This window comes from Cytobacillus oceanisediminis (genome assembly GCF_003182355.1).
In the GTDB taxonomy this organism is placed as follows: domain Bacteria; phylum Bacillota; class Bacilli; order Bacillales; family Cytobacillaceae; genus Cytobacillus; species Cytobacillus oceanisediminis_A.
Genome location: NZ_QGTW01000002.1, coordinates 173,015 through 230,685 on the forward strand (window position 1 = coordinate 173,015; position 57,671 = coordinate 230,685).

Sequence of the window (57,671 nt, forward strand, 5' to 3'; positions counted from 1 at the left end):
GCCGTCACAATGAAGCTAGAGAACCCAGAATTATATGTAACAGCAACAGATATTTACGGCCCGACACTGCGGTTGGCAAAGGAAAATGCAGAGAGAAATAGCGCCGAGATTGAATTTGTGCAGGGGGATCTTCTGCAGCCGCTTATTTCTCAAGGAAAGCGGTTTGATATCATCCTGTCAAATCCTCCTTATATCCCGGACAGGGATGTAGAGTGGATGTCAGACATTGTCACCAAGCACGAACCTCACCGGGCGCTGTTCGCCGGTGAAGACGGCCTCGATCTGTACAGGCGTTTCATGGAGGAACTGCCAGCCGTCCTAAAGGAGCGAGCCATAGTAGGCTTCGAAGTAGGTACCGGTCAAAGCAAAGACGTCTCCGCACTTCTGCAGCAGGCCTTTCCAAACGCAAAAATAGAAACAGTCTATGACATCAACGGCAAAGATCGCATGGTCTTTGCAGAAATAGGATAAAAGACCGCCGAATGGCGGTTTTTTTATTGGTACCAGGTACCACCCGAATTTTGTCGATTTTTATAGGTTGTTAGAGAAGAAAATGTTATGGGGAATTTTTTTAATTTTAATAGTTTAAGATTCTGGCATCCTGTCCACAATGAGGATAGTGAAGGGACGGTGTCGGAGAGATGAAAACAAAAACGATTGTGAAATTATATGTGTTGATTTTATCCTTGGGAACGATTCTAAGTTTATATATACCAAAAACAGAAGTGACGGCAGATGAGCCGATGGTGATTCCAAGCGAGGCAATCAGGCTTCGAATTCTGGCTAACAGTGATTATGAAGAAGACCAGGAACTTAAGAGAAAAGTTAGAGACGCTGTAAATGCAGAAATAACAGAGTGGGTTTCAGAGCTGACATCGATAGAAGATGCCCGAAATTTGATTCAGTCCAGATTGCCTGAGATTCAAAAGATTGCTGAAGAAGTTGTTGAAAAAGAAGGATCTGACCAGAAAGTAAATGCGGATTTTGGAAAAGTAAGTTTTCCTACAAAGCTATACGGCCAGTTTTTATATCCCGCCGGCGAGTATGAAGCGATTTTAATTACACTGGGTGAAGGCAAAGGGGCCAACTGGTGGTGTGTGTTATTCCCTCCTCTATGCTTCCTTGATTTTTCGAACGGTGTGGCTGTAAGTGAAGGTTTTGAAGAAGGCGATAAAAAGGGAGAAGTGAAAGCACAGGAAGAGGTGGCTGCTGCGAGCGCAGATTCGAAAAAAGAGCCAAAGGAAGAGTCACCTCCTGTTTATACAGAAGAAGATGAACAGCCTGTAGAGGTAAAGTTTTTCTTAGTAGAAATATGGGAGAAAATCTTCGGATAAAGACTTGCTGTTACTGCAAGTCTTATCTTTTTTAGAATCATTTTAGAACCTGAAAAAAATATTACAATTAAGACAAGGTGTTAACATCTTCTTTTCATACGTTTGATTCTATCAAAAACGGATAATTAAAGTAGTGTAACAACAAAACATAAAAAAAGGAGATGAAAGATAATGGCTAAAAACAACAATAATAACAACGATAAAATGTCTCGTGAGGAAAGAGGACGCATGGGCGGAGAAGCTACTAGCCGCAACCATGACAAGGAATTCTATCAGGAAATAGGACAAAAAGGCGGAGAAGCAACAGCTGAAAGCCATGACAAAGAATTCTATCAGGAAATAGGAGAAAAAGGCGGCGAAGCAACAGCCGAAAGCCATGACAAAGAATTCTATCAAGAAATAGGAAGAAAAGGCGGCGAAGCAACAAGTGAAAACCATGACCGCGATTTCTACGAAGAAATCGGCCGAAAAGGCGGCAACTCTAACGACTAATTATTCACCTGAAAAATTCAATACGATTTTTTTAAAATAGACACGGCAGCGGATTCATGAAAGCTGCCGTGTCTTTTCTTTATTGAAGCACTCTAGTATTTTTTTGTTCTACTTTTTCTATTTATTCATATTCATAGAAGGACAATATCAAAAATGGGGTGAAGAAATGGAAACAGGAGTAGTACGATGTGCACAATTAGAAGATATGGATAGACTGGCAGCATTTTTGGAAGCGGCGAATCTAAGCACGGATGGAATCAAGGATGCGATTGAATATTTTTTGATTATGGAGAATGATTCGGGGGATATTAAAGCTACCCTGGGAATTGAGCCCCATGGAGAAGTAGGTTTGTTGAGGTCGCTTGTTATGTCAGCTTCGGCATCCGAAAATGATTTATTCGTCCTTTTCGAGCAAATCTTAATGCTGGCCAGAGATCGAAATCTGAATTCGTTATATCTTGCTTCGAATAAAAGAAATTCACTTGATTTTTTCCGTTTGCTTGGATTTAAACAGGAGGAAACAGAGCAACTGCCAGAAGTTTTATTTGAATCAGATCACGTAAAACATATTCTAACTGTGGATAACTCTTTCTTTTTGAAATTATCCATGTGAATTGTGGGTATGTTGCCAAAGTTATACACAAAATAACATTATTTATACACAATTTGTGGATAAAACTTGAGTTATCCTCCATCTTCTACTATACTTTCCAAAGTAATGTTCAAAAAAATGTCGAAAACAAAGGAATTTTGACAGATAAAAAACATTTTTTATGAAGGTGGATAACGATGATTACAAAAAGATGGTCGGTGGATAAAAATGTGGATAAAGGAGAAAGTTACCCACAACTTTCACAGGCTGCCGATCTTTTAAAAAATAGTGAAGTGGTAGCTTTCCCAACCGAAACAGTATATGGATTAGGCGGGAATGCGGAAAATGATGATGCGGTGAGGAAAATATTTGGAGCAAAAGGACGTCCAAGCGATAATCCCCTTATTATCCACATCGCCCAACAAAGCCAGCTGAACGCCTTTGTAGAGGCAATACCTGAGAAGGCGCAGGTGCTAATGGATAATTTTTGGCCAGGGCCGTTAACGCTTATTTTTAATATGAAGCAAGGCGTTCTTTCAGATTACGCCACAGCAGGGTTATCCACAGTCGCAGTCAGGATGCCAGACCACCCTGTTGCCCTTGCGTTATTGAAAAGAACGAGGCTTCCCATTGCAGCTCCAAGTGCGAACCGGTCTGGAAGACCAAGCCCAACGACAGCTGACCATGTTTGGGAAGATTTGAATGGCCGGATTGCCGGCATTGTGGATGGAGGTCCGACAGGTGTTGGTGTCGAATCGACTGTACTGGATTGTACAGGTGAAGTACCGGTCATCTTGAGGCCGGGTGGCATCACAAAGGAACAGCTTGAAGCGGTTATTGGCGAAATTTGTATTGACCCAGCATTAGCAGATGATGGACAGGCACCGAGATCTCCTGGAATGAAGTATCGCCATTATGCACCGGATGCTCCTCTTTATTTAGTAGAAGGGACTCGTGAAGACATTCAGCGGCTTGTTGATGGAAAAAAGCAGGAAGGACTTTCTGTGGGAGTTTTGACAACAGCTGAAAACGAAGGATTTTACCGGGCGGATTATGTATTTGCGTGCGGACAGCGGGAAATTCTTGAGACTGTCGCAACCTCGCTATATGAAGCTTTAAGGCATTTTAATAATACTGATGCTGATATTATTTTCAGTGAAATGTTTCCGAACGAAGGCGTGGGCCACGCCATCATGAACCGGCTGATGAAAGCAGCTGGCCATCGGGTCATTAGCTGATTATATAGAAAAAACAGCCGTTTCGGATAGGGACGGCTTTTTGCGTTGAATGGGTAAAAACCCTATCGGCAGGGAAGTCGCGCATAAAAGTTAAAAGTGGATCGTTAAACTATAAAAGGGGTACATAAAAAAGAAAAGTTGTTCTATAAACCTTAAAAGTGCAGCAATAAAACAAAAAAACACCATAAAATCTTCTATCTTTCAGATATGGCCAAAGAAACAGCCTATTTTGAAGTTAAAAATCCACAAAATAAACAAAAAAATAAAACTTAGCCCCAAAGGTTATTAACCAGCCCGGCCGAAGTTTTCCCCCAAAAATAGAATGGGATTCTAAAACCGTTAGGACGTGCATATGCTGAATTAGCAAGTCCAAGGGGGCGGAAAAATGTCAGCGATGATAGGAGAAATACTAACACTGGCTTTAATGGCATTCGCGTTGGGGATGGATGCCTTTTCGGTCGGCCTGGGCATGGGAATGTACAGACTCGGCCTCAGGCAAATTTTTAAAATCGGGATTACAATCGGACTTTTCCATGTGTGGATGCCCCTACTGGGAATGATCGCAGGCAGATTCCTTTCAAATACATTCGGAGCCATTGCCGGCTATGTTGGCGGAGGATTGCTCCTTTTATTAGGTGTGCAAATGGTTTGGTCAAGCTTCAGGGAGGATGAAGATAGCCTGATTACACCAGTGGGTCTGGGTCTGCTTCTTTTTGCTCTAAGCGTAAGCCTGGATAGCTTCTCCGTTGGGCTCAGTCTCGGAATCTACGGCGCGAAAACCCTGCTGGTGCTGACATTATTCGGAATCGGTGCTACCGCATTAACCTGGGCGGGCCTGCTTACAGGCAGAAAAGTCCAGGGATGGATGGGCTCCTACAGTGAAGCCCTTGGCGGTGCCATCCTTCTTGCGTTTGGAGTGAAACTGCTGTTTTTATAGAGGTACCAGGTACCACCCGAATTTTGTCGAATGCAGTAGCAGCCAGTCTTGACGGGGTTTAAATGTTAATAATTTGTGAAAAATGAAAAGGGTGCCTGTCACCCTTTTTCTTTTTTTTGGCCCGTTGCTATATGTGTGATGGGAAATTTGACTTATAATGTAAGGAAAGTACAGATGTGTAATTTTTTCGCTCAAAAAATAAATGATTGTTGGTTTATACCGATATAAATAAGGAGGAACCGATCTGTGACGAATGTACTGTTTGTTTGTACAGGAAATACTTGCAGAAGCCCGATGGCAGAAGCCATTTTAAAAAGCAAGGGTTTACCGGATGTTGAGGTCAAATCTGCAGGTGTATTTGCAGCTGATGGAAGCGATGCTTCTGCACACACGAAAAAGGTGCTAGAAGAGGAGGGAATCCCGCTTGAGCATAAATCTTCTGGCATGACCGAGTCTTTAGTGGATTGGGCCACTTATATTTTAACGATGACGACAGGTCATAAAGGTACGGTTCTTGCTATGTTTCCTGGTGCAGCCGGTAAAACTTATACGCTAAAAGAGTTTGCTGGCCAGGCTGGAGCAGGCGATATTATCGACCCTTATGGCGGGACTTTTGAGATATATAGAAGAACCTTTGAAGATATGACAGAAACGATTGACCAGGTTTTGAACCGCTTAAAAAAAGAGAAAGATTAACAGGGGGCACACTAATGGGGGAGAAAAAGGGTTATCAATTTGGCCTGAGAAAAAAGCTCGTTTTATTTATCACTTCACTGGCTATTATTACATACACAACAAGTGCTATTTTTCTTTATGTATTATTTCCTAGCATCGAAGATTCACTACCATTTGGAGAGGCCGTTTTTAGTATTTTAACATTAAGCATGGGGGCAATATGGTCAGGGATATTAGCCTTCTTTGCCGCAGGAGTTATTATTAAGCCATTGCAGAAGCTTGAAAAAACGGCTTTGATGGCTGCCCAGGGGGATATCCGTGAAGACGCCGAGCTATCCAAATCAGATGATGAAATCCGTTCCCTCGGCATCGCGTTTAACCATATGCTATTCAGTTTAAGAGATATGGTCCAGAAAATTGATGAGAACTTTAAAGAAACAAATGATAAGGTTATTGCGATCTCAACAGAATCTTCCATTGCCGCAGAGCAGGCAGATTCCATCGCCAGAACCATCAGCGAGATTTCCCTGGGAGCGGATAATTCGGCCGTTTCGATCCAATCAACCGCAGAATCAATGGAGGATGTCATCCGCATTGCGGAAGAAGTCCAGGATAAAGCTCGAGCGTCCGAGACTGTTTCAGGGGAAATGGTCCAGGACCTGATGGAATCGAAGAAAGTCATTCATTCACTCATTTCAGGAATTGAAAAATTAGCGCAGGATAATGAAAAGTCACTCCAAACGGTTAAACGTCTTGAAGAAAATGCAGTTAAAGTAGAGCAGATTATCCAGCTTGTTGGCGATATTGCTGCGCAGACCAATCTCCTTGCTTTAAACGCCTCCATTGAAGCTGCCCGTGCCGGTGACCACGGCAGAGGGTTTGCTGTGGTAGCTGAAGAAGTCCGAAAACTGGCTGACGAAAGTGCCCAGGCAGTCCAGGGAATTTCCGAATTGATTAAAAACATTCAGGAAGAAGTCCGTAATGTTGTGAAGCAAATTTCACTTCAAGTAGAAACGGCAAACAATGAAGTGAAAAAAGGAACACAGACAAATGAAGTCATCGAGGAAATGGCAAAAACGGTTAATGACATGGCCGCCTCTGTTTCTGCTATTTCCGGGCTGGTAGAAAATCAAATGGAGGGCATTCAGCATACCTCAACACAATCACAGGAGGTTGCGGCGATAGCCGAAGAAACTTCTGCTGGGGCCCAGGAGGTTGCTGCGGCCACCCAACAGCAAACATCTGTGATTGCAAATGTGGAAAAATTGGCGTTTGAACTGAAAGAGCAAGCCGAAAAATTAAATGATACGATCACAAAATTTAAGCTTTAATATTCTGTAAAAGGGAGCTTCATTATTGAGGCTCTCTTTCATCTTGCAATATGATCACTTTCTTTATAATTTCCTGCTTTTATGTCAAAATAAGAGAAGGATTTTAATATATAATGCGGGCTTTTCAAACAGGAGGGTTTCAGATGAAGATTGCAATTGCATCAGATCATGGCGGAATTAATCTCCGCGAGGAAATCAAAAGCTTAATGGATGAAATGGGTATTGAATATGAAGACTTCGGCTGTGACTGCGAAACTTCAGTAGATTATCCGGATTATGCACTTCCGGTAGCTGAAAAGGTAGCCAATGGCGAATTTGAAAGAGCTATTTTAATCTGCGGCACCGGTATTGGGATGAGCATTTCAGCGAATAAAGTAAAAGGAATTCGCTGTGCGCTTGTACATGATGTTTTCAGTGCGAAAGCAACCCGTGAGCATAATGACAGCAATATCCTTGCGATGGGTGAACGCGTCATTGGACCTGGACTGGCCCGTGAAATTGCCAAAGTGTGGCTTTCAACCGATTTTGAAGGCGGACGCCATGGAAACCGTGTTGGGAAGATTACAGCATACGAAACGAAATAAAAACGTAATTCATAAAAGTACGATAAATAAAGCTTCCGAAAGGGTGAGCTTTTTGATTGAACAATGGAAAAAAGAGCTTGATACAATCATTAATGAATTTAGCGAACAAGTTCCTTTAAATGGACGACTAATCCTTGTAGTAGGATGCAGCACAAGTGAGGTGGCAGGAAAACGGATTGGTACGGCCGGCACTGAGCAGGTAGCAGACATGATTTTTGCAAGGATGGACAAGCTCCGTAAAGATACTGGAGTAGCGCTGGCATTTCAATGCTGTGAACATTTGAACCGGGCGCTGGTAATCGAGCGGGAAACAGCTGAGGCGAAAAATCTGGATGAAGTGACCGTCATCCCTCACCGCACGGCCGGCGGCGCGATGGCAACATATGCCTATGAACACTTCCATGACCCAGTAATGGTGGAGTTTATCAAGGCAGATGCCGGGATCGATATCGGAGACACGCTGATTGGCATGCATTTGAAGCATGTAGCCGTCCCTATCCGAACTTCACAGAAATCTGTCGGTAATGCCCATGTTACTATGGCAAAAACAAGGCCAAAACTAATCGGCGGAGCCAGGGCCATCTATGAACGAAAACCCGAAAACGAATCATGCTAATCAAAGTCCCTTCAGAAGAGGGGCTTTTTTTATTAAAGTCTGCTGGTGCCAGGCACCTATACCAGTTAACCGAAGTGGTACAGGTACCTGGTACCTTTTTTGAAGGCTCAGCCAACCCTGACTGTTGATTTCCGCTCAGGAAGCTCACCTGACCGCTGGCGGTCCGGGTGCCTCCTCAAGCAGTATATCTGCAGGTCTCCCTTTAATCCGTACTACCGGGGGACATTGAATAAGCATCCTCCAATAAACACCGCACGGAGGATATGCGAAAGTATTTTCGAGGATTTCGGGCCTTCCGCTCCAATCAACAAAGTGCCAAAATCGACATAGAGCCTTAACACAGCCTTTTTGAAAAAAGGTGTAACATTTAACAGAGCTACACGTTTTACTGATGTGGTTCTGAAAGAGAGGGGGAGGGGAACGTTGAAGGAGAGCCGGCGGGATAGACTGGACGATTTGTATCGGCATTATGCCAGGCCGCTTTATTACTATTTATATAAGATGTCCGGTTCAAAAGAAACGGCTGAGGATTTAACGCAGGAGACTTTCGTCAGGGCAACGGTTTCTCTCACTTTCTATCAGCAGGAGGATGTCAGGGCGTGGCTATTTAAAGTGGCCAGGAATGCTTATTTGGATGAATGGCGAAAGCGGCAAAGAAGAAAAAAGATTCCCTTTGCCGATTACATATTTCCCATGGCTGAAATGACGAGTCCATATGGGCTGCCGGAGGATTCAGCAATAAAAAGAGAAACAAGAAAAAATGTTGAAGATTTGCTAAGCTGCTTGCCGGAGCAATATCGATCCATTTTGTATTTAAGAGAATTTGAGTCCTTTAGCTATAGTGAGATAGAAGAAGCACTCGATCTAACAGAAAATCAGGTAAAGGTGACACTGCATCGTGCGCGGAAAAAGCTCGCACAGCTGGCCGATGAACAATGGAGGGAGAAAAATGACTGATTGGAACAAAGACCATGAAAAGAAAATCATGACAAAGTACCGCTTTACGTTAACATTGAGAGTCTTAAGAGTTCTGGCTGCTTGCCTGCTGCTTTTCTGGGTCTATATGATGGCTGTGAATATCTTATCTGATGCTGCTCATAGCGAGAAAAAGCATGCGTTCTACAGCAAGTTGGCCCTTGATTGGAAATATCCAAACCTGCATGATGATTTTGGCGGTTTTACAAAAAAAGAAATGACCCCGTTTTTGACACAGAAGATCTCATACCCGATAACACGGAAAGTGGGCCGTGATTATCAGGCTGTTGGTGAAGTGCAGCTTGAGAAAAGGCTGTTCAATACCTACTCAACCTTAAATATTCAGAGGTTTGAGCCGAATAATGAAAGCATTTATCGTTTTTCCTTGCCTGAAAATCCGAATAGCGGGAGAAAACTTTCCGATAATGGAAAACAAAATGTTTGGTCCTCATTGTCCAAAATCCATGAAGGGACTGTAGCAGAGTTGGCGTTTTCTACAAAGTCATTTATGAAGCCGGAAGAACTGCTTGAAGTTTTAAAGCCGTATGACCTAGAAGTTCTTTGGATGCCATTATATACAGGGGAACTGAAGGAATTCCAGACCGGCTTTGGAAGCGGAGGAGACTCCATAGAATTAACCTCTATATATGGATTCACAGGTGCCAGAGAAGCAGGCGATAATTACATGTCAGAGTCAAAATTGGCCCTGACACAGGAATTTATGGATGAAAACAAAGCGATTATGCTCAAACAGATGGAAACCCTTTTAAAAAATGAATCACAAAGCTATTATGAAAATTTCTTAGGGCTCGATCACCTCGAAGAACGCTATAACTATCTAAAAGAAAATGGCTTCAGCGTATATGGCGCTGTCGTAACTGGCCCAGTTAAAGAACTATTAAAGCTGAAACAAGAAGAACAAATCCGCGGAGCCCGCCTTGGCGAATTGGATTACTGGAACTGGGAATAATAGGATGGTGACAGGTAAACGAACTGGTTTAGGTACCTGTCACTTTTTTTAAAAACATGCTAAAATAAAAAAGAATTTTCACAAAAGAACGATACATAGAAATGTGTATGCGTCTTATAGGCGCTGGGACTGGACAGTTGTCCAGTTCTGGAAGGTTATACTTCTTACCAACAAAAAGTGTGTTGAGGAAAAGGGAGGATTCTTATGAAGCATTTAGTACAGCAGGACGAGCAGGTTTTTAAATCGATTCAAGATGAGTTGGGACGCCAGAGATCAAAGATTGAATTAATCGCTTCTGAAAACTTTGTCAGTGAAGCGGTAATGGAAGCACAGGGTTCGGTTTTAACGAATAAATATGCTGAAGGCTATCCTGGCCGACGCTATTATGGCGGTTGTGAACATGTAGATGTGGTCGAAGATTTGGCTCGCGATCGCGCGAAGCAAATTTTCGGAGCTGAGCATGTGAACGTGCAGCCGCATTCAGGAGCGCAGGCGAACATGGCTGTTTATTTCACTGTATTGGAGCAAGGTGACACTGTTCTTGGTATGAATCTTTCCCATGGGGGACATTTAACACACGGAAGCCCTGTTAACTTCAGCGGCGTTCAGTATAATTTTGTAGAGTATGGTGTGGATGAAGATACACATCGCATCAACTATGAGGATGTGCTTGAAAAAGCACGCCAGCATAAGCCGAAATTAATTGTAGCGGGTGCAAGTGCTTATCCGCGTGAAATTGATTTCAAACGTTTCCGTGAAATTGCGGATGAAGTGGGCGCGATGCTAATGGTTGATATGGCTCATATCGCAGGACTTGTGGCAGCTGGGCTTCACCAGAATCCGGTTCCGTTTGCGGACTTTGTTACAACCACTACTCATAAAACGTTGCGCGGACCGCGCGGCGGCATGATTCTTTGCAAAGAAGAGTATGCGAAGAAGATTGATAAATCCATTTTCCCTGGTATCCAGGGTGGTCCATTAATGCACGTAATTGCCGCAAAAGCTGTTGCTTTCGGCGAAGCGCTTCAGGAAGATTTCAAAACATATGCAGGCAATATCATTTCCAATGCCAAAAAGCTGGCTGAAGCATTGCAAAGTGAAGGAATTGACCTTGTTTCCGGCGGAACAGACAACCACTTATTATTAGTTGATCTTCGTTCCCTTGGCTTAACGGGTAAGGTAGCTGAAAAGGTGCTTGATGAGGTCGGCATTACAGTCAACAAAAATACAATTCCTTTCGATCCAGAAAGCCCATTCGTAACAAGCGGTGTCCGCATCGGTACAGCGGCAGTTACATCCCGCGGCTTTGGCGAAAAGGAGATGGAAGAAATCGCGTCCATCATTGCCTTCACATTAAAAAATCATGAAGATGAAGAGAAGCTTATAGAAGCCAGCCAGCGTGTTGAAGCTTTAACAAGCAGTTTCACCTTATATCCTGAAAAATAATGAAAAGCAGCCGGTCTCTATTGCGGGACCGGCTTTTGCATGCGAAAAACAAATAAAGGGAATCTTAGAAAAATGACTTTTCCTTTACAAAAGCGAATCATAGTTGCCGATGGAATTGTTTTTCTGTAAAATTAGACGAAGTGTGGTTCGACTCATTCTGCATATTGAAAAGGAGAGATACTCATGGCAAAGGTTTACGTTTTTGACCATCCATTAATTCAGCATAAGCTTACATACATTCGTGAAAAAAGTACGGGAACAAAGGAATTTCGCGAGCTTGTCGACGAAGTGGCAACACTTATGGCATTCGAAATCACTCGTGATATGCCTTTGGAGGAAATCGAAATTGAAACACCTGTCAGCTTAACAAAATCCAATGTATTATCAGGCAAGAAAATTGGAATTATCCCGATTTTACGTGCTGGAATCGGCATGGTTGACGGCATCCTAAAGCTGATCCCTGCTGCAAAGGTAGGACACATTGGCTTATACCGCGACCCGGAAACATTGCAGCCGGTTGAATACTATGTAAAGCTTCCGAGCGATGTGGAAGAAAGAGACTTTATCGTAGTCGATCCCATGCTTGCAACTGGAGGTTCTGCTGTTGAAGCCATTCACTCTCTTAAAAAGCGCGGAGGCAAAAACATCAAATTCATGTGCCTGATTGCAGCTCCTGAAGGGGTAGAGGCAGTGAAGGAAGCACACCCTGACGTTGACATCTATATTGCGGCATTAGACGAAAAATTAAACGAAAAAGGCTATATTGTCCCTGGACTTGGAGATGCAGGCGACCGTTTATTCGGTACAAAATAAGTTTAAACATCCTGCGGCAGACAAAAGATCTTATATCTTTTAAAAAAAGGAAGGTGCTTCAAATGAATCGCCCGATTAAAGTAATGACGATTTTTGGGACAAGGCCTGAAGCCATTAAAATGGCTCCACTTGTTCTGGAACTGCAAAAATATCCTGATCATTTTGAATCCATTGTGACCGTAACAGCACAGCATCGTGAAATGCTCGATCAGGTTTTGAATATTTTCAAGGTTACACCTGATTATGACCTGAATATCATGAAAGACCGCCAGACACTCGTGGATGTGACAACGCGCGGCCTGGAAGGCCTTGATAAAATCATGAAGGAAGTAAAGCCCGATATTGTGCTTGTTCATGGCGATACAACCACTACCTTCATTGCAAGCCTTGCTGCATTCTATAATCAGATAGAAGTCGGCCATGTTGAAGCAGGATTGCGTACATGGAATAAATACTCTCCATTTCCTGAGGAAATGAACCGCCAGTTAACAGGTATTATGGCCGATCTTCATTTCTCGCCGACAGCAAAGTCAGCTGAAAACCTTTTAAATGAAAACAAACCGACCGAGAACATTTTCATTACAGGAAATACAGCGATTGACGCACTTAAAACAACCGTTAAGGACGAGTATCATCATGAAGTGCTTGAAAAAGTCGGCGATGACCGCCTTGTTCTGCTGACTGCACACCGCCGTGAAAACTTAGGCGAACCGATGAGAAACATGTTCAAGGCAATTAAGAGGCTTGTGGAAGAACAGAATGACATTCAAGTGGTTTACCCTGTACACCTCAACCCGGCTGTAAGGGAAATTGCTTCTGAAATTCTTGGTGACGACAACCGAATTCATTTAATTGAACCGCTTGACGTTATTGATTTCCACAACTTTGCTTCTAGAGCCCATTTGATTTTAACAGACTCAGGCGGAGTTCAGGAGGAAGCGCCATCGCTTGGCGTGCCTGTACTTGTACTACGTGACACAACGGAAAGGCCTGAAGGGATTGAAGCGGGTACCCTAAAGCTTGCCGGTATCGAAGAACAGCCAATTTATGAACTGGCAACAGAGCTTTTAACTGACCAGGCTGCGTATGAAAAAATGGCTAAAGCTGTAAATCCATATGGAGACGGCAATGCTTCAAAACGAATTTGCGATGCCATCCGCTATCATTTCAAGCAGGCAAGTGATCGGCCGGAAGAATACAAACCGCAAAACTAATAAAAGTGCACCTATTAAAATGACTGCCCTATAGCAGCTTTTGATAGGTGCATTTTTTTTCGAAAGGTTATGTTAAAGCTAATTGTTGATTTGGTCCCCTGTTGATTGGAGTGGCAGGCGTGGACTCGAAAATACATTTGCATTTCTTCGTGCGATGTTTATTCGAGGATGCTTATTCTAAGTCCTGCGAGAAGAGCGAGTCAAAGGGGAGACCCCCCAGGGCATCATGCGCCGAGGATGCTCCCGGACCGCCAGCGGAAGAAAGCGAGTGTCTGGAGCGGAAATCATCAGGCATGTTTAACAAGAGCATCAAAAAAATGGTCGATGCATGTTAAAAGGGAAGGGGAGGAGGCGGAAAACCTCCGCAAAATGAAGTGGTTGAAATGTTGGTAGTTAGGTGGTTGAAAGTTGTTAGACTGTTGAAAGCGTTAATGATTGGTAATTAATAGTTTTTTAAGTTAAAAGTCTCTTTTCTGCAGGAGCTGATAAAGCTATGATAGAATATATAGAGATAGGAAGCAATTTTACAAGGATAAATATATGTGGTTATTATGTTGGTGGTTGGATGGTTGATAATGGTTTCCAAACAAAAATGTTGATATAGCAGTGTTTTAGGACGGGTGAACTGCTAAGGCCTGTCGGGGTCATGGGGAGTATTTTTAATTGCATCCATTACAATGGGTAATGAAGTGGCTATGAAATCAAGCGTGGTGGTTTTGTTGGCGGTTAGGTGGTTGATAATGAACACTGCCCATCAATTGCCGGTTGATCCGCAATAAACCAAGAAAGGTGCTGAGGACGTTGGCAAATCAATATTTGACAATGAAGGAGCTCAAAGAAGCACTTCCGGAGATCCCTGAAAATAGTTTAAAACGATATTTGCAGGAGCATGCAGAATACATAAATTTTAAAAAAGAACATAATCGATATAAAATACAGGCGTCAGAAATTGAGAAGCTGAAATTAATCAGGAAATTATATTCAGATGGATTAAAGAAAGAAGAAGTAACCACCAAGCTTGAAGAAGCTGGGTTCCCTGTCACCATTACAGTGGAGGATGAGGAGGAAAGCAGCAGCACATCGCTTATGAATGTTAATCATGAGCTTACCGATATGAAAAAGCTTGTCAGTTTTCTGGTCCAGCAAAATGAACAGTCCCGGCTTCAGCAAAATAAAATCAGAGAGCAAAACAAACAACTGATCTATGAAGTTCAAGAGCTCAAACAGACGATCGACGATCTAAGAATGGCTCATGAACAAGGGAATGAGCAAGAAAGTGAAAAGGTCACTTCTCTTTATGAAAAGCTTATGGCAACGCAGAAGTCAGTGGAAGAAGTAGCGAGTGCAATGGAGGCTGAAAAGAGCAAAAGCATTTGGCAAAAGCTATTTGGTAAGTAAAGGCAGGCCTGTTTTGGGAATTTAACGTTTAAACGGATAGCAACAGGGTATTGGCATAATGATTTTAAATACCCGGGAGGTTGAAAAAATGAGAGCTTTGGCAGTATTAGAGGCAGTTTTGATTCTCTGGATCATCTTGTTGCTTGGATCATTAATGGGAACCCTTATGTCAGAAGGTCTTATTGCCTTGGTATTTAAGCTGGCAGAAGGCAAGGGTGTCATCCTCACATTATTATTAATTTTTGCGACTGTAATCGATATGTGGAGAGATAAAAGGCGTAATCGTTTAATTCAAAAAGGAAGGCTCGAACCGAATCAATTGTTTTAATACATAGCAGTAAGCCGTCATATACAATGGCGGCTTTTTCTATACAAATTTATGCATATAAAGAACTGTTTTTAGAAAATTATAACAACTTTATTGAAAAGTGACCATTTGATGATAAAATTAATTATACAGAATATTGTATTTTGTTAATTAAATTTCTGGAAATGTCACAACAAATTAATAGGGGGATGAGAGAATGAAAAAGTTAAAACTGTTTTTATTAATGTTTGTTTTAACGATTGGGTCTTCAATAATTCCTATGAATGTAGCAAGTGCAAACGAGCGAACAGACGCAAAATTAAGCAATGGCGAACCAAATGAAGTGGGAATAGACCCTGCAAAGTTACAAGAAATTGATGCAGCTGTGATAGAGGCTATTGAAAGTGGCGTTACTCCAGGAGCAGTAGTGCTTGTATCTAAGGATGGGAAAATAGTTAAAGAAGAAGCCTATGGGTTTGCTCAAAAATATGACATGGGGGAACTTTTAAAAAATCCTCGAAAAATGAAAAAAAAGACCATTTTCGATCTTGCGTCAGTTACAAAAGTGATGGGGACTACTCAAGGGATTATGAAACTGATTAGCGATGGAAAGCTATTAATAAATGACAAAGTTTCCGACTACATTCCTCAATTCGCGTTAAATGGGAAAGAAAACATAACAGTTGCTGATTTATTGACACATACATCTGGATTAACACCTTGGAAACCCACTTATCTTTATGCAGATAATTCGGAAGAAGTCCTAGATTATATTAATCAACTGCCGCTCGAATATCCGACGGGTACTGACAGGCGATATAGTGATTTCAGTTTTATGATGTTAGGATTTTTAATCGAAGAAGTTAGCGGACAAAAATTGGATGAATTTTTAGAAGAAAATATATACAGCCCCCTAAATATGCATGATACGATGTTTAATCCCGCTGACTATCTAAATCAGCGTATTGCTGCTACTTCCTGGGGAAACCCATATGAGTATAAAATGATAGATGACCCTAATTTCGGATATTATGTTGAAGAAAGTGCAGATATGTTTAAAAACTGGAGAGATTACACCTTGGTTGGGGAAGTTAATGATGGGAACAGTTTCTATGCTAACGAAGGTGTTGCAGGGCATGCTGGTTTATTCTCAACTGCAAGAGACCTTGCAACACTAGGACAGACCATGCTGAATGGTGGATTTTATGGAAAAACAAAATTATATGATGAAGAAGTTCTTGATGCATTTACATCTCCTAAAAGATTCGGCCAGGGGTATGGATGGGAATTGAATAAAAGTTGGTACATGGGGGATCTGTATTCCGCAGAAACTTTTGGACACACTGGTTTTACAGGTACTCAGGTTATTTTTGATCCAGAAGAAAATCTGCAGATCATACTCCTTACCAATAAACAGAATAATGGTCCGTTAACAAGTGGTTCATACCGTAGCACAGGGGCACTTTCAAAGAAGGTAGCAAATATTGTTTATGAATCATTAAACTAAATACCAATCCTATATAACATATCAAGAGCTTTTACAATGAATACGCATACTAGCTGCATAATCAGCCCACCCTAAAACAAAAAGAGGGTGGACTTTTTTATGAAAAAAATCTTTGTGATTGTTACAATCATTCTAATAATGTTAGGCCAAACTCCTGTTTCCGGCCGCACTCTTTCACACCCTCCTCTTCCGAAAGAATCACCTGATATCGAAAAGGTGGCTATTGTTGTCCTTGAAGAAGATAAGGATGACCTGGAAATAAAAAGACTAATTAAGCGAAATCCGGATCTGCAAATCAGGCATGTATATAAACATGCACTAAATGGATTTTCTGTTAAAGGGAAGCAATCTGCTTTGGATAAACTGTTTAATAAAGAGGATGTATCCGCTGTTTCCCCGGTAAATACCTATTATGTCCATTCTGGAGATAACATCAAGCTGATTGGCGGCATAACCGTGAGAGGGTTTTATGATCAAAACAACCAGCGCCTGACCGGCAAGGGGGTAAAGGTTGGCGTCATTGATACGGGCATTGATTATAATCACCCTGATTTAAGAAGAAGCTACGGCGGCGGCCATGATCTGGTTGATAATGATAAAGATCCAATGGAAACAAAAGCATCCGGAGGGCAAGGCACACTGCACGGTACCCATGTAGCAGGCATCATAGCTGCAAATGGAAAAGTTCAGGGAGTTGCGCCAGAGGCGACGATTATCGCTTACCGTGCACTTGGGCCAGGCGGCAGCGGGACAACGGAACAGGTAATTGCGGCCATTGACCAGGCCATAAAGGACAAGGTGGATGTATTAAATCTTTCCTTAGGAAATAATGTAAACGGGCCCGACCTTCCAATCAGCCTCGCTCTTAATAAAGCAGTTGAAAAAGGGATTACGGCAGTCACCTCCTCGGGCAACTCCGGTCCGAATATATGGACAGTCGGATCACCAGGGACAGCATCGAAAGCAATTTCTGTCGGTGCTTCCACTCCGACCATGAAGGTTCCGTTCCTAAACGTTGGCGGGCGAAAGATCAGGCTGGATCTTCTTCAAGGCTCAAAAGATTGGGAGTTCGATCGTTCCTATGAGATTATTTATGGGGGAATTGGGCGCAAGGAAGAATTAAAGAATGCTGATGGGAAAATTGTTTTAGTGGAAAGAGGCGAACTGACTTTTACTGATAAAGCAGTCAATGCATTGGAAGCTGGTGCAGTGGGGGTTATCATATTTAATAACACAAAGGGAAGGTTCTTTGGCAATTTGGATAATGGAGTTCCGATCCCGGTTGCTGCTTTATCCAAGGAAGAAGGGGGAGTGCTCAGAAAGCTTACAGAAAAAAGAGAGCTCCTCGGCCGTACGTATATAATAGAAGAAAAGGATATTTTGGCTGACTTTAGCTCACGCGGACCTGTAACCTCCACATGGGAAATCAAACCGGATGTAGTAGCGCCTGGTGTAGCAATCAATAGTACCATTCCGGGAGGATATCTTCCATTACAGGGAACCAGCATGGCTGCTCCCCATGTCGCGGGCGCGTGCGCCATCCTTAAACAGGCCCATCCCGATTGGGAGCCGGAAAAAATTAAGGCCGCGCTGATGAATACGGCAAAGCCGCTTGTAAACAATGAAGGGAAACTGTATAGAACATTCGAGCAAGGAGCAGGCAGGATTCAACTGGAGAAGGCATTGCGAACGGAAACGGTCGTCCTTCCAGCTTCCCTGCAGTTCGGGAAATTCCAGATTGCAGACCGGCTGCATGAGCACAAGAGTTATGTAACGGTTGAAAACATTAGTAATAAAAACAAGTCTTATTCTTTTTCCATCCCTTATAAAGAACAGGGGATCAACTGGGAAATGCCAAAGTCTTTTCAATTAAAGCCAGGAGAGAAAAAGAAGCTTGAAATGAAGATGTCGGTAGATCCTACATTATTGAAGAAAAAAATTTATGATGGGAACCTTTTGCTGGCTGCTGGAACGGAAGAGATAAGAATTCCATATCTCTATGTGCTCGAGGAGCCAAATTACCCAAGGGTGATGGGTTTCGGACTTGGTAAAGGCGACAAAGAGAACACATATAGATATGAAGTTTATTTGCCGGGAGGGGCAGAGGAATTCGGAATCGCGATGTTTGATTCGGAAAGCCTTCGCTTCATGGGTTACCTGGACTGGAAAAGGAATGTAGGTAAAGGCCAGCTTCTTCAGGAGATTCCTGCGGACAAAATTCCAGGGCCAGGGTTGTATCTTGCTAAGGTTTTTGCAAAAAAAGCCGGGAAAGAAGATTGGATTGAGACTTATCTCTTTATCAGACCGGACGGTCAGATCGGAGAACCGGATCATTCAGAAAATAGAAAGGGCTTAGTGAACGATTAGGCTGTGATGAAGCAAATTGTGATTTCAGCACCCTGTTGATTGGAGCAGAAGGCGCGTGATCCTCGAAAATGCATTCGCATTTTCTTCGGTGCGGTGTTAATTCAAGGATTTTAATTCAATGTCCTGCGGGAATGCGTATAAAAGGGAGACTCCGCTGGCGTAGAACGCCGAGGAGTCTCCCGGACCGCACTCGGTTAACTGAGGGCCTGGAGCGGAAATCAACAGGTAAGTTTAAGATTCAATCATTAAAAAACTGTAAAATTAAAGCGTTTTCAGGGGCGGAGCAGAAAGTCGCTCCTTTTTCAATAGTATGGAAAAATTTAATTGTGATAAATCTGTGAACATACCATATTTTTACCTTTTTGTTTGTGAACTTTTTCACTCCAAACGCATTGACATTGACAAAGCCCTATTGTATGCTTACAAAGGGTAAAAGATGATAGGGTTTTCAAAATATTTGTGCAGACATATTTCCCACTTCTGCATGATGTAAATGTGATTAATTATGGCCTCAAAACCCACTTACCATTCTCTTAAGGGAGGATGCGTTTTTATGCGTCAAAAAGACCGCAACCCATTTAAGGCGATGGCCTTAATGTCCGCCATTCTTTCTCAATTAGTTGGTTCCATGCTTATTGGTATTTTCGCCGGAAGATGGCTAGACAGCAAGGCAGGAACCGAGCCGTTATTCCTATTAATCGGCTTGTTCATTGGACTGGGGGCTGGGATTTACGCCATGCTTCGCTTAATCCAACATTTCTTCACAGGAGAATAAACAACATGCCGGAAATCAAAGCAATTTTTCAAAGACAGCGAAAATACATATTCCTGTTGTTGGCTGTATACGTTCTCGGCTGGGGATTTACGCCTTATCAATCTATTTTTCTTGGCTTGATACTTGGTACAAGCCTAAGTCTGTTCAATTTGTGGCTGATGGCAAGAAAGACGCTGCAATTTGGAGAAGCAGTTGAGAGAGGTGAGAAGGTGCGCTCCCTAGGGACGGTATCCAGAATGGCTACGGCAGTTCTTGCTGTCATGATCGCTCTGGAATATCCTGAAAGGCTGCATCTGATCAGTGTGGTATTTGGATTAATGACATCCTATATTGTCATTATGATAGATTATTTTCTTCAATCTTTTCATTTACGTAAATAGCGGGAAGAGAGGTGAACACTATTGCATCATGAAGCTCCTATAGTAGAATTTTTAGGATTGAATTTTAACTTATCTAATGTACTGATGATCACAGTAGCAAGTGCTGTTGTTTTCATTATTGCTTTGCTTTCCACCCGTCGACTTGCCATGAAACCAGCGGGAATGCAAAACTTTTTCGAATGGATCATGGACTTTGTTAAGAATATCATTAACAGCACGATGGACTGGAAGACAGGCGGAAGATTCCATATTCTTGGATTAACCCTGATCATGTATATCTTCGTATCAAACATGCTTGGACTTCCGTTTGCGATCACTTATGATCACACTTTATGGTGGAAATCGCCGACAGCCGATCCGGTTATCACCTTAACTTTAGCGGCTATGGTTGTGGGGCTTTCGCATTACTATGGCGTCAAGCTAAAAGGAGTAGGAGAATACGGCCGGGAATTCTTCAGGCCAATGCCTTTCTTGTTCCCATTGAAAATTATTGAAGAGTTTGCAAACACTCTAACACTGGGACTTCGTCTTTACGGTAATATCTACGCAGGTGAAATCCTGCTGACATTGCTTGTCGGAGGGCTTGCACATGCAGGAGTAGGCGGTATGCTTGCAGCCATTCTGCCAACAATTGTATGGCAAGGATTCTCAATCTTTGTCGGTTCTATCCAGGCATTCATTTTCTGTATGTTAACAATGGTTTATATGGCACACAAAGTGAGCCATGACCATTAATATATACCTGTTCATTCTATGGACAAAACATTTTAAACAAATAATTTTTTATACAATTTAAGGAGGAACTCAATAATGGGTCTTTTAGCAGCAGCAATTGCAATCGGTTTAGCAGCACTAGGTGCCGGTATCGGTAACGGTCTTATCGTATCTAAAACAGTAGAAGGTATGGCTCGCCAGCCAGAAGCTCGCGGTATGCTTCAAACAACAATGTTCATCGGGGTTGCGTTAGTAGAGGCTGTTCCGATCATCGGCGTTGTTATCGCGTTCATGGTTATCGGCGGTTAATTAATACTGTACAAATCGTTCAAAATGGCGAAGATCATTCTGTGAACCTTCGCCATTCCTTTATGTTAAATAAAAGCAATTTCGATATATAAATGATTCAAATTAGAGAATTGTCTAGCTACAGCGCCTACCCCCTCGAGGTCACAAGCCAATCCTCCCAGAAAGGTAAAAAGCACCTTTCCGTGAGGCTCGTCTTGTGCTTGTCGGGGGTGAGCATCAAGGAAAGCTTCCTTGAACATGCTTCGCAGGAACAAGCGGTTTTTGCTTGTTTCGAAGGCGCTTCCGCATTTCTTATAGTGAACGACTCTTGAAGGGAGTGAATCGAGGGTGTTAACAAATAGTCTAGTATTAGGCGCTGCAGGCGGTTTCAACGGCGGGGACATTTTGTACCAGCTGGTTATGTTCATCATTTTGTTGGCATTGCTGAAAAAATTTGCGTGGGGTCCATTAATGGGCATTATGCAGCAGCGTGAAGAGCACATTGCAAGCGAAATCGAAGCGGCTGAACAAAGCCGTACAGAAGCAAAAAAGCTTTTGGAAGAGCAAAGAAATCTTTTAAAAGAAGCACGTACTGAAGCACAGGGCCTTATCGAAAATGCAAAGAAACAAGGCGATGTGCAGCGTGAAGAGATCATTGCGGCTGCCCGCACTGAGTCTGATCGCATTAAGGAATCTGCTAAGCTTGAAATTGAGCAGCAGAAAGAACAAGCGGTTGCCGCTATTCGCGAGCAGGTCGCTTCATTGTCTGTCCTTATTGCTTCCAAAGTAATTGAGAAGGAATTAAGCGCAGCTGATCAAGAAAAGCTGATCAATGAATACATTCAAGAGGCGGGAGAAAAGCGATGAGCAACTCCACGGTAGCAAAGCGCTACGCGTTGGCTCTTTTCCAGCTTGCGAATGAACACCAGCTTCTTGACCAAATGGAAGAAGAGCTTCGTGCAGTGAAAGAAGTAGTAAACCATAATTCCGATTTAAAAGCAGTATTAAAGTCTCCAAAGCTTCCAATTGAGAAGAAGAAAGAGATTTTACAAGGTGCATTTGCATCTGTGAACACTTATGTACTAAATACGTTAATGATATTAATTGAACGCCACCGTGAAGATCATATCTCTGATGTGGCTGATCATTTTATAAGCCTTGCAAATGACAAGAAAGGGATCGCCGATGCGAAAGTCTACTCGGTTCGCCCTTTATCTGAAGCGGAAAAGGAAGCATTATCCGTATCATTTGCGGCTAAGGTTGGGAAAAAATCACTTCGTATTGACAATATAGTTGATACTAACTTGCTCGGCGGCATCAAGCTTCGAATCGGAAACCGGATTTTCGACGGCAGCTTGCGAGGAAAGCTAGAGCGTCTTGAACGTCAATTGTTAGGCTAAGATTCGTAGATAGGGGTGAAACTCATGAGCATCAATGCTGAAGAAATCAGTGCGCTGATAAAAAAGCAAATCGAAAACTATCAGTCGGAAATTCAAGTGAGTGATGTAGGTACGGTTATCTCTGTTGGTGACGGTATCGCTCGTGCTCATGGCCTCGACAATGTCATGGCTGGAGAACTTGTTGAATTTTCAAACGGCGTTATGGGTATGGCGCAAAACCTTGAAGAAAATAACGTCGGTATTATCATCTTAGGACCATTTACAGAAATCCGCGAAGGCGATGAAGTACGCCGCACGGGCCGCATCATGGAGGTACCGGTTGGTGAAGAGCTAATCGGCCGCGTGGTAAACCCTCTTGGACAGCCAGTAGATGGCATGGGACCAATTAACACAACAAAGACTCGTCCAATTGAAAGCCCGGCACCAGGTGTAATGGATCGTAAATCCGTACACGAGCCGCTTCAAACAGGTATCAAAGCGATCGACGCTCTTGTGCCAATCGGACGCGGACAGCGTGAGTTAATCATCGGGGACCGTCAAACAGGTAAAACATCTGTTGCAATCGATACAATCCTGAACCAGAAAGATCAGGACATGGTATGTATCTATGTTGCAATCGGACAAAAAGAATCTACAGTTCGTAACGCAGTAGAAACTTTACGTAAGCAAGGTGCTTTGGATTATACAATCGTTGTAACAGCATCTGCCTCACAGCCTGCTCCATTATTATATCTTGCACCATATGCGGGTGTAACAATGGGTGAAGAGTTCATGTACAACGGCAAGCACGTACTTGTTGTGTATGATGACTTAACAAAGCAAGCTTCTGCTTATCGTGAGCTTTCATTACTATTGCGCCGTCCTCCAGGCCGTGAAGCATATCCAGGGGACGTATTCTACTTGCACAGCCGCCTTCTTGAGCGTGCTGCGAAGTTAAGCGATGCGAAAGGTGCAGGTTCCATCACTGCGCTTCCATTTATTGAAACACAAGCAGGCGACGTTTCTGCTTATATTCCTACAAACGTTATTTCAATCACTGACGGACAAATTTTCTTGCAGTCAGACCTATTCTTCTCCGGTGTTCGTCCGGCGATCAACGCTGGTCTTTCTGTATCACGTGTAGGTGGATCCGCACAGATCAAAGCGATGAAAAAGGTTGCAGGTACTTTGCGTCTTGACCTTGCTTCTTACCGTGAATTAGAATCATTTGCCCAGTTCGGTTCTGACCTTGATAAAGCAACACAGGCAAAACTTAACCGTGGTGCCCGTACAGTAGAGGTTCTAAAGCAGGATCTTAACAAGCCGTTAAAAGTTGAGAAGCAGGTTGCAATTCTTTATGCTCTTACTCGCGGCTTCTTAGATGACATTCCTGTACAGGATATTCGTCGTTTCGAATCTGAATTCCTTTCATGGTTAGACCATAACCGCAAAGATTTGTTAGACCATATCGTGAAAACAAAAGAACTTCCTTCTGATGACGATATGGCATCTGCGATTAACGACTTTAAGAAAACTTTCGCAGTATCCGAATAATGGAGCTTGCTTAGATGGGGAAGTGGTCCCCATCCAGGCACCTCAGTTCGGTTCTGACAAACTTGTATAAGGGTGGTGAGAACCTGTGGCATCATTACGCGATATAAAAAATCGTATTACTTCTACTAAGAAAACGAGTCAAATAACGAAAGCGATGCAAATGGTATCGGCAGCGAAAATGAATAAGGCAGAAATGAATGCAAAATCATTCGTGCCTTACATGGAAAAAATCCAAGAAGTTACTGCCTCCATCGCGTTGGGAAGCAAGGATGTATCGCATCCAATGCTGACTAGCCGCCCTGTGAAAAAGACTGGATACCTTGTTATCACGTCTGACCGCGGACTTGCCGGAGCTTACAACAGTAACGTTTTGCGAAATGTTTACCAGACGATTCAAAAGCGCCATAAATCATCTGATGAGTACGCAATCATTGCAATCGGACGTGTTGGCCGCGACTTTTTCAGAAAGCGTAATATGAACGTCATTCTGGATATCGTTGCAGTTGCCGACCAGCCTGCATTCGCTGAAATCAAAGATATTGCCAGCAAAACAGTTGGCATGTTCGCTGATGAAACATTTGATGAATTATATATGTATTACAGCCATTATGTCAGCGCGATTCAACAGGATGTAACAGAGAAGAAGCTTCTTCCGCTTACGGATATCTCATCTTCTAAAAAGCTTACATCGTATGAGTTTGAACCATCTGCTGAAGAAATCCTGAAAGTATTGCTGCCTCAATATGCTGAAAGCTTAATCTACGGAGCGCTTTTAGACAGTAAGGCAAGTGAGCATGCTGCAAGGATGACGGCTATGCAGAACGCAACGGATAACGCAAAAGAGCTTATCAACACACTAAGCTTGAGCTATAACCGTGCACGTCAGGCAGCCATTACGCAAGAAATTACCGAAATCGTCGGCGGAGCAGCCGCGTTAGAATAATGAAAAGCGGAGAGGGCAGGTGATTTCTGCCTGTTCTCCATTATGTGAAATGAACGGAGGGAAAAAGATGAACAAAGGACGCGTTCTTCAAGTTATGGGTCCGGTTGTTGACGTAAAGTTCGAAAGCGGCCAGCTTCCTGAGATCTATAATGCTTTGACAATCACAAATTCAGCGCGTAACGAATCTAATGTTGACATCAACTTAACCCTTGAAGTTGCCCTTCATTTAGGTGATGATACAGTTCGTACCATTGCAATGTCTTCTACTGACGGCTTAATGCGCGGAAGTGAAGTTATTGACACTGGTGCTCCTATTTCTGTACCAGTAGGTGATGTAACACTTGGCCGTGTATTCAACGTGCTTGGTGAATCAATCGACTTGGATCCTGCAATTCCTGCAGATGCACGTCGCGATTCTATCCACAGAGAAGCTCCAAAGTTTGAGCAGCTTTCAACTGAAGTAGAAATTCTTGAAACTGGAATTAAGGTAGTAGACCTTCTTGCACCATATATCAAGGGTGGTAAAATCGGTCTATTCGGTGGTGCCGGCGTTGGTAAAACCGTATTAATCCAGGAATTAATCAATAACATCGCCCAGGAGCACGGCGGTATTTCCGTATTCGCCGGTGTAGGTGAGCGTACTCGTGAAGGAAACGACCTTTATCATGAAATGACAGATTCAGGCGTTATCAAGAAAACAGCGATGGTATTCGGCCAGATGAATGAGCCGCCGGGAGCACGTATGCGCGTTGCTTTGACTGGTTTGACAATGGCTGAATTCTTCCGTGATGACCAAGGACAGGACGTTCTTTTCTTCATGGATAACATTTTCCGTTTCACACAGGCAGGTTCCGAGGTTTCCGCGCTATTAGGCCGTATGCCTTCTGCCGTTGGTTACCAGCCGACACTTGCTACTGAAATGGGTAAATTACAGGAACGTATCACATCTACTAACGTAGGTTCTGTTACTTCCATCCAGGCGATTTACGTACCAGCCGATGACTATACTGACCCGGCTCCGGCTACAACTTTCGCTCACTTGGATGCAACAACTAACCTTGAGCGTAAGCTTTCTGAGATGGGTATCTACCCAGCGGTGGATCCTCTTGCTTCTACTTCCCGTGCCCTGTCACCGGAAATCGTTGGAGAAGAGCACTACGCAGTTGCGCGTCAAGTACAGCAAACATTACAGCGTTATAGAGAATTACAGGATATCATCGCGATCCTTGGTATGGACGAGCTTTCTGACGAAGATAAGCTAGTTGTATCCCGTGCGCGCCGTATCCAATTCTTCTTATCACAAAACTTCCACGTTGCTGAACAGTTTACTGGCCAGCCAGGTTCATACGTACCGGTTAAAGAAACAGTTAAAGGCTTTAAAGAAATTCTTGAAGGTAAGTATGACCACCTTCCGGAAGATGCATTCCGACTTGTCGGCCGAATCGAAGAAGTTATCGAGAGTGCAAAGAAAATGGGCGTAGAGGTCTAATTCTGGACCAGGAGGGTAAAAAATGAAGACGATTAAAGTCAGTGTTGTTACTCCCGATGGCCCGGTGTATGAATCAGATGTGGAAATGGTAAGTACGAAAGCTCAAAGCGGTGAGCTAGGAATTCTACCTGGCCACATTCCAATGGTTGCACCGTTACAAATTGGAGCCGTTCGTTTAAAAAACGGCGGAAAAACAGATTTCGTTGCAGTAAGCGGCGGATTTTTAGAAGTTCGTCCGGAGCAAGTAACGATCTTAGCGCAATCTGCTGAACAAGCAGATGAAATCGATGTAGAACGTGCTGTACGTGCTAAACAGCGTGCAGAAGAGCGCCTGAACGAGCAAAAGCGTGAAAACATCGACTTCCGACGTGCAGAGCTAGCTCTTCGCCGTGCGATCAATCGTATCGAAGTTTCGGAAAGAAAGTTCTAATAAACATCATTAACACCCTTGGCTAAGGCTGGGGGTGTTTTATTATTTGCATTATTTACCAGTCTCTTTTTGAAAAAAACTGCTCAAAAATTAGACAAAACATTCGAATTCTTTAATATACGCCTTTACAATAGAAGAGAGTAATCCTATTAAGGTTACTCTCTTTTTTAAAATCGGGTATGTTGATTTTGCACGTTGATTGGAGTAGAAGGCATGAGACCTTCGAAAAGCATTCGTATTTTCTTCGTGCGGTGTTTGGTCGAGGATGCTTATTCAAAGTCCTGCGGGAAATGCTAGTCAAAGGGAGACCCTGCTCGTCGAAGGGCTCTCGGACCGTCCGCGTTTGCTGAGTGCCTAGAACGGAAATCAACAGGTAAGTTTAACAGAGCCTTAAAATGTAATTTAATTAAGGAAAAGGAGGAGCCGCAATGCTAGAGTTTGATACAAATATAGACCAATACGCTACGATAAAAGTCATCGGAGTCGGCGGAGGGGGAAATAACGCAGTTAACCGGATGATTGAACATGGGGTTGAGGGAGTAGAGTTTATCGCTGTAAATACAGATGGACAAGCTCTGAATCAATCAAAGGCAGAAGTGACAATGCAAATCGGAGCATCCTTAACAAGGGGCCTGGGAGCAGGGGCGAATCCTGAAGTAGGCAGAAAAGCGGCGGAGGAAAGCGAAAGCCAGCTGCGAGAAGTTTTAAAAGGTGCTGATATGGTATTCGTGACAGCTGGAATGGGTGGCGGTACTGGAACTGGGGCAGCCCCGGCGATTGCGCGTATCGCACGCGAAGTGGGTGCGTTAACAATTGGCGTGGTAACTCGCCCGTTCAAGTTTGAAGGACGCAAGCGTGCTCAAAATGCAGATGCTGGCATCGAAGCCATGAAAAAAGCGGTGGATACCTTAATTATTATTCCTAATGACCGTTTATTGGAAATTATCGATAAGAAAACACCTATGCTTGAAGCGTTCATGGAAGCGGATAATGTTCTGCGCCAGGGTGTCCAAGGCATTTCCGATTTAATTGCTGTACCTGGTTTGATTAATCTCGATTTTGCTGATGTTAAAACAGTCATGTCCCATAAAGGAACTGCTTTAATGGGAATTGGAATCGCCACTGGTGAAGACCGCGCAGCTGAAGCAGCCAGGAAAGCAATCTCCAGCCCGCTGCTTGAAACGTCCATCAATGGCGCTCGTGGTGTCATCATGAACATTACGGGTGGAGCCAATATAAGCCTATATGAAGTACAAGAGGCTGCTGATATAGTCGCTTCTGCTTCAGATGAGGAAGTAAACATGATTTTTGGTTCGGTCATTAACGATTACTTAAAAGAAGAAATCATTGTTACGGTTATTGCGACCGGTTTTAATAATCAAGAAGACTCACCAGCTAAGCCAAGTTCAAAACCATCTGCGGAGAAAGAATTAGTTCATACATATCAGTATTCAGAGGAACAAAGTAACCGGCGTAGTGTGAGGGAACGTCGAGAGCCTGTTCAAGATTATGAGCAGCGGCCGGATCGTCGAGAACCTGTTCAAGATTATGAGCAGCAGACGGATCGTTCAGAAGAATCACTTGATACTCCGGCATTTTTACGAAATCGCAGAAAACGGTTTTAATATATTAGAAGAGGGCCGCCCAAGAGAGTAGGGCGGCTTTTTTTTAGGTTCTTGCGGTTTTCTGGTGGCGGGATAAGTCCTGGTTGATATGTTGGTGGTTGGGTGGTTGATGATCAAAAAGGGGAGAAACCATTGATATATCAAGGTTTATTAAGAAAGGACAGGCATGCGCCTGTCCCTTTTTAATGATGATGGCTATTTATTTCATTTAAAGTAACCTGATCCAAGTTTTTATGCACGTTGATTAGCTTTTTAAGAAGGCACATAAATTTTTGTTTATCTTCAAACGGAGTCAGGTCGAGTTCTCTCTTTAACTCATTGCTTTTCTTAACAAGCTCTTCAATTTTTTGAATAACTGGGCAGTTGTTTTTAGTCATGTGTAGTCTCCTAATATAAGCTCTTGGTTTAACTGTACCACGAAAATCAATTTCAAAGGAAACAGGCATGTTTCATTTATATTAAAAACTGACTGGCTATTTAACTAATTTAACTATTCTGTTAAAAATGTCGGATTTTGTTGAAACTCCATACATAGAGTCATATATTATCAACATGTGCTTTTTAATAGACAAGGTGAAAAAGAAACCAGGGGGTGAAATCCTTGTCGACTGTTTTGTTTGGAACTGTGGAATACTATGAAAGAGAATTAACTTACTATTTTTCTAATATTGCTATGTGCAATTCCATGAAGGAAAATGCAACTAAGAAGATATTTATTATGCTTGAAACTGAAATATTCAATGTGTTTTTGTTCGACGAAACCATACGGAAAAAATGTTTGCTTAACCTTTTAAAAGCGTTTGGCAAGATATCTCATAAGAAATTTATAACATCTTAGAAGAGCTCATCTTAACGATGATAAACAGAGTTTTGCTTAACAAAGAGGCCGCTGCTGAGAGCGGCCTCTTTCCTTTATAATATTTAATTTAAAATCGTGACCTTAACATCTTTTCTTCCAAATTCCATAGCAGCTTCTGTTGTTGGGATAAATACGTCAATCTCATTTCCTTTAATTCCTCCGCCAATATCTTCAGCAGTAGCATAACCATAGCCTTCAACATACACTTTTGATCCTAGCGGAATAACGTTCGGATCAACTGCAATTACTTTCGCATCGGGGTTTTCTAATAAATTTACACCTGTCTTGGTAATTCCAATACATCCTTCACAGCTGGCCGTATAAGCGGTTGCTGTGACAGTAAGGGATTTAGATTTTTCAGCGGCAGGCTGAACCGTGTTAGCCGATTTTACGACTGTTTTGGCAGGAGCTGCTGCTTTTGCCTGACCTGCTGCATTTCTATAGATAATCAGCTCTAAGCCTGGTCTAATAAGATCTGAGCTTAATTGATTCCATGATTTAAGACTTTGAACATTAACACCGTATGTATGGGCGATATTCCAGAGAGTATCACCAGACTTCACTATGTAAAATTCTTCAGGCGAAACTTCAAGTTTATCATTTGGGTGAATAAGATTTGTTGATAAGCCATTCCAATTTTTAATATCTTGAACTGAAACTTCATGTTTTTGTGCTATAGACCAAAGAGTATCTCCCTTATTAACAACTACTTCTTCTGCTTGTACACTGGCACCTGCTGCACTCCAGATGGTTATTGCCGCTAGCATATAATACAAATACTTTTTCATCGAATAACCTCCTAATAGCTTGTTTTACGGTTTCTATGCTAACACAGAAGATTCTGAGAAAAAGAACAGGGAAGTTATAATTAAATTACGGACATTTCAGTAAGATAACGAGAAAGTGTCTAAATGAGTGAATATTCAGAATAAATAATTGCAATGGATTAGTTTATTTACAATAATAGTCATATTCGAACCTTTTAATGGTTTAATTGGATATTATTTAAAATTACTCGTGGAACTGAGGGGATTATTGGATGTTTTAAATTAGGGCTACAGCGCTTTTTTCAAACCTTGTTAGATCGGGAAGTTACACATAAATCTTAAAAAGTGGTTCATAAATTTGGAAAGTTAATTCATAAAAATGAAAAGTGGCACAAAAGTGAAGGAAAGTGGTTCATAAATTTTAAAAGTTGCACATAAAGGGCCGCTGGAGAGATTTAAAGTGTAATTTGGACTTAGATTATATGTGAATATGGGTTTATTTAGTTGGTTATTCGTTTTTTGTTACATATTTCAGGGTATGTCTGGCATAATTCAGAGCTTAATCAACATTTGGATCTGCTTTTATATACATTAGAAATTATGCATTTATATTTATTGGAGAATTGAGGAAGTATATAGAGGTTGGCAATGATATTAATGGTTATGAAGGGATGAAGTTTTGTGAAGAATTTTCGTTTTTTACTTAGTGATCAGTTTCAGGCTAATGAGATAGCGGAGGATTTACAGGTTCAGCTGGAGATTAATCGTTTTAATCATGTGAAGGTTACAGCGGTTGAGCAGAGAAATGAGGTTCTTGTTCAGGTACCTGAAGCGAATGGATCGCTGGAAGAAGCGGTGGAGAGTTTTATGAGGAATTATCAGGATGGGGAGGTTTTGGAGTAGAGGGGATTTTTAGAAGCAAAAAAGGGGAGCGGCTAAGTTAGTCGCTCTCCTTTTTCTATAGCTGTATCAAATTACTTTAGTATTTTTTCTACTATATAAGTACCCTGATAGTTTTCAAGTGTGTTTAGATAACCTACTACATCTACTGTATAGGTTCCTTGTTCGATATCAGGGATAACTGTTTCTTCATAAGTAGAAAGTGCTTTCCCGGATGAACCGACAAGGGTACCGGCAGAGTCTCTTACTTCCATATCCAAGTCATTTGCTGCGAGTGCCCAGTCAATTCGAACGGTAAGACTGACTGTTCCTTTGTCTACGGCAATGTCTTTATAATCGTGTGAGGCCATGCCAGCGTCAGAAGCGCCCAATCCAATTGTTCCATCCCAATTATATTCTGTGGTGTATGTGTCGTATGTTTTTCCAGTTTTATTATCTCGGTACTTTCCAATGTTAACATTGATGTTTTGTGCTGCTTCGACTGCATTATAGGCGTTGACATAGCCGGACCCTGTTTCATGATATTGATAGTTTTCCATTGGATCGGCTGTTTGCGTTAGAAGTTCAAGTGCCATGTCGGGCGTTAGGTTTGCTTGGGCCTCTTTCATCAGAGCTATGACTCCGGAAATATGCGGAGTTGCCATACTTGTTCCGCTGGAAGTTGTGTAGTAAGGCAGGTACGCAGGTTCGATATAGGTTGCATCTGTTACAGTTCCGAGTGCGTTCATTACTGAGCCTGTTGAAGCACGGGTTGCTACGATATCTACGCCAGGTGCAGTGATATCAGGATGCAGGTATTCATCTCCTGGTACACCGCGGGATGAGAAGTCAGCAAGTGCTTTGTCTTTTGTGCCTGCTGCTACACTGATTACCCAGGGAGCTGCAGAGTAAGGGTTAAGGGTATTGTCGTCGGGTCCTTCATTTCCTGCAGCAAATACGACTGTCATGCCGGCGTCATGGGCTTTTTTCGATGCAATGTTGATAGGGTGGTTTGGAGAGTATTCTCCTGTTGAGCCCCAACTGTTGCTGATGACATTGATTCCGTATTTTTCCTGGTTGGCAAGGACGTAGTCAAATGCTTCGAGTGACCACAGAATATTGATTCCTTCACCAACACCAAGTCCAACCAGTTTTGCGTCAGGCGCTACTCCTTTATAAAGGCTGTCGCTTGCTGCACCACTGCCGGCTATGGTTCCAGCCACGTGTGTTCCGTGTCCGGAGGTTGTGTCCGTGTTTGTGACATTTTCAAGGTAAAGGCTGCTTCCTCCGAATATGCTGTCGCCAACTAAAAATTTCACATTTTGGATGACTTTTTCGCCGAATTTAAGATCCTGGTGGGTTGCGTCAATGCCGCTATCTATGATGGCTACAGTTACGCCTTTGCCGGTATAGCCAAGGTCGTTCCAGACAGATTCAACTCCGATTAATTTTCTGCTGTCTTTCATAAGGTATTGAAGGTCTTCATTTAAGTAGATGGATAGGATGTTGTTGGTGGCTGAGCTGAGAAGGGTGTTGATCATGGGAAGGCTGCCTTTGACTGTAATCATCGGTAAGTTAGTGTATGTTTTGGTTTCAAATCCGATTGTTTGCAAGAGTTGTATGTCTATTAATTGCGGTTGGTCTTTGTAGGTTATGATGGCTTCTGTATTTGTGTTGTTTAGCGGGTTTTCCAGCAGTTCTTGCAGTTTTGGATCGAGTTCAATGGATAGCAGGTCTGCTTTTGGACTGGACATGGATGATGAGAAGATGAGTCCAAAGATTAATAGGAATAGAGTTGTGATGCGTAAGGTTTTCATTTCATTCCTCCCGATTGTTAAGAATTTTCCAACGATTTGATTATACCCGAGATGAGAAACGGATAAACGGGACTTTTGGTGGGTTTTTAGGAGGTTTATTTTGTTGAGGAAGTTTTTTAAGAGGGAGACCTTCGGTCTTTTGTGTAATAGGTCTATGATCTTTTTAGGATGGGTTGTAAAAGTGGGTGGGTGTTACATTTCTCACTGACAGAGGTTGTTTTTTGTTTTTAAATGGTATGTGGAAAGGCTCTTTTGTGAAAGTTCAATCGAATTTGATGGATATTGTGGCGGTGCAAACTCATATATTCTATTGATGAATGCAGGCAAGCTATGTGTGTTAGGCACGTCATCTTCCGCTGCGCTCCAGATCACGTGCACTTCTGGGGTTTTGCTCCCCCGATTGGGGAGGGTTCGCTTTTGCGTCATCTCCTGAGGTGTTTCGAGGGTGTTTTTTCAGGGAGATCACGCAATCGCTCAGGGGAGGGGAACGTGTCGACAACGAAGTTTCTGCTTTTGAAAATTCTCTCTCTGCGAGCCGCTGGCGCGTCTCTGGATTCAGCAGGCTGAATCCCCGCCGAACAAAGCTTTTTCCGCTTTTTGAGAGCGAGCTCTCAACGCCTGCAAAATCTTTGTTCGGCGGCCGAGAGAATTTCCAATAATAGTATGAGGTTGTGTCGACACGTTGGTTTTAGGGTGCTATAATGGTTACGGTTACATGTTTAAATGTTGTGAAAATTTTTCGGCATTGGAGGGGATGGACATGGAGCTTTGGAATTTATATCAAAATAACTATTTGATAGTTTTTGTGTTTCTGTGTCTTGGGGTTTTACTGCCTGTTGTGGCGTTGTTTATAGGGAAGCTTTTGCGGCCTTATAATCCTTATGATGCAAAGTACACCATTTATGAGAGCGGAAATGAACCATTTCATGATTCCAGGGTGCGGTTCAATGTCCGCTATTATATTTTTGCCCTTATGTTTGTCATTTTTGATGTAGAGACTGTGTTTTTATATCCATGGGCAGTGGCGTATGAGAAGCTTGGTATTTTTGCACTAATTGAGATGTTGATTTTTGTGTTTATGCTTGTAATTGGGCTTGTATATGCTTGGAAGAAGAAGGTGCTAAAATGGATTTAAAAATGGAAAACATCCCAGAAGCGGAAATGGAAGAGATTAAAAGGACTGTATTTTTTTCTACATTTGAACAAATAAAGGCTTGGGCGCGGAGTAATTCATTATGGCCAATGACCTTCGGGCTTGCTTGTTGTGCCATCGAAATGATGCAGGCGAGTAATGCTCATTATGATTTGGAGCGTTTCGGCACTTTTTACCGTAACTCGCCACGACAATCGGATGTAATGATTGTTTCGGGAACTGTTACGAAGAAGATGGCGCCGATTCTTCGCCGTCTTTATGATCAAATGCCGGAGCCAAAATGGGTTATCGCCATGGGTTCTTGTGCGACAGCTGGGGGACCTTATGTAAAGTCCTATTCAGTTGTAAAGGGCGTCGATCAGATTGTTCCTGTTGATGTGTACATACCAGGTTGCCCTCCGAATCCGGCAGCTTTAATTTATGGAATTAATAAATTGAGGGAGAAAATCCGTTACGAGGCTAAGACTGGGAAGAAGGTGATCTAACCTATGAGCGGTGAGAAGGATCTTGAACAGCAGAAAAAAGAGGCAGCCGCGAAAGCAAAGGCCGCCGCACTGGCAAAAATGAAAGCAAAACAGCAGGGAGAAGCGAAAGAAGAGTCTCCAGCAGAGGATATGGATTTGGCAAAGCAAAAAGCAGCAGCCGCCGCAAAAGCGAAGGCCGCCGCACTGGCAAAGCAGAAGGCAAAAGAACAGGGAGAAGCGAAAGAAGAGTCTCCAGCGGAGGATATGGATCTGGCAAAGCAAAAAGCAGCAGCCGCTGCAAAAGCGAAGGCCGCCGCACTGGCAAAACAGAAAGCAAAAGAGCAGGGAGAAGCAAAAGAAGAATCCCCGGCCGAAGATTTGGATATAGCAAAGCAAAAGGCAGCAGCTGCAGCAAAAGCGAAAGCGGCGGCAGCAGCGAAGGCCAAGGCCGCAGCACAGGCGAAGCAGGCGGGCGAAGCCGGTGATGGTGATAATGAAAAGGCGAAGGCAATCGCAGCTGCAAAAGCAAAGGCAGCAGCCGCAGCGAAGGCAAAAGCAGCCGCACAGGCGAAGCAAGCAGGCGGAGCCGGTGGAGATGACGAAAAAGCGAAAGCGATCGCAGCCGCGAAAGCGAAAGCGGCAGCTGCAGCAAAAGCAAAATTAGCGGCAGGCGGAGCTGGCGCGGATGATGAAAAAGCGAAGGCGATTGCAGCAGCAAAAGCGAAGGCCGCCGCAGCAGCCGCAGCGAAAGCCAAAGCAGCTGGAGGAAAGGCTGATGCTGAACCTGCCGAGGAGAAGAAGCCATCCGTCAATCAGCCATATCTGGATAAGTATGTAAAAGTAATTAATGAAAATCTCGGTCCAGATGTATTGGAAGATTACTATATTAACAATCTTTCCAAGGACGTACCGACATTAATCGTGAAGGCTGATTCCTATTATAAATTGGCTGAATTCCTTAAATATAATGAACAGCTTGGGTTTGATTACTTATCCGAGCTGCATGGAACAGACTACGAAACACATATGGAAGTGTATGTTCACTTATTCTCATTTAAAAACAGCCAATCTGTTGCTTTAAAAGTAAAGATTGATCGTGATGAACCAACAATCGATTCATTGCAGCCGCTTTGGGAAGGGGCAAATTGGCCTGAATGCGAAGCATATGATTTGTTAGGGATTAAATTTAAAAATCATCCCAACCTGCACCGCATCATGCTTGGCGAAGAATGGGTTGGTTATCCGCTAAGGAAAGACTATGAACCGTATGATGTGGAGGTGTAACCATTGTTGCGAACAGAAGAAATGCTTTTGAACGTAGGGCCTCAGCATCCTAGTACGCACGGTGTTTTTCGTCTCGTCTTAAAAATTGATGGGGAAATCATTAAAGAAGCAAAGCCGGTGATTGGCTACCTTCATCGCGGAACAGAAAAGCTGGCAGAAGACCTTCAATATACTCAAATCATTCCTTACACAGACCGGATGGACTATGTATCGGCTATGACAAATAACTATGTGCTTTGCCACGCAGTTGAAACAATGATGGATATTAAAGTTCCGGAAAGAGCGGAATATTTGCGCGTCATTGCCATGGAGCTCGGCCGTGTAGCAAGCCATCTGGTTTGGTGGGGTACATACTTGCTTGACCTTGGGGCAACAAGCCCGCTCCTTTACGCATTCCGTGAAAGAGAAATGATCATTAACATGCTTAATGAGCTTTCGGGTGCACGTTTGACCTTCAACTATATGCGTGTTGGCGGAGTTAAATGGGATGCTCCGGAAGGATGGATTGAGAAGGTAGCAGAGTTTATTCCATATATGCGTGAGCAATTGAAAGGCTACCATACTCTTGTTACAGGAAACGAAATCTTCTTGAATCGTGTAAAAGGCATAGGGAAATACACGAAGGAAGATGCAATTAACTACTCTCTTAGCGGAGCAAACCTTCGCTGTACCGGCGTAAAATGGGATCTTCGCAAAAATGAGCCGTATTCCATTTATGATCGCTTCGATTTTGATGTTCCTGTTCAGGATGGCGGAGACGCATGGGCGCGCTATCAGGTTCGCCTGGCTGAAATCGAGGAGTCATTAAAAATATTAGAGCAGGCTTGCGAGCAGTTTCCGGCTGAAGGCGATATCCTTGCAAAAGTGCCGAAAATCATTAAGGCGCCTAAAGGGGAAGCTTTTGTAAGAATCGAGTCTCCACGAGGGGAAATTGGCTGCTATATTTCAAGTGATGGAAAGAAAGAGCCATATCGCCTGAAATTTAGAAGGCCATCATTTTATAATCTTCAAATTCTCCCAAAATTATTGGAGGGAGAAAGCATAGCAAACTTAATTTCCATACTAGGAGCAGTTGATATTATCCTAGGGGAGGTGGATGGCTAATGGTAGAGGAGTTATTGCATTCCCAGGCAGGAATATTTAACTTTGGGGTCTTCTTTTTACTGGCGGTTGTTCTGCTTTTAGTCGTTTTAGGTTTCGTTACGTATGCCATATTGGCGGAACGTAAAGTAATGGGTTTTATGCAGCTTCGCCAGGGTCCTAACCAGGTAGGCGGACGCTGGGGATTATTGCAGACTGTCGCAGACGTTTTGAAGCTTTTAGTAAAAGAGGATACGATTCCAAAGCTTGCTGATAAGCCATTATTTATTATTGCACCTGTAATCGGTTTTGCTCCAGCCTTTATGGTTATGGCAACCATCCCGTTTACGGATAAGCTGCAATTTGCAGATCTTAGTGTAGGGCTGCTTTATTATATTGCCATCTCAGGATTGACTACGATTGGAATGGTGACGGGCGGATGGGCATCCAATAACAAATACGCCCTTCTCGGCGGAATGCGTGCAGCAGCACAGATGATTTCCTATGAAATCCCGCTAGTCATGTCCGTGCTTGGAATCATTCTTTTAACGGGAAGCTTAAACTTGAATGAGATTGTCGCAGCTCAGGAGAATGTATGGTTTATCCTGCTTCAGCCGGTTGCATTCATTGTGTTCCTGATTGCATCAGTTGCAGAGTTAAACCGTATTCCATTTGACCTTCCTGAGTCCGAAAATGAACTGGTAGCCGGTTTCACGACAGAATATTCAGGGTTCCGCTGGGCAATGTTTATGCTTGCAGAATATGTATATATGTTTGCAATGGCGTCATTAACAACGGTTCTATTCCTTGGCGGATGGCTTCCGTTATTCTCATTCCTGGACTTCATTCCAGGCGCTGTATGGTTTGCGTTAAAATTTACAGCGGTGATCTTTTTATTAATCTGGTTCCGCAGTACGTTCCCGCGTATCAGGGCTGACCAGTTAATGGAGTTTGGCTGGAAAGTACTATTGCCAGTAGCGCTGGCCAATATTTTCTTAACGGCTATTATCAAAGAAGTTATGAATCTGTTCTAAAAAACTCTAATTTGCAGGAAGAATTCTTGATCAAGATACACACTGAAAGAAGTTCACTTTAATTGTAAGGGGTGAAAACATGCTTGGTTTAGCGAAAGGTTTAAAGTATACCCTTAAAAACTTAACAAGAGAAAAGCCGACTTATGAATATCCGCATGAACCGCTTCCATTGCCGGACCGTTTTCGGGGCATACAAAAATTTTATCCGGAAAAATGCATCGTTTGTAATCAGTGTGCAAACATTTGCCCGACAGATTGTATTCAATTAACCGGAAAAAAACACCCGGATCCAGCGAAAAAAGGCAAGATTATTGATACGTATGACATCAACTTTGAAATATGTATTCTTTGCGATTTGTGCACAGAGGTTTGCCCGACAGAAGCCATTATTATGACAAATAACTTCGAATTGTCGGAGTACAGCCGCGATGAGCTGTTTAAAAACCTCGAATGGCTGGATGAAAATGATGAGAATATACGGAAGGTGAATAAAGCATGACGTTTTCAGGTGAGTTTTTAGCGTTTATGTCCCTTGCTTTAGTAGCGGTCATCGGCGGCGTGCTTTTATTGAACCTTACCAAAGTCGTGCATATGGTCGTCGCGCTTGTTTTTACCTTCGTGAGTATCGCCGGAATTTATGTGCTGCTGTCTGCTGAATTCGTTGCAGCTGTCCAGATTCTGATTTATTCCGGTGCGATTACCATTATCATGCTATTTGGAATCATGCTGACACGCCATAATGACACAAGCGAGCCTCAAACAGGCCGCTGGCGGAAATTATTATTGTTTCTGGGGGTGCTGGGCTTTGCCTTTGCGGTTTACATCGGCATTTATAACCTGGATATTGCCCAAACACCAACTGACCTTCATGTAAATAATACAGAACAAATTGGGATAGAACTTTACTCAAAATTCATCATACCTTTTGAAGTAACATCCGTTTTATTATTGGTAGCTTTGATTGGTTCGATCGTTCTGGCTAAAAGAGATGATGAGAAGGAGGCGGAGGAGGAATGAGTGCAGTTCCCATTCAAGCCTACCTGGCATTGGCTTTGATTCTTTTCTGTATCGGTCTTTATGGAGCGTTAACAAAACGCAATACAGTCATTGTCCTGATTTCTATCGAATTAATGCTGAATGCGGTAAATATTAATCTTGTAGCTTTTAGCAAATATGGCATTGCGCCTTCTATTACCGGGCAGATTTTTGCCCTGTTTGTCATAACGGTTGCTGCAGCAGAAGCCGCAGTTGGTTTAGCGATTTTGATTGCGCTTTATCGCAACAGGCAAACCGTCAACATTGATGAGATGGATACGATGAAACATTAATCAGTAGACTTTGTGAGAAATGCCGTCTAAAGCGGCTAAAAATATAGAAAGAATAGGCTCGATGCCCATCTTAAGGCTGAGCCTGAAAGGACCTGTTCATTTCGGGTCCCAATCTGACACGCCGGCAACTCGGACTGCCAAGCTTTTGGGCGTGTTCAAAAAAGGGGATTGTGATAATGATGGAGAATGCATGGATCATACCGCTTTTCCCGCTTTTATCGTTTTTGTTCCTTATTCTATTCGGCAAACGGCTTAAGGAAGCGAGCGCTTATATTGGAATTTTGTTAACCTTGGCGTCGCTTGTATACTCGTTATTGGTGCTTTTTGAACGATTTACAGCACCTACTTACAAGGCAGAAGGCGTTTGGCTGACCATAGGGGATGTTCAGTTAACAGCGGGTTTTGAAGTTAATCAGTTAAATGCACTGATGCTTGTGATCGTGTCACTCGTCAGTTTCTTGGTACATACGTATTCGAAGGGCTATATGAACGGCGATGACCGTTTCCCTGTTTTCTATGCTTATTTAGGGTTATTTACATTTGCAATGTTAGGCCTGGTCATCTCGCCCAATCTTCTTCAAACGTATTTCTTCTGGGAGCTTGTCGGGCTTGGTTCATTCTTGCTGATCGGTTTCTATTTTTACAAAGAAGAAGCAAAGGCAGCTGCCAAAAAGGCATTTATTATGACCCGTATTGGCGATGTCGGCCTTCTGATTGGAATGATTCTATTATTCTGGCAGGTTGGCAGCTTCGAATATGATGAAATTTTTGCAGCTGTTGAGGCTGGTTCCATTTCAGCCACGATGATCACATTAACAGCCATTCTAATTTTTATAGGAGCTGTCGGAAAGTCTGGCCAGTTCCCGCTTCACACCTGGCTTCCGGACGCGATGGAAGGTCCGACGCCGGTTTCAGCATTAATCCATGCTGCGACAATGGTAGCAGCAGGTGTTTACTTGGTGGCGGCATTATTCCCACTTTTCACGGCAAGTGAAACAGCATTAATGACTGTAGCCATAATTGGTGCTTTCACAGCCATTTTTGCGGCAAGTATTGGCTTGGTACAGAAAGATATTAAACGGGTACTTGCTTATTCAACAGTCAGCCAGCTGGGTTACATGATGCTGGCGCTTGGTTCTGCCGGATATGTTGCAGGCGTGTTCCACCTAATGACACACGCTTTCTTTAAGGCATTGCTATTTTTAGCAGCCGGAAGTGTCATTCACGCAGTTCATACGCAAAACATTGAACATATGGGAGGATTATGGAAAAAGCTACGCATTACAGGTCCGCTTTTCCTGATTGGGACACTGGCTATCAGCGGTGTGCCATTATTCTCAGGGTTCTTCAGTAAAGATGAAATCTTAATTGCCGCCTGGGCTCACGGAAACACAGTTCTGTTCTGGCTGGCGGTGATTGCCGCTTTCTTCACGGCATTTTATATGTTCCGGCTGTTCTTCATGGTTTTTGCAGGCGAAGCGAGAAGCGATATGAAAAAGGTCCACGAGTCGCCAAGTGTAATGACCATGCCGATGGTCGTGCTCGGCTTATTGGCGATTGTGGCCGGTTATGTAAATACTCCATGGTTCGGCACGTTCCTTGGAGATTGGCTAGTAGAAGGAAACCATTCATTGGGCCATGGCCACATTGAGGGTCCGGCTTGGATCATGGTTGTGGCTACAGTTGTGTCCCTGCTCGGTATTTTCCTTGCTTGGCTTATGTACGGCAAGCGCTCGGTATCCCGTGACTGGCTCACAAGCAGAGCACCGCTTACGTACAAGACTTTGTATAACAAATACTACATCGATGAATTTTATCAGCTGACAGCTGTTAAGGGGACGAAATTCTTCAGCTCATTCCTTCGATTCCTGGAAGTATTCCTCGTTGAAGGAATTGTTAAGGGTATTGCAGGCATCGCGTCGGCCCTGGGCAAATTGGGCTCCAAATTCCAGAATGGCCAGATTCAGACATATGGAACAATGGCATTTGTCGGCCTTGCTATTTTAGTTGTCATCTATGCGGTAACAGGGGGGTACTTAAAATGAATTTTGCCTATTTCCTATCAATTTTAGTTTTCTCCCCTTTGCTTGGTATTTTAGTATTATCATTCCTGCCAAAGACACAGGAATCTTTGATAAAAATGGTCGGGTTTTTGGCAACCCTGCCGGCTCTGCTTTTGGCGCTGATCGCTTATTTTCAGTACCGGGCGGGCGCAAATCTTGAAAGACTAAATGAAAAGGTAAGCTGGATTCAATTCGGCAATTCCGAACAGCTGGGAAACTTGTTCTCCATCGATTATGAGCTGGGGCTTGATGGCTTCTCGCTGATCATGATCGTGCTGACAGCTGTTTTATCAACACTTGCAGCAATTGCCTCCATTCATATTAAGAAAGAGTGGAAGGGGTATTTCATGCTATTCCTGCTGCTTGAAGTCGGGATGCTTGGTGTGTTTGCAGCCGAAAACCTGATTCTATTCTTTATTTTCTTTGAGATTACCCTTATTCCGACCTTCTTCCTGATCGGAAAATGGGGTTACTTTGAAAAAGAAAATGCGGCGTACAGCTTTTTAATCTATAACGGACTTGGATCTGCTGTACTATTGATTGTCATAATGGTGCTGTTTGCCCGTACAGGCACAGCCAATATTGATGCTTTGATGGCTGCAATGAATGCAGATAATCCCCAGCTGGTAGCGCAAATCTCTGAAGATATGAAAATGGGCATGCTGATTGCTCTTTTAATTGCATTTGGCGTTAAGCTTCCCATTTTTCCGCTGCATAGCTGGATGGTACGGGTTCACGTACAAGCTCCGCCTTCCATTGTTATGCTGCATGCAGGAGTGCTTCTTAAAATCGGTGCATACGGTTTAATCCGCTTCGGTATGGGGATATTTCCCGAGCAATTCCAAAGCCTGGCTGTATTGCTGGCCGTGCTTGGAGTAGTGAATTTACTATACGGAGCCTTCCTGGCATTCGTTCAGACAGATTTTAAAATGGTACTCGCATACTCTTCTATTTCCCACATGGGAATCGTTTTAATCGGATTAGGCGCATTAAATGAGGCAGGAATTCAAGGTGCTATTTTCCAGGTAGTATCGCACGGCTTAATTGCAGCTCTCTTATTCTTCCTTGTTGGGGTGTTTTATGAGCGGGTCCAAACCTCCAATATCCAAAATCTTGGGGGCTTGGCAAAAGGGATGCCGATTACGGCAGGCTTCCTGCTTGCAGGGGCAATGGCTTCGCTTGGCTTGCCTGGCATGTCCGGATTCGTAAGTGAATTTATGGCTTTCCTTGGCCTATTCAAAGAAATGCCAGTACTGGCTGCAGTCGGTACAATCGGTATTATTATGACAGCCGTTTACCTGCTTCGTGCAGTACTCGGAATTACGTACGGCAAAGCGCATAGAGATTTTGCAGGAATTACCGATATGAGGAAGTTTGAGTTTGTGCCTGTCCTGGTTTTAGTGGGTTTGATTGTACTCATTGGTGTTTACCCAAGTGTACTGAGCGAACCGCTGACATCCACACTTGAAACGATAATGCTTGGGATAGGAGGGTGATGAAGGATGGATCTCGAAACATTGTTATCATATGAATGGAGCATCATGGCGCCGGAGTTCATCATCCTTGGTGTTGCAACCGCTCTTTCACTTTTAGACTTGTTTATGCCCAAATCGCAAAGCCGCAAAACACTTGGCTGGGTCGGCTTCGCCGGAATCCTGGCAGCGCTTGTTTCACTGCTGGGCCTTTTAGGACACGGAACAGAATCGATTTTGCTTGATACTTTCAGGCTGGATTCCTTTGCAAAAGCCTTTAAGCTGCTGTTATTAATAGGAGCGGCTATGGTGATGCTGATTGCGATCAGCTACGAGCCAAACGATGGGCTGGAAGAATTCAGGGGTGAATTCTTCTACCTGTTCATGGCAGGTTTGCTTGGCGCCATGATCATGTCATCAAGCGGCGATTTAATCACGCTGTTTGTCGGTCTAGAGCTTCTTTCGATCTCTTCCTACATTCTGGCAGGAATGAGAAAAAGAAATATCCAATCGAACGAATCAGCAATGAAATATGTTATTAACGGCAGTATGGCAACGGCGATCACGTTGTTTGGAATGAGTTATGTTTATGGTTTAACAGGATCTACAAATTTAAAGGCAATGGCCGGATTTTTGACATCTGTATTTGATGAACAGCATATTTACCTTCTCGGCCTTGCGTTCTTTATGATTGTTGTTGGACTTTCATTTAAATTGGCAACAGCCCCGTTCCATATGTGGGCTCCGGATGTGTACCAGGGTGCACCAACACCGGTAACAGCCTTTTTAAGTGTCGTTTCCAAAACAGCAGGGTTTGTCCTGATTGTTCGGATTCTGTTTTCAATCTTTGCCAATACGCCATCAGGGGATGCTCAAGGGATGCCAATGATCCTGACATTGCAGGATTACATCGCGTTTCTGGCAGGAGCGACCATGATTATTGGTAACCTGATTGCTTTAAGGCAGCGCAATATAAAGAGGTTATTCGCCTATTCAAGTATTGCCCAGGCCGGCTACCTGTTAGTCATCATTGCTACCATGTCGCTGTTTATGTTCGACACACTTTGGTTCTATTTGGGAGCTTACTTGTTCATGAACCTGGGAGCCTTTGCGATTATCCAGTATGTGACACACAAATCGGGCTCTGAAGATATCAGCCAGTTTGCGGGCTTATACCGCCGCGCTCCATTCCTTGCGATTGCAATGGCCATCTTCCTGCTATCGCTGGCGGGAATACCGGGAACAGCAGGGTTTATTGGAAAGCTGAACATTTTTATGGGTGCATTGGTTCCGCAAGAGGGCCATTATGTACTGGTTTCCATTATGATTGCCACTACAGTAGTTTCGTACTTCTACTACTTCGGCGTCATGGTTCAAATGTTCTTCAGGCCTGCAGCTGATACCCAAAAAGTAAGGCTTCCTGCAGCTTTAACTGCTGTGATCAGCATCAGTATTGTGGCTACCATTCTGTTTGGAGTCGCACCAAACATTGCATTTGATTTCCTTCAGGGAAATTTCAATCAGTTCACTGATTTCTTTCAGTAATTAGCTTTTTAAAATAAGGATTTTAAAAGGCTAAAGAACAATGGGGTTTAACAGGGATATATATATGGAGAAGGGGATATTCCCCTTCTTTTTTGTTTACCTCCATCCAATACCTATTTACGTTTACGCAGTCTTTTCTTCGTGTTTTTTCGACAAAAGAAAAAGGTTCGCTATAATAGAAAATGTAAACTGCAAAAATTAGCGAAAACTTAATTTTCAAAAAATATCCAATCATGAAACTTACCTGCTAGTATTAACGTCAAATGGTAATGTAGCACACAAAACAGGTAAGCAAGGTGGTAAGACTTTAAAGGGAGGGAAGACGATGGTTTCAGGTTTCGGGCAACAGGCTTTGATTAGCATTATGTCTCATTTGGTGTTCATTGCATTGGCCTGGTGGGCTCTTCAGGCATTGCGGTTTGAAACGCTTTTGCGGCCGAATCATGTTTTTCAGGCTCGTGTATTGTATGTATTGTTATCCATAGTCATCGGATCGACAGTCAGCAATTTCTTTCTCGATTATCTTTTATGGTCTCAGCAGCTGCCGCTTATTCTGCAAAACATAAATTTTTTATAAATATAGGTCTTCATACATGTTTTCAATTTGAAGTTTTTTAAGTAAAATCGTTTTGTTGCTTGTTTCATGCGTACATACGTTATTGTGAAATTATTTTCAAAGTATGCGTTAAACGGTAATCAAAAGGCCTGCAAAACATGTGATTAAGCTTATTTTTGGTTTGTCAAAAAGTGACGACAATTCCCAAGTATGCTCCTCAATTCCTTGGTAACAATGGTACTAAGGGGAGGGGTTTATATATGAAAAATTTAGCAATATTCTTATCAATTATTGGGTTAATTGGTTTCATGTTGATAAACATTGGGAATAAGACGACTGTAGCCAAAGGGGAGCTTGACCTGTTAACACTGGCCTCAGGAATGCAGGGCGAGAATATTTTAATCAAAGAATGGTCTTTACATGCAAGAGAAAAAATGGGAAATTTTCAAAGCCTTCAGGAAGTAGAAGCATTCACAGATGAATTACAGCAGAAATATCCTGATTGGGAGTGGAGATTTCAAACAACGGAAAAGTCCTGGGAAGCAACAGCTGTTATAGAGGAAAGCGAAACACAGTCAGAGACTGTCAAAATTCTATCGACCCCCACAAAAGGTCAAGTTCAAACGTATGTAATTTATGAGGCCAAAGGTCAAGGGTGGGAGAAAGAACAGCAGAGTCTGGCTACAACTCTCAATAGCAAAATTTCTGACATTTTTCGAGGAAATGCCACAATTTTCTCTTGTATCCAGGGCGAATTCAATGATAAGATTAAAAAGTCTTTGCCTGATACTGTAAATCAGTTATTGGCTGCTTTTAATGCAAAAGAAATAGAAGCGCTAAAAGAAGACCAATTCATTTCAACATCAGCATATTCGCCACTGCTTGGTGAATCAATTGAGACGAATGGCAAGGAAATGAACATGCAGCTTGGATTACGGACAAAAGGAATGGGCGCCAAGACAAACATAGTTATTGGCACACCCATCATAACGATTGAATATTAATATAGAGAAATTGGACGCGGAGGGGAATACACTTTGGATAAAATCATCGTCCGCGGCGGAAATAGGTTAAGCGGTACTGTCAAAGTAGAAGGAGCAAAAAACGCTGTCTTACCGGTTATCGCCGCAACACTGTTAGCAAGTGATGGCAAAAGCGTAATTCGTGATGTCCCAACACTCTCCGATGTATATACTATTAATGAAGTATTACGCTATTTAAACGCCGAAGTGGAGTTTGAAAATAATACAGTAATCGTAAATGCATCTCGAGAGTTGAAGGTAGAAGCACCTTTTGAATATGTACGCAAAATGCGTGCTTCAGTTTTAGTCATGGGATCTTTATTAGCAAGAAACGGCCGTGCTCGTGTAGCATTGCCAGGGGGCTGCGCAATCGGTTCCCGCCCAATCGACCAGCATTTAAAAGGCTTCGAAGCGATGGGTGCGAAAGTAAAGGTTGGCAATGGCTTTATTGAAGCGGAAGCACCAGAAGGCCGCTTGCATGGAGCAAAAATATATCTAGATTTCCCTAGCGTAGGTGCTACGGAAAATATTATGATGGCTGCAACATTAGCCAAAGGTACAACCATTTTGGAAAACGTGGCAAAGGAACCTGAGATTGTTGACTTGGCTAACTTCCTGAATAAAATGGGTGCCAAAGTTAAAGGGGCAGGAACTGGAACCATCCGCATTGAAGGTGTTGATGTTCTGTTTGGCGCAGACCATAACATCATTCCTGACCGCATTGAAGCTGGAACTTTCATGGTGGCAGCGGCCATTACAGGCGGAGACGTCCTTGTAAAAGGCGCTGTGCCGGAGCATTCCACTTCTCTAATTGCGAAGATGGAAGAAATGGGTGTTACGTTTGTTGAAGAAGCTGAAGGAATCCGTGTACTGGGCCCAGATAAGCTGAAGGCTGTTGATATTAAAACAATGCCTCACCCAGGGTTCCCGACAGATATGCAATCACAAATGATGGCCTTATTGCTTCACGCACAAGGAACAAGTGTGATTACGGAAACAGTATTTGAAAACCGCTTCATGCATGTGGAAGAATTCCGCCGCATGAACGCTGAGATTAAAATCGAAGGACGTTCTGTGATCATGAACGGACCAAGCAACCTGCAGGGAGCAGAAGTTGCCGCTACAGACCTTCGTGCAGCTGCCGCTCTAATCCTGACTGGATTGGTTGCAGACGGCGTAACGCGCGTAACAGAGCTTAAGCATCTTGACCGTGGATACGTCAACTTCCACGAGAAACTTGCTGCACTTGGCGCTGATATCGAACGTATTACAGAAGTGGAAGAAACGCCAGCTAAAGATAACAGCTACGTTTCTGACATGAACGCATAAGAAATGCCAATCAAGGCGACCTTTGAAGAGTCGCTATAAAATAGTCGCCTTGCGTGCATTCCTACCAGAAACCGCAGAATCGAGCTGTCAGAGGTCTGACAAATCGATTCTGCGGTTTTTTTATTTGGTTAGAAGTGACTGTGCTGGCAGTGTTGGCCTGGTTTGGGAAATCTGATCTTGATCCTGTTCATGGGAAAGTCTGATATGGCGGGAAGTAATGCATATATTTTAAAAGTGGTGCGTAAATGAATTGAAATTACGCATAAATTTTAAAGGTAGTGCCGTAAATTTAGTAAGTGAAGCATAAAAGTTAAAAATGACGCAGAAACCGGTTTTGCGGACCGCGAATTGTGTGTAATGTTAGATAAGTTTCGAAACATGCTAGATAAATCGTAAAACATGTTAGATAAAACAGGAAATGTGTTAGGTAAAGTCCGAAATATGTTAGATAAAAATAAAAACATGCTTAATTAGCGGAAGAAGGTGGGCTTTGGTGCCGCCGAAAACTGATTTTTTATGTAAAAGGGTAATGAAAATCGGTTTGTCCCTACAACTTTGCTCAGAAACGCAAACCAATATCGGCAGATAACCGTGCGGAGCCACTCACAAAAAATCACCCCGGCTCATTAAGTTGTCATATTAGCTTGTCCACAGCCATAAATATGAAGTGAGTTAGAATTATTTTTTTGCTATGGAGGCTTAAAACATGACAAAATTCAAACCATTCATCGTACTAGCCGCAGTGTTGTTTGCCGTCACTCTTGTGGTTCCGGCTCTGCTTGTGATTCCTTTTACTGAGGGGACAGTAAGCGGGAAGCTTGGCGAGGAGCTAAAACAGGATGCTAAAACGGAGAAGACGGCGGAAATCCCACAAGGGCCTGCCATAGAGGTAGGTGTCTATCGCCTGGCACAAAAGAAGATTGAAACGGTTCCTCTAGAGGACTATATTGTCGGTGTTGTCGCATCGGAAATGCCGGCTGAATTTGAAAAAGAGGCATTGAAGGCACAGGCACTGGCAGCAAGGACTTTTATTGTTGAACAAATGCTGAATGAGAATAAAACAGATCTGCCTGAAGGAGCCTTAGTATATGATACGGTGGTTCATCAGGTTTATAAAAATGAAAATGAATTAAAGCAAGTTTGGGGACCTGATTACAAATGGAAAATCCAGAAGGTAAGAGAGGCAGTTAATGAAACGAGAGGCCAAATCCTCACTTTTGACGGCTCTCCGATTACGGCTTCCTTTTTTTCAACGAGCAATGGATTTACCGAAAACTCTGAGGCCATCTGGCCAAATTCAGTTCCGTACTTAAAAAGTGTAGAAAGCAAGTGGGACCTGCAGTCACCGAAGTTTAATGGAAGAGAGGTGTTCACGGTTCAGGAATTTGAAAAGAAGCTGGGCGTGAAGCTTCCTAACGATAGCACAATCGGCAATGTGACCGAACGGACAGCCGGCCAGCGGGTGGCCAAGGTGGAGATTAACGGGAAGGTTGTCAGCGGAAAGGACATCAGGGAAAAGCTTGGTTTGAAATCTACGGATTTTACATGGGAACGCAAGGGCGACAATATTATTATTAATACAGAAGGCTACGGCCATGGCGTTGGCATGTCCCAATACGGCGCAAATGGGATGGCATCTGAAGGAAAGAATTATAAAGAAATTGTTTCTCATTATTATCAAGGTGTAGAGATTGCAACTTCTGACCAATTGCTTACGAAAACCACCGCAAAAAAATAATAAAAAGGCTGATTCTATAACAGAATCAGCCTTTTCTATTTTACCTTTTAAAAAGGCTGGTTTTGACACTATGTTGATTGAAGCGGTAGGCGAGAGCTCCTCAAAAATGTATACGCATCTCCTTCGTCTGTGTTTATTAAAGGATGCTTATTCAATGTCCAGCGGGAGAAGTGGATCAAAGGAAAACCCAACAGGTACATGGCGCCAAGGAGGCTCCCTGACCCCGCCTGCGGTTCGCTGAGCTTCTTGAGCGCAAATCAACAGGCACGTTTAACAGAGCGTTTTAAAATAGGAAAGAATAGAAGAAAGCTTTTTAAATCGGCCCTCAAAAAGAGAGCGACTAATGAAGTACCAGCACACCAAAACGCCTGTAATGTCCTTTACAGCGTCGATCAGGGTGGCGGACCGGTAAGGGACGAAGGATTGATGGATCTCGTCCAGAATCCCGTAAAAGCAGGCAAAGATAGCAAGAAAAGCATTCAAGGCGGGAGTAAGCCTGTCTGCAGTCAATGCAGCGAGAACGAGAAGAACATACAGAATGCCAAATTCAACGAGATGCAGGGATTCTTTTATAAACCGGTCGACTGCCGAATCGGGCAGCTCCACAACGGCATTATGCGGAAGGCCGGACAGGGTCCAGATCAGCGTCATATATAGGAAGGGAAGAACTCTAATAATCCACTTAAGCATATTCCAAAAACTCCTTATAAAAATTTTTCTTCTATCATGCATAATAATAAAACCTTTGTCGAAAAATAAACCCAAAAAATTTTTTTGCGAAATGTATATAATCCTCTCAATCTGTTCAGACTGATTGCTGAGGTGATGATAAATGAGAGAGGAAGAAAAGAAACGATCTTCTCAAGATTCCAGCTTTAAACGCTTTATGAAAAAGCGGTGGGCATTCCCAGCTATCTACATTGCAAGTGCAGCAATCATTCTAACCGGTGTTCTTTGGTATCAAAGCAGCGACAACGCTACAGACACAGACAGCTACGACTACGAAGCCACTGATATTACCGGCAAGAAGTACGATGAGCCAGCATTGGAAGTTAACCGCGCTATGGAAAACTTCGTAATGCCTGTTCAGGATCCAGACTCTGTTGTCATTCAAAAACAATTCTATGACTATGACGGCAAAGCTGAAGAACAGGAAGCTGCTCTAGTATTTTACAATAACACATACCATCCGAACACTGGTATTGATATCAGCATGAAGGATGGAGAAACGTTTGATGTACTAGCTGCATTAAGCGGAACTGTTACGAAGGTAGAAGAAGACGCACTGTTGGGCAATGTCATTGAAGTTGAGCATGACAAAGGAATTGTAACACAATATCAATCTGTTACAGAGATGAATGTTGAGGTTGGCGACCAGGTAGATCAAGGTGCTGCCCTTGCTAAAGCAGGCGAAAGCTTGTTTAATGAAGAAGCAGGCGTACATGTACACTTTGAAATCCGCAAAGATGGACTGCCGGTCAATCCGCTTGATTACTTCAATAAGCCGCTAAGCTCTTTACAAGAGTTGAAGCAATCTGATGACACAGATGCTGCTGACAACAGCGGTGCAACTGAAGAAAACGACGAAGCTGCTCCTTCTGAAGATAAGTCTACCGAAGAGTCTGGCACAACTGAAGAAGAAGGTTCCACTGAAGAATCTGGAACTACAGATGAAGATGCCGGCCAAACTGACGAAGACAAATCTACTGACACAGAAGAAGATCCAGCTGAAAACTCTGAAGACGAAGGTCAAACTGACGACCAAGTCGAAGAAGAAACGACTGAATCTACAGACGCATAATAATAGGGAGTCCGCCGAATTGGCGGGCTCTTTTTGATTACTCCTCTTTCGGTACCAGGTACCACCCGAATTTTGTCGAATAAGAATGTTTCGACAGTTCTGTCGGCCTCCTGTATAATATTTCGCAAGACGAAAAGTTGTACAGGGGGAGCAAAAGTATGAAGAAGTTGCTTTTAACAGGGTTTGAGCCATTTCTTGATTTTTCGATCAATCCGACGGAAACGATTGTGAAGGAGCTGGACGGGCAAAAGGTTGGAAACTATGAAATTAAAGGTCTGCATTTACCGGTAGACTTCAATCTGGCTCCAAAGAAAATAGTAGAGGAGGTAGCCAGGGAAAATCCGGATGCTGTTATTTCACTTGGGTTGGCAGCGGGCCGTACAGCTATCACGCCTGAAAGAATTGCGATCAACTGCCAGGACGGGGAGCCCGATAATAGAGGAGTTACCCTTGAAGATAACGCAATAGAGGAAAATGGTTCTGATGGGTATTTTTCAACTTTGCCGATCCGCCGTATGGTCAATAGACTAAAAGAGGCAGGTTATCCTGCAGCAATATCCAATACAGCGGGAACCTATCTTTGCAATAATGTTATGTATTCCGTGCTTCACGAGCTAAAATCATCAGGCAAAAAAATACCTGCCGGGTTTGTACATATTCCGGCGTCACATGCACTGGCTGCTGCCAGCAAAAAGAGCATGGCGAGCTGGTCGGATGGGGATCTGCTGCAGGCAATCACGTTAATAATAGAAGAACTAGATTAAGGAGCCAAGCTGCTTGGTTCCATTTTTTATGCTAAATTAAATTATCGCTATAATAATTTCGGAATCGGTTATTATCATCGCTATAGTGTTTTCCTCTAATACCCTAAAGTCCATCAAAAAATCTAAACTTGTACAAAGTCTTCTAAATTAAAGGAAAAACCATTCAAACCAATCCTTGTCTCCTGCCAATCTTTATCATCATAAAAAAATATAAATATATTTGCAGCATATACTTGACCTAGAATTAATTTTTGTACATAATGAAGTATAAATTTTCTTAAAATTTAGTTTAATCAGAAAACGCACATCTTAACGGCCATCACAAAACTTAAAGCAGAAAGCGACAAAAAATGACAGCGCTTTCTTTTAAAAGGGGGAAACAAATTTGCTTACTTTATTGTCTTTGATGGTGATTACCGGTGTCTGCCTTTTTCTTGCTTTAAGAAAGAAAAAGCCGATCTTCCTTGCTGTACCTTTCCTGTCTATTTTTGCTTACTTCCTCGTTCAAATCATCCTTGTGCCTGCACCATTTATGGAAACAGTCAAATTTATTTTCAGTTTAAGGTAATGGTTTTTTCCGGATCCGGTCAACGGATCCGGTGAAATAGCAGCCTATTATGCTGCACTTATTTTAAAAGGAGTGATTCGGCGCGTCTAAAATCTGTTTTTCAGCCATTTGGCAATCATATGTATCCAATCATTTTAACCGGGGGTGGAGTTGTGAAGAAAATCGAGAAGAAAGCAGCGGACAGTTATTTTCGTGAAAAGACTCGGAATATGATTATTTATTTTGCTATTGGATTTCTGGCTTCCTTTGGAGTCGTCTTTTTTGCAGAGCCTTTAAGTGATATTACCATTAACGGTTTCCCGTTCCATTACTTTATGGGGGCACAGGGAGCGGTTCTGACTTTTATTATCCTTCTGTTTGTTAATGCCAAGATGGGTGATGCAATTGACCGGAAATACGGAATTGACGAAGAAAAGAATAAGCAGATCAGTTCTGGTAAAGTATTTGATCATTAATTGGGTAAAAATGAGCGGCTGTTCGAGCAGCTTATAACGGAGATATAAAGGGGCGTCATGAAAAAATTTTGCACGTGACAAAGGGGGAAGGCATTTGGATACACAGTTTTTGGTCTCATTATCCATTATTTTAGCCACATTTGCTTTATATATTGGAATTGCCATTTATAACAAAGCAAAAGCAACGTCGGATTTCTATGTTGCCGGACGGGGAATCCCGCCCATTTTTAACGGGATGGCGATCGGCGCTGACTGGATGAGTGCTGCTTCATTTATTGGTATGGCGGGAACGATCATGCTTCTTGGCTATGATGGACTTGCCTATATTATGGGGTGGACGGGCGGATATTTGCTGCTGACATTCCTTTTGGCTCCACAGCTGCGGAAGTACGGCCGTTATACGGTGCCTGAATTTATCGGCGACCGTTTTGACAGCCATACAGCCCGTGTTATTGCAGCGATTTGTACGATCATTATCAGTTTCACATACTCGATTGGCCAGCTTTCCGGTTCAGGGGTAGTAATTGGCCGTTTATTTGAAATTGACGCTAAGCTTGGAACAATGATTGGCGTTGTACTTATTGCCTTTTACGCTGCCTTCGGCGGTATGAAAGGGATCACTTGGACACAGGTTGCCCAATATGTCATTTTAATTATTGCTTATATCATTCCGGTTGTCTTCATGTCCCTGCAAATTACAGGGAACCCGGCTCCATGGCTTTCCTATGGGGAGCTTGTCGGTAAAATGGGTGAACTGGATCGAGAGCTTGGAATCTCTGAATATTTTGCGCCATTTACGAATGGAACAAAATGGCAGTTCTTAGCCTTGATGTTTACTTTAATGGCTGGTACCGCAGGTCTTCCGCACGTAATCGTCCGTTTCTATACGGTTTCAACCATGAAAGCTGCACGCTGGTCCGGTGCATGGGCATTGCTGTTCATCGGGTTGCTTTACTTGTCAGCTCCTGCATACGCTGCATTTTCCCGTTTCATTCTTATGACAAAGGTTGCAGGCAGCAAAATCACCGAACTGCCTGAGTGGACTAAGACATGGGTGGATACAGGCAAGCTTCAAGTAGCAGATGGAAATGGAGATGGCGTCCTTCAGTGGAACGAATTAATCATCTCTAATGATATTGTTGTTATGGCGACACCGGAAATTGCCAACCTTGGATTGTTTGTCATCGGTTTAGTAGCAGCAGGTGCAATGGCGGCAGCATTATCAACTGCCGGCGGATTAATGATTGCCATTTCATCTGCTTTTGCCCACGATATTTTCTATCGAGTGCTAAAGCCGAACTCAACAGAAAAAACACGTCTGTCTGTAGCACGCTGGTCTATAGTTGTAGCAACTCTCCTGGCAGGACTTATCGCACTTAACCCACCTGGAGCAATCACGCAAATTGTTGCCTGGGCATTCGCGCTAGCTACAGGAACCTTCTTCCCGGCACTTGTACTGGGAGTATGGTGGAAACGTTCAAACTCACAGGGTGTTATTGCCGGCTTGCTTGTTGGTTTGGGTGTGACATTGGCATACATCTTTGCAGCAAAATATGGCGGCTTTACAATCCTTGGAATCATTGATACAGGAGCAGGTGTCTTTGGTGCAGCAGCTGCCTTTATTGCCAACATCGCTGTTTCCCTTATGACTGCGGCTCCTTCGCAAAAGATTCAGGATGAAGTTATGGACCTTCGCTATCCGGAGCAAATGGTTTATAAAAACGGTGAAGTTTGGTTGAATGATGATGGATCAAAATCCGTATAATTTATACAATTTGGAGGCTGTGCGGTTTCACCCCTTTTTCAGAGGGGTGGACTCTGACACAGCCCTTTCCCTTATATCATTATGTGAAGTCCGCCAATACGAAAAAAATGAAATCATGCTAAAAAAAGATAAACCCCGGGAAGGCCTTCTGCTCATTTTAGAAGGTCTTTCAGAGGTTTTTGTGAAAAATGAAACCCATGGACGCGAGGAAGTTCTCGAAGTTGTCCAAAAAGGCGAAATGATTGGATTTTCCAGTCTCGCTGACTTCCTTGGCGTATCGAAGCCAGTGAAAACCGAAGTGATGGTTGAAGTGAAAGCAGTGAGTGCTGTAAGGGCAGTGTACATCCCGTTTGAAGTGGTTACAAGAAGATGGGATGACCCGGCAGTCCACGATTATCTCCTGACACAGGTTGCCATCCGGTTAAAAGATATTTATACCTCCCTGGCCGAGCAGGTAAAGCTCGCTACGGACTACGGAGAAAATGACGCCTTTATGAAACGTGTCCAGGATGTGATGACTGAAGAGGTTGCTGCTGTTAATCCGGAAGAGAGTGTCCAGAAGGCAGCCCGTTTGATGCATGAAAAGAGAACGAGCTCTGTGCTGGTCATAGAAAATGATTCATTAAAAGGGATTATTACGGAAAGGGACATGGTTGAGCGGGTGGTTGCCAGGGGAATCGAGTTATCAGCCGAAGCCAGTACCATTATGACACGAGATCCGGTCTCGATATCCAGGTCAGCTTATTATTATGATGCGATTTCACTCATCTTTTCAAAAGGAATCAAGCACTTGCCTGTTGTGGAGGATTCCAAGGTAGTTGGAATTGTCACTCTATCAGATTTGTTGAGGAAGAAAAACGAGAATGTCATGAAAACGATCCAGAAGATTGAACAAGCCGACAGGGATAGCCTTCCGCAGGTGAAAAATGCAATTTATGAGGTAATCGATACTCTAATAAGAGATCGGGTTCCCATTTTGACAACCTTTGAAATCATAACAAAACTTTATGACCGCCTTGTAGGCAGGATAGTAGGGCTCTCTATTAAAAACCTGCAGGAGAAAGGAAAACAGAAGCCTTGTGATTTTGCGTTCTATCAAATGGGCAGCAGCGGCCGGGGCGAACAGTTTATGCTCACCGATCAGGACCATTTCCTGGTCTATGAAAATCATAGAGAAGAAGCCTCTGCTTATTTTGAAGAACTGGGAAGAGAGATTACATCCAATATGGAAGCCGCGGGATATGCCCTCTGCAAAGGATTAATGATGTGCAGCGAACAAAAGTGGCGCGGTTCATTGGCTGTATGGGAAGAAAGATTGCTAAAATGGAGGCTGCAATCTACCAACGAAAATCTATTATTAGCCCAGAATTTCTTTTCGTACCGGTTGATCACGGGCAGTGAGAGATTGCATGGGGAATTTGCAGGAATGATTGCTGAGCAGATGAAAAGATCGAGGATTTTTTTGTACCGGCTGGCCCAGCTTGAAAAGGAGAATCCGATTCCGACTCTGGACCAGCCAATCCGTTCTTTATTTAAACTCGAACGGAAAAGCATTGATATGAAAAAAGAAGTTCTATTTCCTTATCATCACAGCCTGCAAATTTTGTCTCTATTGCATGGGAAACAATCGGGGACCCCGATTGAAAAAATTAATTTCTTAAAAGAAAAGAAGGTATTTTCCGAGTCGTTTTCTTTAGACCTAAAGGAAGCTGTAAGCACCATCTTGACCATGTATGTCACCCAGAGGTGGCAGCAGGCCAAAGCGGGCAGTGAGCTAACATCCGTTGTATCGTTTGCAAGACTGTCAACACGCGAAAAGGAAGAATTAATTTTAAGCTTAAAAACATTAAGGGAGCTGCAGAGTCAGGTGTTTGCACATTTTTCAGTATAGCTCTCCAGAAGGAGGCTGGTAATGTTTTTTCGCAGAAAAAATGTAGCTTGTTCCTTAACCTATGAAAATATTCCGCTCTCAACACCTTTGGAGGATCTGCAATTTGTCGTGTTTGATACGGAAACCACGGGCTTTCAGGTTTCGACAATAGACCGGATTATTGAAATTGGCGCAGTTCCAGTTAGAGGTCTGGAAGTGTGCGACAAGGATATTTTTCAGACATATGTAAACCCAAATCGACAAATTTCTCGGGAAATAACAGAATTGACCTCTATTTCCGATGAGCGGGTAAAAGCTGCCCCGCAAGCATTAGAGGCGATGATGAGCTTTTTTGATTATATCGAATCAAGGGAAACGGTCTGCCTGGTCGGCCACTATGTCAGTTTTGATGCACTTGCTATGAAATGCGAGTTTAAACGGGAAAAGCTTGCTTTGAAAAATTTCCTGACCATCGACACGCTTGATTTGATTGGTTTTATCGCCCCCTCCTATGACATGCGGGATCTCGAAAGGTACGCCATGGCTTTTGGCACCCGCATTTATGAACGCCATAGTGCAGTAGGAGATGCACTAACCACCGCCTACCTATTTGCTGAATTGCTTTTACAGTTCAAAGACAGGGGGCATAACACCTGGGGAGAACTGATCAAGGCAACCGACAGCCAGATGAGATCGATGCAGTTTTAAGGGAAGAAATGAATTGTGGTTGACATGTTGATGAGCGGGTGAGCGATGATGGTGGATTGGGTAAAGGATCAGGGGGCAGTAGAAAAGTGTTGGATCCGCTTCAGTGGGAAGATGAGTGGAAGACGAGAACTAATAGACGTGAATAGTGCCGTTGGTTGTCAAAAAGAGCGGATGAAGGGAACTAAAGAGCAAGATTAGTACACTCGGACGTCAAAAAGAGCCAGGCTCGGGCACTATAGAGTAAGAGAGCAGAGAAAAAGAACGAAAGATCCTGAGTTTTTTCGTAATTATGTAACAACTAAACAATAAAGCCGGATCAAAGAGATCCGGCTTTATTTCTTAAGTCCTTACTGAATACTGATCAATGCCCCATTTTTATGGGCAACAATAACTTCTTTTCCTGCCAGTCTCTGATAGGATTGAGCAGTCCCATATGGAACTTTTAAAGAAAGGTATTGATTTCCGGCTTTCAATTCAATGGTGAAATTGTCAGCTGCACCGACAATTTGTGCCTTGGTAGAAGCGATGTCTTCCATAATAATAAGTTTTTGGTTGATGATAACCATATCATTTTTCAAGTTATTAATAGCTTTAAGCTCGTTAATTGAGATGTTGTAGCGCTTGGAAATGTCTAATAGCGTGTCGCCTGGCACCACGGTATAGATAGCAGCATGCTGCAGGAATGTCTCTGTTGTATGCCACTCAGCAGGTACGTTAAGCACTTGGCCAGGATAGATATAGTCTGACGTAAGGTTATTAGCTGTTTTTAGCTCTTTAATGGTCATATCATACTTTTGGGCAATCCGATAAAGGTTGTCCCCTTTTTTTACTGTATAGGATCCAGCAGAGTCATTTGCTGATTCTCCAGCTTTTTCATTGTTGCTTTCGTTCTGCTGAGTTGATTTACTTCCGGATGGCACCTCAAGTTTTTGTCCGGGATAAATGGTATCTGTTAGAAGATTGTTAGCTATTTTGAG

The 57,671-nt window shown here is 43.0% G+C and carries 58 protein-coding genes and 1 pseudogene (2 of these 59 running past the window's edge); 54 read left to right on the forward strand and 5 right to left on the reverse strand.

The features are described 5' to 3' along the window. From prmC to ftsZ, 30 genes and pseudogenes are all read left to right on the forward strand, one after another. Positions 1-471: the 3' portion of a peptide chain release factor N(5)-glutamine methyltransferase gene (gene prmC, locus DFO73_RS05135; RefSeq protein WP_110063711.1), read on the forward strand. Its footprint begins 384 nt before the window's first position; 471 of the gene's 855 nt are visible here — the last part of the coding sequence; the start codon falls outside the window, past its left edge; its stop codon occupies positions 469-471. Positions 472-641: 170 nt separating this feature from the next. Next, positions 642-1,334, forward strand: a complete 693-nt coding sequence (spoIIR, locus tag DFO73_RS05140) for a stage II sporulation protein R (RefSeq protein ID WP_110063712.1) — start codon at positions 642-644, stop codon at positions 1,332-1,334. 171 nt (positions 1,335-1,505) lie between these two features. Continuing rightward, positions 1,506-1,817 (forward strand): annotated as a pseudogene (locus DFO73_RS05145) (KGG domain-containing protein); the annotation flags it as partial. A gap of 175 nt (positions 1,818-1,992) precedes the next feature. Further along, positions 1,993-2,439, forward strand: coding sequence for a GNAT family N-acetyltransferase (locus DFO73_RS05150; RefSeq protein WP_110063714.1), 447 nt, complete (start codon positions 1,993-1,995; stop codon positions 2,437-2,439). Positions 2,440-2,615: 176 nt separating this feature from the next. After that, positions 2,616-3,656, forward strand: coding sequence for an L-threonylcarbamoyladenylate synthase (locus tag DFO73_RS05155; RefSeq protein WP_110063715.1), 1,041 nt, complete (start codon positions 2,616-2,618; stop codon positions 3,654-3,656). 385 nt (positions 3,657-4,041) lie between these two features. Beyond that, the gene (locus DFO73_RS05160) at positions 4,042-4,593 is read left to right on the forward strand and encodes a manganese efflux pump MntP (RefSeq protein ID WP_110063716.1); all 552 of its coding nucleotides are present in this window, start codon (positions 4,042-4,044) and stop codon (positions 4,591-4,593) included. Positions 4,594-4,839: 246 nt separating this feature from the next. After that, a complete protein-coding gene (locus DFO73_RS05165) occupies positions 4,840-5,289 on the forward strand; it encodes a low molecular weight protein arginine phosphatase (RefSeq protein WP_181395927.1) in 450 nt (149 codons plus the stop codon). A gap of 14 nt (positions 5,290-5,303) precedes the next feature. Continuing rightward, the gene (locus DFO73_RS05170) at positions 5,304-6,599 is read left to right on the forward strand and encodes a methyl-accepting chemotaxis protein (protein WP_110063717.1); all 1,296 of its coding nucleotides are present in this window, start codon (positions 5,304-5,306) and stop codon (positions 6,597-6,599) included. A 143-nt stretch (positions 6,600-6,742) separates the two neighbouring features. Beyond that, positions 6,743-7,183, forward strand: coding sequence for a ribose 5-phosphate isomerase B (rpiB, locus tag DFO73_RS05175; RefSeq protein WP_110063718.1), 441 nt, complete (start codon positions 6,743-6,745; stop codon positions 7,181-7,183). Positions 7,184-7,235: 52 nt separating this feature from the next. Next, positions 7,236-7,799, forward strand: coding sequence for a TIGR01440 family protein (locus DFO73_RS05180; RefSeq protein ID WP_110064007.1), 564 nt, complete (start codon positions 7,236-7,238; stop codon positions 7,797-7,799). Positions 7,800-8,222: 423 nt separating this feature from the next. Beyond that, positions 8,223-8,756, forward strand: a complete 534-nt coding sequence (locus DFO73_RS05190) for a sigma-70 family RNA polymerase sigma factor (RefSeq protein WP_110063720.1) — start codon at positions 8,223-8,225, stop codon at positions 8,754-8,756. Further along, complete coding sequence (locus tag DFO73_RS05195; RefSeq protein WP_110063721.1) at positions 8,749-9,744, forward strand: anti-sigma factor; 996 nt, start codon at positions 8,749-8,751, stop codon at positions 9,742-9,744. Before DFO73_RS05190 ends, DFO73_RS05195 begins: the two co-directional genes overlap by 8 nt. A gap of 204 nt (positions 9,745-9,948) precedes the next feature. After that, positions 9,949-11,190: a serine hydroxymethyltransferase gene (glyA, locus tag DFO73_RS05200; protein WP_110063722.1), complete on the forward strand. Its 1,242-nt coding sequence runs from the start codon at positions 9,949-9,951 to the stop codon at positions 11,188-11,190. 183 nt (positions 11,191-11,373) lie between these two features. Beyond that, positions 11,374-12,003 carry a uracil phosphoribosyltransferase gene (gene upp / locus DFO73_RS05205; RefSeq protein WP_110063723.1) on the forward strand — a complete coding sequence of 210 codons (630 nt, stop codon included), beginning with the start codon at positions 11,374-11,376 and terminating at the stop codon, positions 12,001-12,003. A 62-nt stretch (positions 12,004-12,065) separates the two neighbouring features. After that, positions 12,066-13,217 carry a non-hydrolyzing UDP-N-acetylglucosamine 2-epimerase gene (wecB, locus tag DFO73_RS05210; protein ID WP_110063724.1) on the forward strand — a complete coding sequence of 384 codons (1,152 nt, stop codon included), beginning with the start codon at positions 12,066-12,068 and terminating at the stop codon, positions 13,215-13,217. 801 nt (positions 13,218-14,018) lie between these two features. Beyond that, positions 14,019-14,615: a hypothetical protein gene (locus DFO73_RS05215; RefSeq protein ID WP_110063725.1), complete on the forward strand. Its 597-nt coding sequence runs from the start codon at positions 14,019-14,021 to the stop codon at positions 14,613-14,615. 88 nt (positions 14,616-14,703) lie between these two features. Beyond that, complete coding sequence (locus DFO73_RS05220) at positions 14,704-14,943, forward strand: hypothetical protein (RefSeq protein WP_110064008.1); 240 nt, start codon at positions 14,704-14,706, stop codon at positions 14,941-14,943. A 196-nt stretch (positions 14,944-15,139) separates the two neighbouring features. Continuing rightward, positions 15,140-16,429 carry a serine hydrolase gene (locus tag DFO73_RS05225; protein ID WP_181395928.1) on the forward strand — a complete coding sequence of 430 codons (1,290 nt, stop codon included), beginning with the start codon at positions 15,140-15,142 and terminating at the stop codon, positions 16,427-16,429. A gap of 99 nt (positions 16,430-16,528) precedes the next feature. Then, positions 16,529-18,796: a S8 family serine peptidase gene (locus DFO73_RS05230; protein ID WP_110063726.1), complete on the forward strand. Its 2,268-nt coding sequence runs from the start codon at positions 16,529-16,531 to the stop codon at positions 18,794-18,796. Positions 18,797-19,349: 553 nt separating this feature from the next. Next, entirely contained in the window at positions 19,350-19,571 is a 222-nt protein-coding gene (locus tag DFO73_RS05235) for an AtpZ/AtpI family protein (RefSeq protein WP_110063727.1), read from the forward strand. Between the two features lie 5 nt (positions 19,572-19,576). Continuing rightward, positions 19,577-19,951 carry an ATP synthase subunit I gene (locus DFO73_RS05240; protein ID WP_110063728.1) on the forward strand — a complete coding sequence of 125 codons (375 nt, stop codon included), beginning with the start codon at positions 19,577-19,579 and terminating at the stop codon, positions 19,949-19,951. Between the two features lie 21 nt (positions 19,952-19,972). After that, entirely contained in the window at positions 19,973-20,686 is a 714-nt protein-coding gene (gene atpB, locus DFO73_RS05245) for a F0F1 ATP synthase subunit A (protein WP_110063729.1), read from the forward strand. A gap of 75 nt (positions 20,687-20,761) precedes the next feature. Further along, the gene (gene atpE, locus DFO73_RS05250; protein ID WP_009332220.1) at positions 20,762-20,974 is read left to right on the forward strand and encodes a F0F1 ATP synthase subunit C; all 213 of its coding nucleotides are present in this window, start codon (positions 20,762-20,764) and stop codon (positions 20,972-20,974) included. A 327-nt stretch (positions 20,975-21,301) separates the two neighbouring features. After that, on the forward strand, positions 21,302-21,820 hold the full coding sequence (locus DFO73_RS05255; protein ID WP_110063730.1) for a F0F1 ATP synthase subunit B: 519 nt from the start codon (positions 21,302-21,304) through the stop codon (positions 21,818-21,820). Next, positions 21,817-22,353, forward strand: a complete 537-nt coding sequence (locus tag DFO73_RS05260) for a F0F1 ATP synthase subunit delta (protein WP_110063731.1) — start codon at positions 21,817-21,819, stop codon at positions 22,351-22,353. Before DFO73_RS05255 ends, DFO73_RS05260 begins: the two co-directional genes overlap by 4 nt. A 24-nt stretch (positions 22,354-22,377) precedes the next feature. Next, a complete protein-coding gene (atpA, locus tag DFO73_RS05265; RefSeq protein WP_110063732.1) occupies positions 22,378-23,886 on the forward strand; it encodes a F0F1 ATP synthase subunit alpha in 1,509 nt (502 codons plus the stop codon). Positions 23,887-23,971: 85 nt separating this feature from the next. Next, a complete protein-coding gene (locus DFO73_RS05270) occupies positions 23,972-24,829 on the forward strand; it encodes a F0F1 ATP synthase subunit gamma (protein WP_110063733.1) in 858 nt (285 codons plus the stop codon). Positions 24,830-24,896: 67 nt separating this feature from the next. Next, positions 24,897-26,318 carry a F0F1 ATP synthase subunit beta gene (gene atpD / locus DFO73_RS05275; RefSeq protein ID WP_110063734.1) on the forward strand — a complete coding sequence of 474 codons (1,422 nt, stop codon included), beginning with the start codon at positions 24,897-24,899 and terminating at the stop codon, positions 26,316-26,318. A gap of 22 nt (positions 26,319-26,340) precedes the next feature. Continuing rightward, positions 26,341-26,748 carry a F0F1 ATP synthase subunit epsilon gene (locus DFO73_RS05280; protein ID WP_110063735.1) on the forward strand — a complete coding sequence of 136 codons (408 nt, stop codon included), beginning with the start codon at positions 26,341-26,343 and terminating at the stop codon, positions 26,746-26,748. A 428-nt stretch (positions 26,749-27,176) separates the two neighbouring features. Further along, positions 27,177-28,373 carry a cell division protein FtsZ gene (ftsZ, locus tag DFO73_RS05285; protein ID WP_110063736.1) on the forward strand — a complete coding sequence of 399 codons (1,197 nt, stop codon included), beginning with the start codon at positions 27,177-27,179 and terminating at the stop codon, positions 28,371-28,373. 182 nt (positions 28,374-28,555) lie between these two features. Here ftsZ and DFO73_RS05290 read toward each other — a convergent pair whose 3' ends face one another. Further along, the gene (locus DFO73_RS05290) at positions 28,556-28,750 is read right to left on the reverse strand and encodes a hypothetical protein (protein WP_110063737.1); all 195 of its coding nucleotides are present in this window, start codon (positions 28,748-28,750) and stop codon (positions 28,556-28,558) included. Between the two features lie 224 nt (positions 28,751-28,974). Here DFO73_RS05290 and DFO73_RS28975 point away from each other — a divergent pair, with 224 nt between their 5' ends. Beyond that, positions 28,975-29,211, forward strand: a complete 237-nt coding sequence (locus DFO73_RS28975) for a hypothetical protein (protein ID WP_110063738.1) — start codon at positions 28,975-28,977, stop codon at positions 29,209-29,211. An 83-nt stretch (positions 29,212-29,294) separates the two neighbouring features. Here the strand turns inward: DFO73_RS28975 and DFO73_RS05300 are convergent, their stop codons facing one another. Then, positions 29,295-30,020, reverse strand: coding sequence for a LysM peptidoglycan-binding and 3D domain-containing protein (locus DFO73_RS05300; RefSeq protein WP_110063739.1), 726 nt, complete (start codon positions 30,018-30,020; stop codon positions 29,295-29,297). A 660-nt stretch (positions 30,021-30,680) separates the two neighbouring features. Here DFO73_RS05300 and DFO73_RS05305 point away from each other — a divergent pair. Beyond that, the gene (locus tag DFO73_RS05305) at positions 30,681-30,902 is read left to right on the forward strand and encodes a hypothetical protein (protein ID WP_110063740.1); all 222 of its coding nucleotides are present in this window, start codon (positions 30,681-30,683) and stop codon (positions 30,900-30,902) included. 71 nt (positions 30,903-30,973) lie between these two features. On the opposite strand, the gene DFO73_RS05310 is transcribed toward DFO73_RS05305, so the two are convergent. After that, entirely contained in the window at positions 30,974-32,695 is a 1,722-nt protein-coding gene (locus DFO73_RS05310) for a S8 family serine peptidase (RefSeq protein WP_110063741.1), read from the reverse strand. A 760-nt stretch (positions 32,696-33,455) separates the two neighbouring features. On the opposite strand from DFO73_RS05310, the gene DFO73_RS05315 reads away from it, so the two are divergent. The 15 genes from DFO73_RS05315 (at position 33,456) to spoIID (ending at position 48,763) form a co-directional block, all read left to right on the forward strand. Further along, entirely contained in the window at positions 33,456-33,830 is a 375-nt protein-coding gene (locus DFO73_RS05315) for an NADH-quinone oxidoreductase subunit A (protein ID WP_110063742.1), read from the forward strand. Next, positions 33,821-34,333 carry a NuoB/complex I 20 kDa subunit family protein gene (locus DFO73_RS05320; protein WP_110063743.1) on the forward strand — a complete coding sequence of 171 codons (513 nt, stop codon included), beginning with the start codon at positions 33,821-33,823 and terminating at the stop codon, positions 34,331-34,333. Before DFO73_RS05315 ends, DFO73_RS05320 begins: the two co-directional genes overlap by 10 nt. Before the next feature lie 3 nt (positions 34,334-34,336). Beyond that, positions 34,337-35,596, forward strand: coding sequence for an NADH-quinone oxidoreductase subunit C (locus DFO73_RS05325; protein ID WP_110063744.1), 1,260 nt, complete (start codon positions 34,337-34,339; stop codon positions 35,594-35,596). A 3-nt stretch (positions 35,597-35,599) separates the two neighbouring features. Further along, the gene (locus tag DFO73_RS05330) at positions 35,600-36,700 is read left to right on the forward strand and encodes an NADH-quinone oxidoreductase subunit D (RefSeq protein ID WP_110063745.1); all 1,101 of its coding nucleotides are present in this window, start codon (positions 35,600-35,602) and stop codon (positions 36,698-36,700) included. After that, a complete protein-coding gene (gene nuoH, locus DFO73_RS05335) occupies positions 36,700-37,710 on the forward strand; it encodes an NADH-quinone oxidoreductase subunit NuoH (protein ID WP_110063746.1) in 1,011 nt (336 codons plus the stop codon). The genes DFO73_RS05330 and nuoH overlap by 1 nt, the downstream gene beginning before the upstream one ends. A 79-nt stretch (positions 37,711-37,789) precedes the next feature. Beyond that, on the forward strand, positions 37,790-38,209 hold the full coding sequence (gene nuoI, locus DFO73_RS05340; RefSeq protein WP_110063747.1) for an NADH-quinone oxidoreductase subunit NuoI: 420 nt from the start codon (positions 37,790-37,792) through the stop codon (positions 38,207-38,209). Further along, a complete protein-coding gene (locus DFO73_RS05345; protein WP_110063748.1) occupies positions 38,206-38,727 on the forward strand; it encodes an NADH-quinone oxidoreductase subunit J in 522 nt (173 codons plus the stop codon). Before nuoI ends, DFO73_RS05345 begins: the two co-directional genes overlap by 4 nt. Further along, entirely contained in the window at positions 38,724-39,038 is a 315-nt protein-coding gene (nuoK, locus tag DFO73_RS05350) for an NADH-quinone oxidoreductase subunit NuoK (RefSeq protein ID WP_110063749.1), read from the forward strand. The genes DFO73_RS05345 and nuoK overlap by 4 nt, the downstream gene beginning before the upstream one ends. 176 nt (positions 39,039-39,214) lie before the next feature. Next, positions 39,215-41,083, forward strand: coding sequence for an NADH-quinone oxidoreductase subunit L (gene nuoL / locus DFO73_RS05355; RefSeq protein ID WP_110063750.1), 1,869 nt, complete (start codon positions 39,215-39,217; stop codon positions 41,081-41,083). Beyond that, positions 41,080-42,597: an NADH-quinone oxidoreductase subunit M gene (locus tag DFO73_RS05360; RefSeq protein ID WP_110063751.1), complete on the forward strand. Its 1,518-nt coding sequence runs from the start codon at positions 41,080-41,082 to the stop codon at positions 42,595-42,597. Before nuoL ends, DFO73_RS05360 begins: the two co-directional genes overlap by 4 nt. 6 nt (positions 42,598-42,603) lie before the next feature. After that, positions 42,604-44,118: an NADH-quinone oxidoreductase subunit NuoN gene (nuoN, locus tag DFO73_RS05365; RefSeq protein ID WP_110063752.1), complete on the forward strand. Its 1,515-nt coding sequence runs from the start codon at positions 42,604-42,606 to the stop codon at positions 44,116-44,118. 325 nt (positions 44,119-44,443) lie between these two features. Next, entirely contained in the window at positions 44,444-44,695 is a 252-nt protein-coding gene (locus tag DFO73_RS05375; protein WP_110063754.1) for a DUF1146 family protein, read from the forward strand. A 239-nt stretch (positions 44,696-44,934) separates the two neighbouring features. After that, entirely contained in the window at positions 44,935-45,678 is a 744-nt protein-coding gene (locus DFO73_RS05380; RefSeq protein ID WP_110063755.1) for a YwmB family TATA-box binding protein, read from the forward strand. Between the two features lie 33 nt (positions 45,679-45,711). Next, entirely contained in the window at positions 45,712-47,025 is a 1,314-nt protein-coding gene (gene murA / locus DFO73_RS05385; RefSeq protein WP_110063756.1) for a UDP-N-acetylglucosamine 1-carboxyvinyltransferase, read from the forward strand. 706 nt (positions 47,026-47,731) lie between these two features. Next, positions 47,732-48,763 carry a stage II sporulation protein D gene (spoIID, locus tag DFO73_RS05390; RefSeq protein WP_110063757.1) on the forward strand — a complete coding sequence of 344 codons (1,032 nt, stop codon included), beginning with the start codon at positions 47,732-47,734 and terminating at the stop codon, positions 48,761-48,763. Between the two features lie 270 nt (positions 48,764-49,033). Here the strand turns inward: spoIID and DFO73_RS05395 are convergent, their stop codons facing one another. After that, the gene (locus tag DFO73_RS05395) at positions 49,034-49,453 is read right to left on the reverse strand and encodes a VanZ family protein (RefSeq protein WP_110063758.1); all 420 of its coding nucleotides are present in this window, start codon (positions 49,451-49,453) and stop codon (positions 49,034-49,036) included. A gap of 142 nt (positions 49,454-49,595) precedes the next feature. Between DFO73_RS05395 and DFO73_RS05400 the strand changes: the two genes are divergently transcribed. The 7 genes from DFO73_RS05400 to DFO73_RS05430 all read left to right on the forward strand — a co-directional run bounded on the left by DFO73_RS05400 (position 49,596) and on the right by DFO73_RS05430 (position 56,694). Further along, positions 49,596-50,564: a M23 family metallopeptidase gene (locus DFO73_RS05400; RefSeq protein WP_110063759.1), complete on the forward strand. Its 969-nt coding sequence runs from the start codon at positions 49,596-49,598 to the stop codon at positions 50,562-50,564. Positions 50,565-50,722: 158 nt separating this feature from the next. After that, a complete protein-coding gene (locus DFO73_RS05405; protein ID WP_110063760.1) occupies positions 50,723-51,328 on the forward strand; it encodes a pyroglutamyl-peptidase I in 606 nt (201 codons plus the stop codon). A 385-nt stretch (positions 51,329-51,713) separates the two neighbouring features. Next, complete coding sequence (locus DFO73_RS05410) at positions 51,714-51,896, forward strand: hypothetical protein (protein WP_110063761.1); 183 nt, start codon at positions 51,714-51,716, stop codon at positions 51,894-51,896. A 152-nt stretch (positions 51,897-52,048) separates the two neighbouring features. Next, complete coding sequence (locus DFO73_RS05415) at positions 52,049-52,351, forward strand: DUF4212 domain-containing protein (protein WP_110063762.1); 303 nt, start codon at positions 52,049-52,051, stop codon at positions 52,349-52,351. Between the two features lie 94 nt (positions 52,352-52,445). Further along, positions 52,446-54,116, forward strand: coding sequence for a sodium:solute symporter family protein (locus tag DFO73_RS05420; protein ID WP_110063763.1), 1,671 nt, complete (start codon positions 52,446-52,448; stop codon positions 54,114-54,116). Further along, positions 54,097-56,007, forward strand: a complete 1,911-nt coding sequence (locus tag DFO73_RS05425) for a DUF294 nucleotidyltransferase-like domain-containing protein (protein WP_110063764.1) — start codon at positions 54,097-54,099, stop codon at positions 56,005-56,007. Before DFO73_RS05420 ends, DFO73_RS05425 begins: the two co-directional genes overlap by 20 nt. Before the next feature lie 21 nt (positions 56,008-56,028). Continuing rightward, positions 56,029-56,694 (forward strand): 3'-5' exonuclease, encoded by a 666-nt coding sequence (locus DFO73_RS05430; RefSeq protein WP_110063765.1) that lies wholly within the window; start codon positions 56,029-56,031, stop codon positions 56,692-56,694. Positions 56,695-57,041: 347 nt separating this feature from the next. On the opposite strand, the gene DFO73_RS05435 is transcribed toward DFO73_RS05430, so the two are convergent. Further along, on the reverse strand, positions 57,042-57,671 hold the 3' portion of the coding sequence (locus tag DFO73_RS05435) for a LysM peptidoglycan-binding domain-containing protein (RefSeq protein WP_110063766.1). It continues 231 nt past the right edge of the window; the window shows 630 of its 861 coding nt (coding positions 232-861); its start codon lies beyond the right edge, outside the window; it ends in the stop codon at positions 57,042-57,044.

Bases quoted from the DNA above. Each gene is read 5' to 3' on its own strand.
- upp (WP_110063723.1), top strand. From the start codon at position 11,374: ATGGCAAAGGTTTACGTTTTTGACCATCCATTAATTCAGCATAAGCTT.
- DFO73_RS05230 (WP_110063726.1), top strand. From the start codon at position 16,529: ATGAAAAAAATCTTTGTGATTGTTACAATCATTCTAATAATGTTAGGC.
- DFO73_RS05310 (WP_110063741.1), bottom strand. From the start codon at position 32,695: ATGAAAACCTTACGCATCACAACTCTATTCCTATTAATCTTTGGACTC.
- glyA (WP_110063722.1), top strand. From the start codon at position 9,949: ATGAAGCATTTAGTACAGCAGGACGAGCAGGTTTTTAAATCGATTCAA.
- nuoH (WP_110063746.1), top strand. From the start codon at position 36,700: ATGGTAGAGGAGTTATTGCATTCCCAGGCAGGAATATTTAACTTTGGG.
- DFO73_RS05170 (WP_110063717.1), top strand. From the start codon at position 5,304: ATGGGGGAGAAAAAGGGTTATCAATTTGGCCTGAGAAAAAAGCTCGTT.
- DFO73_RS05150 (WP_110063714.1), top strand. From the start codon at position 1,993: ATGGAAACAGGAGTAGTACGATGTGCACAATTAGAAGATATGGATAGA.
- DFO73_RS05315 (WP_110063742.1), top strand. From the start codon at position 33,456: ATGGAGCTTTGGAATTTATATCAAAATAACTATTTGATAGTTTTTGTG.
- DFO73_RS05345 (WP_110063748.1), top strand. From the start codon at position 38,206: ATGACGTTTTCAGGTGAGTTTTTAGCGTTTATGTCCCTTGCTTTAGTA.
- nuoI (WP_110063747.1), top strand. From the start codon at position 37,790: ATGCTTGGTTTAGCGAAAGGTTTAAAGTATACCCTTAAAAACTTAACA.
- DFO73_RS05425 (WP_110063764.1), top strand. From the start codon at position 54,097: ATGGATCAAAATCCGTATAATTTATACAATTTGGAGGCTGTGCGGTTT.
- DFO73_RS05320 (WP_110063743.1), top strand. From the start codon at position 33,821: ATGGATTTAAAAATGGAAAACATCCCAGAAGCGGAAATGGAAGAGATT.
- atpE (WP_009332220.1), top strand. From the start codon at position 20,762: ATGGGTCTTTTAGCAGCAGCAATTGCAATCGGTTTAGCAGCACTAGGT.
- atpA (WP_110063732.1), top strand. From the start codon at position 22,378: ATGAGCATCAATGCTGAAGAAATCAGTGCGCTGATAAAAAAGCAAATC.
- DFO73_RS05325 (WP_110063744.1), top strand. From the start codon at position 34,337: ATGAGCGGTGAGAAGGATCTTGAACAGCAGAAAAAAGAGGCAGCCGCG.
- DFO73_RS05400 (WP_110063759.1), top strand. From the start codon at position 49,596: ATGAGAGAGGAAGAAAAGAAACGATCTTCTCAAGATTCCAGCTTTAAA.
- DFO73_RS05160 (WP_110063716.1), top strand. From the start codon at position 4,042: ATGTCAGCGATGATAGGAGAAATACTAACACTGGCTTTAATGGCATTC.
- atpD (WP_110063734.1), top strand. From the start codon at position 24,897: ATGAACAAAGGACGCGTTCTTCAAGTTATGGGTCCGGTTGTTGACGTA.
- nuoN (WP_110063752.1), top strand. From the start codon at position 42,604: ATGGATCTCGAAACATTGTTATCATATGAATGGAGCATCATGGCGCCG.
- DFO73_RS05405 (WP_110063760.1), top strand. From the start codon at position 50,723: ATGAAGAAGTTGCTTTTAACAGGGTTTGAGCCATTTCTTGATTTTTCG.
- DFO73_RS05430 (WP_110063765.1), top strand. From the start codon at position 56,029: ATGTTTTTTCGCAGAAAAAATGTAGCTTGTTCCTTAACCTATGAAAAT.
- wecB (WP_110063724.1), top strand. From the start codon at position 12,066: ATGAATCGCCCGATTAAAGTAATGACGATTTTTGGGACAAGGCCTGAA.
- DFO73_RS05375 (WP_110063754.1), top strand. From the start codon at position 44,444: ATGGTTTCAGGTTTCGGGCAACAGGCTTTGATTAGCATTATGTCTCAT.
- DFO73_RS05225 (WP_181395928.1), top strand. From the start codon at position 15,140: ATGAAAAAGTTAAAACTGTTTTTATTAATGTTTGTTTTAACGATTGGG.
- DFO73_RS05290 (WP_110063737.1), bottom strand. From the start codon at position 28,750: ATGACTAAAAACAACTGCCCAGTTATTCAAAAAATTGAAGAGCTTGTT.
- DFO73_RS05380 (WP_110063755.1), top strand. From the start codon at position 44,935: ATGAAAAATTTAGCAATATTCTTATCAATTATTGGGTTAATTGGTTTC.
- nuoL (WP_110063750.1), top strand. From the start codon at position 39,215: ATGATGGAGAATGCATGGATCATACCGCTTTTCCCGCTTTTATCGTTT.
- DFO73_RS05195 (WP_110063721.1), top strand. From the start codon at position 8,749: ATGACTGATTGGAACAAAGACCATGAAAAGAAAATCATGACAAAGTAC.
- DFO73_RS05235 (WP_110063727.1), top strand. From the start codon at position 19,350: ATGCGTCAAAAAGACCGCAACCCATTTAAGGCGATGGCCTTAATGTCC.
- DFO73_RS05220 (WP_110064008.1), top strand. From the start codon at position 14,704: ATGAGAGCTTTGGCAGTATTAGAGGCAGTTTTGATTCTCTGGATCATC.
- DFO73_RS05395 (WP_110063758.1), bottom strand. From the start codon at position 49,453: ATGCTTAAGTGGATTATTAGAGTTCTTCCCTTCCTATATATGACGCTG.
- DFO73_RS05300 (WP_110063739.1), bottom strand. From the start codon at position 30,020: ATGAAAAAGTATTTGTATTATATGCTAGCGGCAATAACCATCTGGAGT.
- DFO73_RS05280 (WP_110063735.1), top strand. From the start codon at position 26,341: ATGAAGACGATTAAAGTCAGTGTTGTTACTCCCGATGGCCCGGTGTAT.
- DFO73_RS05155 (WP_110063715.1), top strand. From the start codon at position 2,616: ATGATTACAAAAAGATGGTCGGTGGATAAAAATGTGGATAAAGGAGAA.
- DFO73_RS05260 (WP_110063731.1), top strand. From the start codon at position 21,817: ATGAGCAACTCCACGGTAGCAAAGCGCTACGCGTTGGCTCTTTTCCAG.
- spoIIR (WP_110063712.1), top strand. From the start codon at position 642: ATGAAAACAAAAACGATTGTGAAATTATATGTGTTGATTTTATCCTTG.
- nuoK (WP_110063749.1), top strand. From the start codon at position 38,724: ATGAGTGCAGTTCCCATTCAAGCCTACCTGGCATTGGCTTTGATTCTT.
- DFO73_RS05240 (WP_110063728.1), top strand. From the start codon at position 19,577: ATGCCGGAAATCAAAGCAATTTTTCAAAGACAGCGAAAATACATATTC.
- ftsZ (WP_110063736.1), top strand. From the start codon at position 27,177: ATGCTAGAGTTTGATACAAATATAGACCAATACGCTACGATAAAAGTC.
- DFO73_RS05360 (WP_110063751.1), top strand. From the start codon at position 41,080: ATGAATTTTGCCTATTTCCTATCAATTTTAGTTTTCTCCCCTTTGCTT.
- rpiB (WP_110063718.1), top strand. From the start codon at position 6,743: ATGAAGATTGCAATTGCATCAGATCATGGCGGAATTAATCTCCGCGAG.
- spoIID (WP_110063757.1), top strand. From the start codon at position 47,732: ATGACAAAATTCAAACCATTCATCGTACTAGCCGCAGTGTTGTTTGCC.